The organism is Flavobacterium sp. GW823-FHT04A11 (assembly GCF_058796535.1).
The window spans coordinates 4,959,745-5,017,415 of the sequence record NZ_CM179503.1 but is presented as its reverse complement, the minus strand read 5'-3'; the positions used below and the strand labels follow the sequence as shown (position 1 = coordinate 5,017,415).

The window sequence follows — 57,671 nt, the reverse complement described above, 5'->3', positions numbered from 1 at the left end:
ATTGACTAAAACTGCGACTCCGGTTGCTCAAAAAGTTGCTGAACCTGCAGTTCAAAAAAGTCAGCAGGCAGTTCCGGTTTCTGTAAACGGAGGTGATGAAATCATCGAAATGGACAGAATGCGTAAACTGATTTCAGGATATATGATTGCTTCGGTACAAACTTCTGCACATGTACAATCGTTTATTGAAGTGGATGTTACTAATATCGTAAAATGGAGAGATAAAGTTAAAACTGCTTTTGAAAAGAGAGAAGGCGAGAAGCTGACTTTTACGCCAATTATGATGGAAGCGGTTGCAAAAGCATTAAAAGATTTCCCGGGAATGAATATTTCTGTTGATGGTGAATATATCATCAAAAAGAAAAATATAAATTTAGGAATGGCGGCAGCTTTACCAAACGGAAATTTAATTGTACCGGTTATTAAAAATGCCGATCAGTTAAACCTTGTTGGAATGGCAAAAGCGGTTAACGATTTAGGAAACCGTGCAAAAGCCGGAAAACTAAAACCAGACGATACACAAGGCGGAACTTACACTGTTACAAACGTAGGAACTTTTGGTAGTGTTTTTGGTACGCCAATTATCAACCAGCCGCAAGTGGGAATTTTAGCTTTGGGTGCGATTCGTAAAGTGCCTGCGGTTATCGAAACTCCGGAAGGTGATTTTATCGGAATTCGCCAAAAAATGTTCTTATCGCATTCTTACGATCACAGAGTAGTAGATGGAGCATTAGGAGGAAGTTTTGTAAAACGCGTTGCTGAATATTTAGAAGCTTTTGATATTGACAGAGATTTTTAAAAAATCATAATTTTATAAATAATTAACCCTTTTAACAGTTTAAATGTTGAAAGGGTTTTCTTTTGGTTGTAATTTCATATTCGTAATAAGATTCCTTAACTTTCTAAAAAAAACGGGTAAAATTCGTCTTTAAAATTTATATTTGTAGACTTATTAAAATTTAAATATGGAACTTAAACTCAACAAACCAATTTGCTTTTTTGACCTTGAAACAACAGGAATTGATATAGGAAAAGACCGAATAGTAGAAATTTCAATATTTAAGGTTTTTCCTAACGGAAATAAAGAAAGTAAAACGTGGTTGGTGAATCCTACAATTCCAATTCCGCCGCAAACAACAGCTGTTCATGGTATTACTGATGAAAAAGTAGCCAATGAACCAACTTTTGCAGAACTGGCTCCGCAAGTTCACAATATGATAAAAGACAGTGATTTGGGTGGGTTTAACTCAGATCGTTTTGATATTCCTTTATTGGCAGAAGAATTACTTCGCGCGGGAGTTGATTTTGATATGAAAAATAAAGTTTCAGTAGATGTGCAGACTATTTTTCATAAAATGGAAGAACGTACTTTAAGTGCTGCTTTGAAATTTTATTGTGGAAAAAGTTTAGAAAATGCCCATTCTGCAGAAGCAGATACTATGGCAACATACGAAATTTTGAAAGCACAGTTAGATCGTTATCCGGAACTGGAAAACGATATGAAAATTTTATCTGAATTTACAACCCGAAAAAAAATCGCCGATTTTGCCGGAATGATTGCTTTTGATAAGGACAATGAGGAAATTTTTACCTTTGGAAAACACAAAGGTGCAAAAGTGGAAAAAGTTTTAGAAGCAGAACCGGGCTATTTTAGCTGGATTCAAAATGCTGATTTTCCGTTATATACCAAAAAAGTATTAACAGCTATTAAATTAAGAAAATTAAATACGAAATAAGTACTAAGTTGCTAAGGTTCTAAGATGCTAAGTTTTTTCGCATAGTTTCTTAGAACCTTAGTAACTTAGCGACTTAGCAACTTATAAAGAAATGAAGATAATCTGTATCGGTAGAAATTATACCAATCATATTGAGGAATTAAAAAATGAGAGACCTGCAGAACCGGTGATTTTTATGAAGCCTGATTCGGCGGTTTTGTTAAAGCAGCATCCATTCGTAATACCTGAATTTTCTGAGGAAATTCATCACGAAATAGAGATAATTGTTAAAATTAATAAAGTAGGAAAGTATATTGAACCTAAGTTTGCGCATAAATATTATGACGAAATTAGTGTAGGTATCGATTTTACTGCCAGAGATTTACAAGCCAAACTGAAAGAAAAAGGATTGCCTTGGGAAAAAGCAAAAGCATTTGACGGCTCTGCTGTTATTGGAGATTTTTTACCAAAAACCGATTTTATTTCGATGGAAAATCTTAGTTTTGAACTGACAAATAATGCAAAAACAGTTCAAAAAGGCAATACAAGTCATATGCTTTGGAAAATAGACGAACTTGTTTCGTATGTATCGCAATTTTTCACCTTAAAGATAGGCGATATCATTTTTACAGGAACTCCGGAAGGTGTTGCAGCAGTTAAACCAAACGATGTTTTAGAAGGCTTTTTAGAAGATAAAAAATTATTTAGAATACAAGTAAAATAATGGCTTTAAAATATAACCTTTCGAAAGTATATGCACTTTCAGATAATGATCCTGAATTTGTAACCGAAATTCTTAAATTATTTGTTACAGAAGTTCCTGAGGATTTAAAACAAATTAAAGAAGGAATTAAAAAGAAAGACCATAAATATGCCTATGCGTACGCGCATAAAATTAAACCAACATTAGATTTATTGGGTTTAAATGTAGCTTTTGAAGAAATTCTTCAGGTCGAAGCATGGACAAAAGCAGAAGGCAAGAAAAAAGAAATTGTAGAAACTTTCAAAAGTATTAAAGTACAAGTGAAAGAGGCTATCAAAGAAATTAAAAAAGACTTTGACGTATAATTTGGGCGCGTCCCTATTTTTGGCCTTTTAAATTTAGGTCAAAAATAGGGTCGGTCCCGAAACTTCGGGACACTATATCTTTTGTTCCGGAAAATTTTCGTTGAAATTGTCATTTCTTTTTGTCACAAAAGGATGCCGTTTCTACCCCCTCACGCAAATCGTTTTCGACAACACCTACTTTCTAATAACGACTTACTTAGCTGTAAGTAAAATATTCTATTCGTATGAAAGCAACTATTATTACAATTGGAGATGAAATTTTAATAGGTCAGATTGTAGACACAAATTCAGGTTTTATAGCCAAATCCCTTGATCGAATTGGAGTGGAGACCAAAGAAATGATTTCGATTAGTGATGACAAAAAACATATTTTAGATACTTTTAAACAACTTCAAAACAAAGTAGATATCGTAATTATCACCGGTGGATTAGGGCCAACAAAAGATGATATTACCAAAAAAACGTTTTGTGAATATTTTGACGATGAGTTAGTGGTGAATCCGGAAGTTTTGGCTCACGTAACAGAATTAATCGAAGGATTTTATAAACGACCGATCTCGCAATTAAATAAAGATCAGGCTTTAGTTCCGTCAAAATGTACTGTTTTGTACAACAAAGTAGGAACTGCGCCGGGAATGTGGATGAAGAAAGAAAACACGGTGTTTATTTCGCTTCCTGGAGTTCCTTATGAGATGAAATATTTAGTGGAAGAAGAAATAATTCCGAAGATTATTCGTGAATATAAACGTCCTTATATTATCCATAAAACAATTCTAACGTACGGACAAGGGGAAAGTCTAGTTGCAGAACGTATTGAAGATTGGGAAAATAATTTGCCTGATTTTATCAAATTGGCGTATTTGCCAAATCCGGGAAGAGTGCGTTTGCGTTTAACGGCAAGAGGAACCAATAAAGAAGAATTAGAAGAAGCAATCGAAGCGAATGTAAAATCGTTGGATGCGATAATTCACGATATTATAGTGGGTTACGAAGAAAATGAAACGATAGAATCTGTAGTTGGAAAAATTCTGACGAAACAAAATAAGACAATTTCTACTGCAGAAAGTTTTACGGGAGGAAAAATTGCTTCGATTTTATCAGGAGTTCCCGGCGCTTCAAAATATTTTAAAGGCAGTGTTGTTTCATACGCGACTGAGGCAAAGGTTAATGTTCTCGGTATCTCGCAGGATTTAGTAGATGAATTTTCGGTAGTAAGTGCGCAAGTTGCATCGGCTATGGCTTTGAGTGTGAAAGAAATACTTAAAACAGACTATGCAATTGCAACAACTGGTAACGCCGGACCGACAAAAGGAGATTCAAATGCTGAAATTGGAACTGTTTTTATTGCATTAGCTACACCAAATGATATAATTGTTGAAGAATTTAATTTTGGCCAACCACGTGAAAAAGTGATAGATAGAGCTTCGATTAAGAGTTTAGAAATATTACAGAAAGAAATTTTGAAAAATGTGCAATAATTTTTTGCTACAATGGTTTATTTTTCTTTTCTTTGCACCCTGATTTTGAATAACGATAAAAGATAAGTATAATGTCAAGAGTTTGTGACCTTACAGGTAAAAGAGCGATGGTAGGAAATAACGTTTCTCACGCTATGAACAAAACTAAGAGAAAGTTTTCTGTAAACTTAGTTAAAAAGCGTTTTTATCTTCCAGAAGAAGATAGATGGATTACTCTTAGAGTAGCAGCATCTACGATAAAAACAATTAATAAAAATGGAATCACTGCTGTTTTGAAAAAAGCACAGTCAGAAGGATTTATCAAATAATCTTTTCCTAAATAAATATATAGCAAGATGGCAAAGAAAGGTAATAGAATCCAGGTAATTTTAGAATGTACTGAGCACAAGACTTCTGGTGTTCCGGGAACTTCTAGATACATTACAACTAAGAACAAAAAAAATACTCCGGACAGATTAGAGATTAAAAAATTTAATCCAATCTTGAAACGCGTAACTGTTCACAAAGAAATTAAGTAATAATTAGAGATTTTTGTAAATCTCAAATGGTTTTGCCATTTAGAGTTTTATAAGAAACTTCAAATAACATTTGAATCATGGCAAAGAAAACCGTAGCATCGTTACAAACATCTTCTAAGAGATTATCAAAAGCCATCAAAATGGTAAAATCTCCTAAAACTGGTGCATATACATTCGTAGAATCTATTATGGCTCCTGAAGAAGTTGATACTTTCTTGAAAAAGAAATAATAACAATTACAGTATATAGAAAAGCTACTTTCATTCCGAAAGTAGCTTTTTTATTTTTATATTTGTCTAAAATTTAGAGAAGCCCAAATTGGTTTTTTTAAACATAGATTTATGATTTTAGATCAATCTTTTATTCTTAACTTTATATGGGTAAAAGATTTTACAATATCTAAACTGGTTTAAGAACAAAATTGCCTTTTTTAAGCTTTCAGGCTTCGGATGTCTTAAAATCCGATGTTCTCACAATCTAATAATCTAAACAATAATGAGTTTTTTTAAAAAATTATTCTCTACTGATAAAAAAGAGACTTTAGACAAAAGTCTTGAAAAATCAAAAACTACTTTTTTCTCAAAGTTAAGTAAAGCTGTTGCCGGAAAATCTAAAGTCGATGACGATGTTTTAGATGATCTTGAAGAAATTCTTGTGGCATCTGATGTTGGTGTAAATACAACCTTAAAAATAATTTCAAGAATTGAAAAACGTGTTGCCGAAGACAAATATTTAGGAACAGAAGAGTTGAACCAGATCCTTCGTGAGGAAATTGGCGGTTTATTGTCTGAAACCAATAGAGGAGAAGCAACCGAATTCGAAATTCCGAAAGATAAAAAACCATACGTTTTAATGGTCGTTGGAGTTAATGGAGTTGGTAAAACAACTACTATTGGAAAATTGGCTTATCAGTTTAAAAAAGCAGGTTACAAAGTAGTTTTAGGAGCTGCAGATACTTTTCGTGCAGCAGCAATTGATCAGTTACAAGTTTGGGCAGATCGTGTTGACGTGCCTATTGTAAGACAAAACATGGGAAGCGATCCTGCTTCTGTAGCTTTTGATACGTTGCAATCTGCCGTTGCTCAAAATGCCGATGTGGTTATTATTGATACTGCCGGACGTTTGCATAATAAAATCAATTTGATGAACGAGCTGACAAAGGTAAAACGTGTAATGCAGAAAGTAGTTACTGATGCGCCTCACGACGTGCTTTTGGTTTTAGACGGTTCTACCGGTCAGAATGCTTTTGAGCAGGCAAAGCAATTTACAGCCGCAACCGAAGTAACTTCTCTTGCTGTTACTAAACTGGACGGAACTGCAAAAGGCGGTGTGGTAATTGGTATTTCAGATCAGTTTCAAATTCCTGTAAAATACATTGGTGTTGGTGAAGGAATTGAAGATTTACAGGTCTTTAATAAATACGAATTTGTAGATAGTTTCTTTAAATAATCTTTTTCAGATAATTCAATGAGTTTTTCTTCTTTAAAAAATATAACGCCTCTTACTTTTTATTTCGGAAGCGTTATTTGTTTTGTTTTAGCAAATGTAATAAGAGATCAAAGTTTGTCTTTTTATTATGTTTTATTGGTTTTAGGTTTGATCTTCTTTTTTATGGGAATCCTAAAAAGATTGCGTACTAAACGCTAATTAGCTTCTTGTTTTAAATGAAATATTTTGCTTTCATTTTGTTTTTTAGTTTGTTTTCATGTAAAAATGAGAACGATCAAAAAAGTAAAAAAAAGCCACAGATAATTCAAAAAGTTATTGTTATTCAGCCATTAGGCAGTTTTAAAATTGAACAGTCTAAGAAGGTTTTTTCAGAGATAAGTAAAATCAATCCTAAAATAGTTTTGAGGGAAAATATTTCTTTTCCGGAAAATTCATACTATAAACCAAGAAATAGATATCGCGCTGATAGCATTATAAGAAATCTTAAAAATAAAATAGGCGAGGATTCGGTAATAGTTGGATTGTCTAATTTAGATATCAGTACAACAAAGAACGGAATTCGTGATTGGGGCGTGATGGGCTTAGGTTATAAACCAGGAAAAGCTTGTGTGGTTTCTGATTTTAGATTATCCATTAAAAATAAAAATAAGCAGTTTTATAAATTAGTTCTTCATGAACTAGGTCATACAGCAGGCTTGCCGCATTGTGCAAAAAAAACATGTTTAATGCGCGATGCTGAAGGCGGAAATCCACTTGATGAAGAAAAAGACTTTTGTGATAGTTGTAAAAGTTTTTTAAAAACTAAAGGCTGGCAACTTATCTAACTTTTAATTTACTGATACAAAGCACTAATTTTCTCCCATAAAGTTTCATCAAAATCAGATAAGGCAAGATTGACATCGTCAGCAGCGTCTCCCATTCTGATTATGACCATATTTTTGCTTGGAACAACATATATTTTTTGGTCGTTTTTGCCCAAAGCCATAAACATATCGTTTGGTGCTGTTGGAATTACGCTTCCGGGAAAAGTAAGTTGTGATTGTGGCAAATGGTAAGATGTTTTACCGTTTAGCCACCATAAATAACCATATCCTAAATTAATGTTTTGTGAAGTTGTTGTTGCTTCGTTAAAATACGCTTCATTTAAAATTTGGGTATTATCCCATTTTCCTTTTTTCAGCATTAAAAGTCCAAAACGAGCCATACTTCTTGATGTGCTGGTATAAACGCTGTTTACGCCAAGTTGCACCCAAGTACCATTCATTCCAATTTTATCTCTTAATTTGGCGTTGAAATAATTCTCCCAGGTTTGACCGCTTGCTGCTGCAACAACATCCTGCAATTTTACATATACATTATGATATGCCCAGCGGCTTCCTGCATCGGCTTTGTAAATAAGACTTGCAGGATCAACATCATCTGTGCTGTCGTCGAGACCGGATGTCATAGTTAGTAAATGTTTGCAGGTAATTAGGTTTTCTTTTGCAAGTGTTTCGCTTGTCCATCCTGTGCCAATATATTGTGATACTTTGTTGTTGATGTTCAGGAATCCTTCCTGTTGAGCAATTCCTGTCATTGTAGAAGTTAATGTTTTTCCGGCGCTTGCCCAATACCAGTTTGTGGTGGCAGAATGCCCGTTAAAGTAATTCTCCATTACAATTCGGCCATTGACAAGAATGATAAATGATTTGGAATGTTTGAGTTCTAAATAATCCAAAAGCGGCTGAACTGCATTTTGGTTCCATTTTAAATCTGTAATCGAAGTTGTTTCCCAAGTATTTCCGGTTACAGGCGGAAAGTACATTGTTTGAGTAGGTGTAGGCGTTGGTTCAGTAGGATCTGAACTGCATCCTGTCAAAAATAAAATTGCCAGAAAGCTAAAAATGGTTTTAGTCATGTTTTTTGGTTTTGGTTTAGGGTTAAGACCAAAAATATGTAAAATAGTTTAATTTGTTTTCTAAATTTTTATTTCATTTGGAATGATATAAAGTTAACTTTGCAATTCACTAAATTTTCTTTTGAAAACGGGAGCCCTAGCCCTGATGGAAGCGGCATCCTTTTTTTGTCCGCCGCGGCGGATAAAAAAAGATATAGCGGACAGCAGGAAACAGCTCCTTATTAATAGCATGATTATTATGAAAAACACTTTTATGATTTTGGTTCTGTCACTTTTGTTTGTAAGTTGTAAACAAGAGATCAAACCTGTAGATATTGCAAAATTAAATGGTTATTGGGAAATTGAAAAAGTGGTTTTTGACAAAGGAGAAGAGAAGGCATACGGAATGAATGAGAATTTTGATTTTTTTAAAATAAAAGGAACAAAAGGAACCCGAACGAAGGTTATGGCGCAGCTTGACGGAACTTTTTTAACGACAAATACTTTTGAAAATGTTTCGGTCAGGTTTACAGATAAAGGAACTTTCCTGGATTATAAAACGGATTATGCAAAGTGGAGTGAAGAATTAATTTCGATTTCTGATGAAACTTTTGTGGTGAAAAACGATCAGAATAAAGAATATCATTATAAAAAAGCAGAACCAATAAATATTTTAAACGATGGCAAAAAGACTAAATAACGAAAGTACTATTGGGGCTGTTTTGCAACACATTATTCAGGTGAATAAATTGCAGCCGGGTATGGATCAGATTGATGTAAAAGAGGCGTGGAGACAATTGATGGGGAATGGGGTGAATACGTATACAAAAAATGTCGTTTTGAAAGGAAGTACATTATATGTTGAACTTGGATCGGCAGTTTTAAGAGAAGAATTGAGCCACGGAAAGTCTAAAATCGTTAAGATGATTAATGAAGAATTAGGACGTGAGGTTGTGAAGGATGTTGTACTGCGTTGATTTTAAATTTTAGAGTTCATATTTTCGATTATTTGAACTGCATAAATAACTTATAATAAAAAATCCCGTTTCGAATTTTGAAACGGGATTTTTTTATTGATTTTAATCTAAAATCTAAATTCAGAAATCTAAAATTTAGAATTGCTCTCTACCAGCAAAGTGAAATGCACCTTCGATAGCAGCATTTTCGTCGCTATCAGAACCGTGAACTGCATTTTCTCCAATAGAAGTTGCGTATGCTTTACGAATAGTTCCTTCAGCAGCTTCAGCTGGGTTTGTAGCTCCAATTAAAGTTCTGAAATCTTCTACAGCGTTTTCTTTTTCTAAAATAGCAGCAACAATTGGTCCGCGTGACATGAATTCAACTAATTCTCCGTAGAAAGGTCTTTCTGCGTGAACTGCGTAAAATGCTTTAGCATCAGCTACAGTTAATTGAGTTAATTTTAATGAAACGATTTTGAAACCTCCGTTTGTAATCATTGCTAAGATATTCCCGATGTGTCCGTTTGCAACAGCATCTGGTTTAATCATTGTAAAAGTTCTATTTGTTGCCATTTTTGTGTTTTTAAATTTTGTGCAAAAATAGACTTTTTTTATGAATTGATTTTAATAAAATGATAATTAAAACAGGTTAGAATGATGTTTTAACCAAGAAAGTATTTTTTAAACCATATAAGTGATATAAGTTCATTTAATAATAAGGTATCGTTTGGATACATGTTATGTGGCAACAATTTAAATGAACTTATATCACTTATATGGTGAATATTTTTTAGACCTTAAATATTAATTTGTTTCTGTAGAATATCCACAAAATAAATGTCCAGATACACGCATAAATCAAAGCTCCGGCTAAAGAAGCTGTCATTGGGTTACTGAAAAACGGCGCAATCCAAAAGCTATATAAAAAATTTAGAAGGTTGATTTTTTCTTCAGGATTATGCGGATTCTGGAATTCGATCATTACCAAAGCCTGCGGAATAATTTGTGATGTAAAAAACACAATCATTGGGTTTACGCCCCAGATTAAAAATGGTTTGAAGCCTTTTTTATAGTCGGCAATATCAATTACATAATATAAAATGGATAAAAATGTTGCCGCTAAACCTGTGGTGAATAAGACATAACTGCTTGTCCAGATCGATTTGTTGATAGGGAAAACAATATTCCAAAGTAGACCTCCAATAATTAAGGCAACTCCGGCAATAGCCATTTTTGTTGCTTTTTGAGTTTTAGATATTTCACGAAGTAATAGCTGACCAACTAATAAACCAATAATTCCGTTTACGATAGATGGAAGTGTACTTAAAATTCCTTCCGGATCCCAGGTAACAGTTCCGCGGTACATATGTCCTTTTAGAAAAACGCTGTCAATCCAGGCTGCTAAATTAGTTCCTTTATCGAGATTTGCTGCTCCAATTCCGGGAACGGGAATTAAAGTCATTAATGCCCAATATCCTAATAATAAAACAACTCCGGTTATAATTTGTGTTTTTTGAGACGTTTTTAAATACAAAAGTGAAACAATAAAATAGACAATTGCAATTCGTTGTAAAACTCCGGGAAGTCGCACATCGTGATAAGCTTCGATTCCGCTATAGGCTAAAAACAGATAAATAAAAAGAATCGCAAACGCCAGAATATTTTTGACTTTTGAACTGAAACTTCCCATTAAGGCATAACCAACAGCAATTGTAATGGCTAAACGACCAATAAGAAGCGGAATTCCTTCTAGTCCGAATAATTGAATTTTGCCGAAAAAGTTAAAGAAAATCCCTAGACACAGCATTCTTAGAGAACGAACGAGAATTTTATTAAAAGTTGTTCCGTCATAAAATTTCTCAGGCATTGCAAGCGGAACTGCAACTCCCATTATAAAAATAAAAAACGGAAATACTAAATCAGTTGGCGTGCAGCCGTGCCATTCGGCGTGTAATAAAGGCGGGTAAACATTGCCCCAGTCTCCTGGATTGTTTACGATTGTCATCAATAAAATAGTGAGTCCACGAAAGACATCTAGCGAAATTAAGCGTTCTTTTACCATTGGTTTTGGGTAAATTGGTTAGTTAATAATTTTAAAAATCGCTATTTGGTTTGAAGTAATAATTTTGAGAAGATAGGTGGTTATTTGGTTCTCTGAAATTATTACGTATTTTTTTTAGCCACGAATTACACGAATTTTCACGAATTCTTTTTTGCTTTTGTGATTAGTGACAAACTTTTCTAAAATGTTATAATGTTAAAATTCATTTCCAATGGTTTTAGATTTTGAATTAAAAGCGGAATCAATTGTTCTCCTTTTTCTAAATAAAATTCAGAAAAATTAGTTTGGCGTTCCTGTAAACTTTGATTTGGAAATAACTCGCCCTGCAAATCTGTAACTCTTTGTAATTCTGAATCTAATTTTCGCTTTTGAGCTTTTAATAATCTTTTTTCAAGGTTTTCTAAGCCTTTCTTTTGTTTTACTTCTTGTGCTTTTACAGCTCCTGTAAATGATTTATCCGTTTTACTGGCTAATTCATAAAGATATTCAAATTGTTTTTCTAACGTTTGTTTCTGAGGCGTTAAATCAATAGGAAAAGCAGATAATTTATGTGTAATGGCATTTACTAAATCAGCAGGTTTTGTAAATAAATCGACCCAGCTCAAATTTAGATTGTTGGCTTTTTTAGCTTGTTTTTCAGTACTTAAAAGAACAGAATTTCGAACTAAAAGTATTGGAAAAGTTATGTTTACAGCATTAAAAAACGACTTTAATTCCAGCCAGTAAGCGATTTCTCCGCCTCCGCCAATGTAGCATAAATTCGGCAGAATAATTTCCTGATATAACGGACGCATGATTACGTTTGGACTGAATTTTTCAGGATTGCTTTCTAATAAATTTAATATCTCGTCTTTTGAAAAAGATATTTTCGTGTTGTTTACAAAATATTTGTCATTCTCGAAAATAATACGTTCACGTAAAGTATCTTCAATATAAAATAAATTGATTTCACGCGGATTTACCTGAACGGTATAGTCCTGAAATTGAGAAATAGTTTCCTGAACGGCTTTAAACGAAGTTTGATTTTCCAGTTCTTCTTTTACAAAAGGAATAAAGGCACGTTTTAAATCCGCATCATCTGCATCCAGGATAACCAACCCATATTGCGAAAATAAACTATTAGCCAGAAAACGCGTAGCATCGGCAAGTTTTTCATGTTTTAAATAGGCTTCTTCAAAAAGCTTTTTCAAAAAATTGGCATTTGTACTTGAACCTAACTCTGCAGCATAAATTTCTAAAAATTCGCCTAAACCTTCTGTTGAAAGTCTGCCAACCGGTCCTGTACTTTCTTTATTCCATCTGAATTTTTTTCCTTTAAAATTAAAATAATTAATCTCTTCAAAATCATGATCTTCCGTTGCCATCCAATAAATGGGAACAAAATTATTTGTTGGATATTTTAATTTTAATTCTTTGGTAAGATTAATAGTTGAAATGATTTTATATAAGAAATACAGCGGACCGCTAAACAAGTTTAATTGATGTCCGGTTGTAATCGTAAAAGTATTTGAAAGTGCTAAAAGCTCAATATTTTGTTTTGTAACATCAGAGATTTCAATATGTTGATATTGCTTTTTTAAAGTTTCAACAAGCGGAATTCGGTTGTTGTTATCAAAATTTGACTGTTTCTCAGAGATTTGTTTTTCAAAGTTTTCCAGAGTTGGAAAATGATTGTATAGTGATTGTAATTCGGGTTTTTGATCTAAATAATCTTGTATCAATTTAGAGAAATATCCTGAGGTTTGGTAGCTGATACAGTCGGTGGGCATAATTTTAGATTTATTTTTGACAGCTGTAAATTTAATGAAAATATATACTTAAAAGTGTTTTTAACGAATGCTTAAGATTTGATTTTTAATTTTAATTTTAAAGTGTTTATATTCAGTGTTTTGATCTCTGATTTTGTTCTTATATAATCATAAACATTTTGCAGAATATTAAACCCTAAGATTTGGTGTTTTTGTTAAAATTTTGATACTAATACAAAACTCTTGTTTGTAAATGTATGTTTTTAATAATGAAACTATATTTTTGCAGACAAATATTTGTTGTGTAAAATGAGTCGGTTCATTTTTACAACATTATTTTTCAAAAAAAACTATATCAAAACTAGATGAAAAATAACCCTAATCAGGAGAACTCGTTGCGACATGTTCTCTTTGGTTCTTTAATTGGAACCACAATCGAATTTTTTGATTTTTATATTTACGCCAATGCAGCCGTATTGGTTTTTCCACAATTATTTTTTCCCGGAACCAGCAGTACCAATTCAACATTAGAATCTTTGGCTACTTTTTCGATCGCTTTTTTATCCAGACCGTTAGGTTCAGCTGTTTTTGGACATTATGGCGATAAAATTGGTCGTAAAGTAACATTGGTTGTGGCCTTATTAACCATGGGATTATCGACAATAGCAATTGGTTTTTTACCGGGTTATGCAAGCATCGGAATTGCTGCTCCAATTTTATTAATGTTATGCCGATTTGGACAAGGAGTTGGTTTAGGAGGAGAATGGGGAGGCGCCGTATTATTGGCAATCGAAAACGCACCGCCAAACAAACGTGCCTGGTACGGAATGTTTCCACAATTAGGCGCACCGATTGGATTGTTACTTTCGGGAGGAACTTTTTTAATTTTAACAGATACGATGACGGCCGAAGCATTTATGGATTATGGTTGGAGAATTCCGTTTATTGCCAGTTCACTTTTAGTAATTGTTGGATTTTATATTCGATTGAAAATATCTGAAACTCCGGCTTTTGAAAATTCTAAACTGGAACAAAAAGAAGTTAAAATACCATTTTTAACCTTGTTGAAATCTTATAAAAACCAATTGATTTTTGGAACTTTTTCTGCCATTACCACTTTTTTGGTTTTTTATTTAATAACCGTTTTTACATTAAGTTGGGCAACTTCTGATTTAGGTTTTACTAAAAGAGATGCGTTGTTAATCCAGCTGTTTTCAGTGTTATTTTTTGCCTTTTTTATTCCTGTTTCTGCTTTGGTTGCAGATAAAATTGGCCGTCGAAAAATATTAATTATCACTACCGCAACGATTGCTGTTTTTGGATTCTTCTTTTCCTACTTCCTTAATTCAGGAAATCCGATTTTAGTTACGGCATTTGTTTGTATCGGAATGTCTTTAATGGGATTTACATACGGGCCTTTGGGAACTTTTTTATCAGAATTATTTCCTACCACAGTTCGTTATTCGGGCGCTTCGTTGACATTTAATCTGGCAGGTATTTTAGGTGCTGCATTTGCACCAATGATTGCCATTTGGCTGGCAAGTACTTACGGTCTGAATTATGTTGGTTTTTATCTGACTACTGCTGCTTTGATTTCTTTGATTTCGTTTTTAGTGATTTCTAAGAAAGTGCATCAATTTTAAAACTTTAGCCGCAAAACCAAATAAGTTTTACGCAAAGTTTGCAAAGATTCAGATTATTTATATTGTAGAATAATTCGTGTCTATTGGTGAAATTCGTGGCGAAAAAACAACCACAAAATTTACAAAGATTAAGAATAATTCATTGCAAAAATTAACCGCAAAGTTCACAAGTTTTACTCAAAAACGAGAGTATTAAATTTAAGAACTTTGCGGTAATTTTTTTTATCTTTTTAAACTAAAATGACCTCGATATTCTATTCCATTGAATCGGGTAACGGTAAACCAATAATCAGAGGCCGGTTCATTTTGACCAATATATGTTCCGTCCCATGAAGTATCTCTCGTTAATTCCTTGATGAATTTTCCATAACGATCAAAGATTCTAATTCCTGTATTGGGAGCCAGATAAACAAAATCAATTGTCCACGTATCATTATATCCATCATTATTTGGAGTAAAGAATTTTGGATAAGGAAGTTCATCTACAAAATTAATACATTCTGTAGTCGTAGCTCCAAGAATATTTATTGTAACAGGAATTTTGTCGCCTTCGCAGTTGCTAATAGTTTGTGATGCATAATAGGTCATTCCGTCTACAAGTTCCGTTATTTCAGACAACCCTATAGTAGATGAGGCAGTTTCATACCACTTAATGTTTTCTCCTATAATTTTAATATCCCTAATTCTTGCATTTTTCTGAATACAGAATTGTTGCGGAGAATCAGCATTCGGCATAGAGGTGTCTTGTATTTTTACCGTTACAGCAAATCTTTGACTTTCGCAGTTATTTATTGTTTGCGTAGCGTAATACATTTTGCTTTCTAACAAAGTAATTTCAGATAAAATGGTTCCGTTTGCAGGTGCATCATACCATTTAAGTGCAGTTCCGGAAATATTCAGATCTTCAATTGTTGCAATTTTATCAATACAAAATTGCTGACTGTTTTTACCTGCTGGCATTGGAGTGTCGTAAACGCGAACGAGAACTGGAGTTCTGTCACTTTCACATCCAATTGTATGTGAAGCATAATAAGTTCTGTTGTTTTCTAAAATAGTTGTGTTTGGTAAAGCCGCTGACGAGATATTAGTGTCATACCATTTTAGATTTTGACCAGACATTTGAATGCTGGTTAACGATGGATTATCGCTTTTACAAAACTCCAGATTTCCATTTACAATTGGAGCAGAAGGTGTATTTACAAGTGAGATTGTAACTCCCAATCTGGAGCCTTCACAATTGTTTTCTGTTTGAGACGCATAATAGGTTTTTCCATTTTCGAGGTTTGTAGTTTCTACTACTAGTGAACCATTGGTTAATGCGTTATACCATTTTATTGAAGTTCCTGTAATTTTAATGTTGGCTAAAGTTGGATTTTGTCCCGTACAAAATGTCTGATTAGCATCGCCAGAAGGAGCAGGAGTATCTTGAATTTTTATGGACACAGAAACTCTTTCACTTTCACAGCCATTTATACTTTGAGAAGCATAATAGGTCTTAGTGTCTTGAAGCAAAGTTGTATTGGGTAAAAGAGATCCATTTGTTAATGCGTCATACCATTTTATGTTTTGACCTGTGATCGTAATTGAATTTAATGTCGCATTTTGTTGAATGCAGAATGTTTGTGGGCTGGTTAAAGCAGGCTTCGGGGTAAAATTTGTAAAAGCATTGATAGTAACTGTGGTTGCATTTGAAACACAGCCGTTATTGTTTTTGACCTTAATGAAATAGGTTGTAGGATCAAGATTTGATTTCACTGCAGTTTTAGTCCAGCTAACACCATTATCGAAACTATATTCTGATGCGGCATCGGTAATTGTAATAGAGCCTTTAAGATTGTTGCAATCGGGCTGGATAATTGTAAATGCAGGATTACTCGGATAATCCGTTGGAGGATTAATGGTTGTAGATACTGCAGCAGACTCACAGCCACTACTATTTTTAACACGAACCATATAAGTCCCGGCTATTAAATTTCCTGAATTAGGATTTCCTGAATAATTTTTACCATTGTCAAAACTATATTGATCAGCTGTACTTGTAATTAAAATTGAGCCAAATGGACTACTGCAAGTAACAGGCTGGGTAATATTTAAAGTTGGAATTGAGGGAGCATTTGGCGGTACATTGATGGTTGCTTTATAAGCAATAGATGCGCAGCCATTTGTGTATTTTATTCGGATGAAATAACTTCCCGGAGATAAATTGGCAGTATTGCTGGTATCCCACGTAAGACCATCGTCAAAACTATATAGATTCGCAACCGTAGAAACCATAATGCTGCCCTTCGCAGAACTACAACCAATTGGGTCTGTAACTACCACTTGCGGTGCTTCAGGAATTATCGGTGCAGCTTGTATAGTAACAGGTGCAGCCAGAGAAATACAACCCGAATTATATTTAATAATCAAATTGTAAGTTCCTGCAGAAAGATTAGATTTTGTATTGGAAGTTCCAAACGTGATTCCGTTATCAAAACTGTAAAAATCGGCTGGCGTATTAATTGAAATTGATCCTGTAAAATTGGTGCAATCGGGTTGAATAGCTGTAAAGGCAGGAGCTGTAAGTGCTGATAATGGTGAAATAGTGACTGGAGCAGCATCTGAAACACAACCTGCTAAATTTTTAATCTTTATTAAATACGTACCTGGAGAAAGATCTGTTTTTGTATTAGAAAAAACGTAGGTTAATCCGTTGTCATAGCTATAAGTTGCCGCATTTGTTGTAATGGTAATAGCCCCTTTTGATGAGTTGCAACTTGGCTGAGTAGTAGTAAAAGCCGGAGCAGCAATTGTGGTACCAGAACTCAAATTGACAACAGTGGTTGCTGATTCACAACTATATGAATTTGTTTTGATTTTAATAATATATGTACCAGCCCCTACATTTATTTTCGTAGGACTTGTTGTCCAACTGTTTCCATCATTAAAACTATAACTTATGGCTGATGTTGTTATGGTTATACTGCCATCCGTCGCACCGCAGGAAGAAGGTTGAACTATCTTTACAGCAGGTGCAGCAGGAATTGAGGGAGGAGTATTTATATACATATAATTGCCTGAAGACGTACAGCCAAGAGTGTTTTTTATTACTACAGTGTATGAGCCGCCAGCTAAATTTTTCTTTATAGGATTTGTAGTCCAGGTTATTCCTCCATCAAAACTATATTGATCTGCGGCAGAATTTACTATTATAGTTCCAGTAGGAGTACTGCATGTTGGTTGAATAGTAGATACATTTGGTGATGAAAGGTAATATTTGTTTATGTATGTATATTGTGAATTTGATTTACAACCTTTTGCATTTTTAATAAGGATATTATAAGACGAACTCGCAGGATTTAATAAAATTGGATTTGTAATCCAGGTAGTTCCCCCATCAAAACTATAATAATCAGCAGGAGTTGTAACAGTTATACTTCCCCCATTTCCACAGCTGGGCTGTACTACTTTTATATTTGGATTGGGAAGATAATAAGGATTGATTGATATTGATAAACTATAAGATTTACAACCTGCTGCATTTTTTATCATGATGCTGTAATAACCAGAAGTAAGTCCTGAAAGAACCGGATTAGTTGTCCAGGTATTGCCATTATCAAAGCTATAAGAACTTGCAACTGTTGCAATAGTAATACTTCCGTTGATGCCACAGGTTGGTTGTATTACTGTAAAATCAGGATTAGGTAAATAATACTGTTCTAGGTAAGTGTATGCACCGTAAGGAGATGATGTGCACCCAGAAGCATTTTTTACTAATAGATTATAAGAGTTTGGACTTAGGTTATTAAATACAGGATTAGTACTCCAGGTTGTACCTCCATTTATACTGTATTGTACTCCAGTTGTAGTAAAGGTTATGCTCCCTCCAACACCACAAGTAGGTTGTGTTGTTTTAAAAGTGGGAACTGGAAGATAAAATTCTTGAAGTGATACAGAGTTTGAGTTAGAAACACAACCTTGAGCATTTTTGATCATTGGATAATAATATCCTGCTGAAAGGTTTGAAAAAACAGGATTTGTTACCCAATTGGTACCTTCAATACTATAAAAGCTTGCAGTAGTATTAATTTTAATACTGCCCTTTGTTCCACATCCTGGCTGAACGACGGTTAAATTGGGCTGTGCCAACTGTGAGTTATCAAGATAAATGGAAATATAATTGGATGTACAATTATCTTTTTTTATCATTAAATAGTAAGATCCCTTGCTTAAATTATTAAAAACATTACTTGTACTCCAGTTGTTACCATAATCGATACTGTAATAATCTGCAGTTGTGTTGAATGTAATATTGCCAATATTTCCACAACTTGGATTGGTAACTGTATAATCCGGATCAGGAAGCCTTGGGCTGTTAATTGAAACACTTACTGAGTTAGAAATACATCCTAAATTGTTTTTTACTGAAATGTTGTAATATCCATAAGAAGTAAGATTTGATAAGGTAGGAGAAGTTCCCCAAGTGTAACCTCCATCAAAACTATAAGAACTGGCAACTGTATTTATTGTAATGCTGCCCGAGGATGTACAAGTAGGCTGAACAACTGTATAATCGGGTTTGTCTATATTTGGATTATTTAAATAAATAGTATTTGGATAAGACATACAGCCAATACTATTTTTTATAATAACGGTATAAATACCAGGAGGCAATGATTTAGAATTGAGAGTTGTCCAGGTTGCACCATTGTCAAAACTATAAAAATCCGATAATGAGTTGACAGTGATTTTTCCGTTTACACCACAAGTCGGCTGTTCCCGCGTAATAATTGGCTGATCAAGGTACGGCTGACTTAAATAGGCATAATTAGCAGCGCTGATACATCCCGTACTGTTTTTTATTTTTATTTGATAGGTTCCGAAAGGTAGAGTTTTAACATTATTACTAGTCCAGGTTGCACCATTATCAAAACTATATAAATCTGCTACTGTAGTAATAGTAATACTGCCATCTGTTCCGCAAACAGGTTGTTCAGTTGTATATTGAGGATAAGAATTTTCAAAAGCATTTAAATAGGCATAGGTATAAAAAGAAGTACAACCCAAAGCATTTTTAATTCCTAAAGAATAGCTTCCTGCATTTAAATTACTCATTGTATTGTTTGTAACCCAGGTAGTTCCTCCATCAAAAGTGTAAAAGTCCGAAAGAGTATTAATGGTAATACTTCCTTTTGCAGTACAGGCAGGTAATACGATTGTATAAGTTGGTGTTTCCAGCGTATTACTGCTAATAAGTACATTGTTTGCTGACGAAATACAACCTTGTGAATCTTTGGTACGAATTTTATAATTTGCAGGTAAAAGATTGTTAGCGGTAGAATTGTTTACCCAAGTCGTACCATCATCAAAACTATAGTATGAAGCTGGAGTTGTAATAGTAATACTGCCGGTATCTCCGCAAAATAAAGGATTGGTATAAGTGTAATTTGGATACAAAGTAGAAGCAGCTGTAATAGTTACACTTTGAGAATAGGAAGTACATCCATTTACGGTTTTTATTTTTACTAAATAAGTCCCGGGATATAAATTACTTTTTGTGTCACTTGTAACCCAAGTTACACCATCATCAAAACTATATTGTGATGCCGCTGAGGTTACTTTTATTGTTCCTGTGGAGGCAAAACAAGAGGGTTGTGTAATCTGCAAGATAGGAGAAACGGCAGTTTGGCTTGGTTCGATAGTAACACTTGCATTGCTGGTGCAACCAAAAGAATCTGTGACAGTAACAGAATAATCTCCTAGCGAACTTACCGTAATACTTTGCGTAGTTCCTCCTGTATTCCATAAATATGAAGACCCCGGAGAAGCAGTTAATACAGTGCTTCCGGAACAAACATTTAGGATACCTGTGATATTTGCAGTGGGATTTCTTACCTCTAAATTGACAGAAATTATTTTGTAGCAAGTTGCATCCTTACTCACCCTGACAAAAATAGATGCACTTGAACTTGGATAACTTGTAAAATTGGTGATAGCATTCAAGTTAGACTCTGCCTCGTTGTAGTTTTTGAAATAACTAAAATTTAAACCCGCAGTAGAAGGAACTACTAAAGAATTTAATGTAGATAAATCAAAATTTTCAGTTCCATCATGATTTGCATCACATTGAGATATTTTGGCAGTGGTTACGTTAATAATACAACTCGAAGAGCAATTCAAAAAAGAAATATCCCAACCAGGATTTGCGTCAGGATCATTGGCAGAATTAAATGTGGTTCCTGTGCAAGAAGTTCCCGAAATGTCGTAATCTACCTGTACGCCTACATTATAATTTGCACTTGTAATATTTGGAAAATCACTGGTTTTTAATGTAAAACAAAATTTCTTATTTGTTGTGTCTAAGCTTGAGGTAGTTGATGTACTATAAACTGACACATTATTGCTATTGTAAACATTTAAAGTGATTTTTTTAACTGATGCAGAAATTCCTCCGGAATTAGGAATCGTATAACTACCACACACTGAAATCGGTAGAGTTGGACAAACTTTATTTAAAGGATCAAGTTCTATAGAACCTTGCAAATTTTCTGCGGAATGTAAAATACAAACATCATCAACATACATATACCCGAAATGCCCACCCAATCCACATCGTGAAGCCATAAATTCAACGGTAAATTCTTCATTATTGGGAATTGATGAAATGTCCAATATTCCTGATTGCCAATTGGTAGTATATAAAGTAACATAATCGGAAGCCTGACTCGGAACCTTGCTGAAAATGCAATTTTTTTCATCTCCTACCAAACAAAATTCACTGACAACAGTCTTATTTTTATCTAAAATCCTTGCTTTTACAAAAGCTTGATTATCGGTATGACTATTGTCGTACACACTTTGTAATACCGCTTTGTAGTTAAATTTCAGATAATTTTCATTGTTTGTTTTAAACCTTTTGCCTTGCACAATAGAACCATAAGTAGAAGAGTTCTCATAATTAATTTTAAGCGCATATTGATCAAATGCTTTAATGTCTCCTATATATGGGTCAACTAAATTGGCAGAAACACCGGTTGCCATAATGTTCATATTATTAGGATTGTAGCGATTGATGTAGGAGTCGGCAGTATTGGTGATCGAACGGCATTGCGTTGGTCCGGGAGGATCGCCTATCGTGCAAAGAAAATTCTTTAGATAACTGCTCCCGTTTATAGTTTCATATTGCTCAAAACCTCCATTAGTACACATTTCTACTCCTTGAAGAGTAGCGGTAGTTTTTGAAGTCAAATTTCCGTCTTTTGAATTTAAAATTACTTTTTTTAAATTCAGGATTTCTGCTTTCATCTTTTCTTCCCTAATTTTCAAAAATTGTTTTTGTTGTTCCAAATTTTGAATGAGATGCCCATTTTTATCTTCTAATAAATAATTATTGGAAGAATTCGGATTAATTTCTTGCGCAAAAACACAAGTACATTTGATAAAAACAATAAATAAGAGTAAAATTTTCTTCATATAGGATATTTTGTGGCGAAGCAAATGTAATTAATTATCTACAAAAGAAAATAAAAAAGAAAGATCAGAAACCACTAAAAATCTTTTCCTGAAAAGTCTCCAAATATCCCGTATTTTTGCAAAAAAAATAATCCTTTTGAAAACGAAGCTTTTTGTAATTACACCGCCTTTTACACAACTGAATACTCCGTATCCGGCAACTGCGTATATAAAAGGCTTTCTGAATACCAAAAATATAGAATCTGTTCAGGCTGATTTGGGTATTGATGTTATTTTAGAATTGTTTTCAAAAAAAGGATTGATTGATTTATTTGAATTTTCAGGTTTCAGGTTTGAAATGCCTAATCAGGATGTTTCGGATAATTCCAAGCGTATTTTTGCTTTGCAGGATGAATATATCAAAACGATTGATGCCGTAATTCAGTTTTTGCAGGGAAAAAATCCAACATTGGCCTTGCAGATTTGTCAGGAAGATTTCCTGCCCGAAGCTTCTCGTTTTGCACAATTGGAAGAACTCGATTGGGCTTTTGGAACAATGGGAACGCAGGATAAAGCAAAACATTTAGCAACATTATACCTTGAAGATATATCTGATTTTATTGTCGAATGTGTCGATGAAAATTTTGGCTTTAGCCGATATGCAGAACGTTTAGGCCGAAGCGCCAATTCTTTTGATGAATTGTACGACGCTTTACAACAAAGCCCAACTTATATAGATGTTATTTTAATTTCTATTTTAAAAGATAAAATTGAAAAAGTAAATCCAACTTTCTTTCTAATTTCTGTTCCCTTTCCAGGAAATTTATATAGCGCTTTTCGTTGTGCGCAATGGGTAAAACAAAATCATCCCGAAATTAAAATTTCGATGGGAGGCGGTTTTCCAAATACTGAATTGCGTTCGCTTTCAGATGCACGGGTTTTTGAATTTTTTGATTTTATTACTTTAGATGATGGTGAAGTTCCGATAGAAGAATTAATTTTCAATCTCGAAAATCCAAATGCTGTCACTTCGAGCGAAGTCGAGAAGCGGTATAAAAGAACTTTTCTTTTAGAAGAAGGAGAAGTTGTTTACAAAAACAATTCCTTAAAACACGATTATAAACAAGCTTTCGTGGGAACACCGGATTATTCTGATTTGCCTTTGGATAAGTACATTTCAGTTATCGAAATTGTAAATCCGATGCACAGAATGTGGAGCGACGGACGCTGGAATAAACTCACAATGGCGCACGGCTGTTATTGGGGAAAATGTACTTTTTGCGATATTTCATTAGATTATATAAAAGTGTACGAACCTGTTGCGGCAAATTTGTTGTGCGACAGAATGGAAGATATGATGCAGCAAACCGGGCAAAATGGTTTTCATTTTGTAGACGAAGCCGCTCCGCCAGCCTTAATGCGTGCGTTGGCTTTGGAAATTTTACGCCGAAAATTGGCCGTAACCTGGTGGACAAACATTCGATTTGAAAAAAGCTTTTCTAAAGATTTATGTTTATTGCTAAAAGCTTCGGGTTGTATTGCCGTTTCAGGAGGTTTAGAAGTAGCTTCAGACCGATTATTAAAATTGATTGACAAAGGCGTAACGGTAGAGCAAGTCGCAAAAGTTACCCGAAATTTTACCGAAGCCGGAATCATGGTTCATGCCTATTTGATGTACGGATATCCAACGCAGACAATTCAGGAAACGGTTGACAGTCTCGAAATGGTACGTCAGTTATTTGAAGCCGGGATTTTGCAATCCGGTTTTTGGCATCAGTTTGCGATGACGGCACATAGTCCGGTTGGATTATATCCGGAGAAATTTGGCGTTACCAAAAAAACAGAAACTATAGGAACTTTTGCCAATAATGATATTGATTACACGGATTCTACAGGAATTAATCACGATAAATTTAGTTTCGGATTAAAGAAATCACTTTTTAATTTCATGCACGGAATCTGCTTTGATTATGAATTGCAGGATTGGTTTGATTTTAAAATTCCGAAAACTAAAATCGATCCTTATTTCATTTTTAATGCCCTTGAAGAAACCAATGAATTCAACACAAAACCAAATGCAAAAGTGGTTTGGTTGGGAGGAAAACCTTCTGTAAATTATTTTACAAAATCTAAAAAAGGCCAAACCTGGGAAATGATGACTTTTACTTTTCATGATAAAAAGGAAAGTTTCAACATTCAAACCAATAAAAATGAAGGCGAATGGTTGGTTGAAATGCTGAAAAAAATCGCCATTTCAAATGCTAAAAACTATACTTTTCAGGAAGTAAAGGCTGACTTCGAAACGCAATTGGATGATTTTGAATTATTTTGGTATTCGAAACCTGTTAATACTTTGCGTGAGTTTGGGTTGTTGGTTTTGTAGGCTTTCTATAATCAAAACAATTTTTTTGTCATTTCGACGTAAGGAGAAATCACATCAAGAGAGCAACACACGTTAATCCTTTATGTGAGTTACTTCGTCCGTTCGCTATCGCTCGGGTCTCGTTCCTCGAAATGACAAAACTATACGAAAATATTGTTATGAAAATGAATGTTGAAGTAAACTCAATAAGAAACATTCTCCCCATCCTCAGGAATCGAAACTTTAGACAAAAGATTGTTTTCTTCTAAAGCTGCTCTTAATTCTGATCTTTTTGTGGGACAATGATTTAAAGCTTCCAGATGATTTGCAAAAACCTGATTGGGAGCCAATGCAACAAATTTCAAAATATCATTCATTCGCATTAATAAAGGCTGGCCAATATCAAGTCGGGCAGTTCCGCAGGCCACAACGGCAATTTCGGGTTTAAATTCAACCAGAACTTTTTGTACATGTTCTGTGAAAATGGTGTCAGAACTAATATAAATGGATTTTTCATTTGGCAATTCGATATGAAAACCCATTACATTTCCCATTAATTTGGCGATAAAACCATAACCATGAATCGCCGGAATCCCTATTATTTTTCCCTCTAAAAAAAGTTGAGGTTCCCAATAATCTAAAGACTGAATAACGTTTAAACCTCTTTTGGTTAATTCTTTTTCGTCCTTTTTGCTGCATATTACCGGAATACTTTTTCGTCTTAAAAAAACTTCTCCCGCTTTATCAATATGATCCGGATGTAAATGTGTAATTAAACAATAGGTTACTTTACTTAAAATTTCCCGACTGTTTTTAGGCAGGGAAACCAAAGGATTTCTTTTGGGTTTGTATCTAAAAATAGTAAAAGGCGGAATCGTTTTTCTCTTGCCTAACATCGGGTCAACCAAAAGCACATGTTGGTCCGTTTCTATAACTAAAGTGGCATTTCGTAAATGATGTAGTTTCATATCGGAGCAAATTAGATATTAAAAATACAAAATTTTAAAATAAATATTAGCAATAAATTACATCTTAAAACGAAAACCAACGCCGTGAATATTTTCTATCGAAATCCCTTTTTCATTAATTAAAAATTTACGCAAACGCGAAATAAAAACATCCAGACTTCGTCCGGTAAAATAATCATCATTTCCCCAAAGTGTAGAAAGGATTTTTTCTCTTTTTAAAACGGTGTTTTTATTATCAAAAAACAACTTCAGTAATTCGGCTTCGCGTTGTGTAAGTCCAATTTTTTCATTTTCATTAAAAAGAAAAAAATTAGTATAATCAAATTGATATTTCCCAATTGTATATAACGGACTGTCAATGTTACTGTTTTTCTGAGAACGTTTCAGGAAAATTTCAATCTTCAATAATAATTCTTCGATACTAAAAGGTTTTACCAAATAATCATCGCCGCCCAAACGCAGTCCTTTAATGCGGTCTTCTTTTAAAGTTTTGGCCGAAAGAAAAATAATCGGAATATCAGTATTGTTTTTTCTGATTTCAGTAGCGAGTTCAAAACCGTCAATTTTGGGCAGCATAATATCCAGAATGCAAATGTCGAAATCTTCATTTCTAAAGGCTTCCAAACCAGCTTTCCCATCAGAACAATGTACTACTTCATAGTTGTTTTGCTGCAAATTATCTTTCGTCAGAAACGCTAATGTTTCATCATCTTCGGTATAAAGAATTCTAAAATTTTTCATTTTTTATAAGGAATTGATATGGTGACAGTAACACCTTTTATTTCATTATTTTCGGCTTTTATTTTCCAGTTTTGCAAATTGCAAATTTCTTTTACGTAATACAGACCAAGGCCAAAACCATTGACTTCGTTACTTTTTTCATTTTGAATGCGATAAAATTTATCAAAAATTAAAGATAGATTTTTAATCGAAATCCCAATTCCGTTATCCACAAAAGCCAAATTTAAAATTTGGTTTTCTTCATAAATCTTAATTGTTATCTCGGGTTTTTCACTGCAATATTTCACCGCATTATCCAATAAATTGTACACTAAATTCGTAAAATGAAACGCATCAGTTTCAATGGCATAATCATTTGATTTACGATCAATTTTAATGTTGGCTTCAGGATATTTCAAAATGATATTTTCGATCGTTTCTTCAAGAATCGGAACAATCAAAACAGATTCTCTTTTCAATTCTAATGTTTTGTAATCAGATTTGGCAGTGTTTAGAATTTTCTCAATATGATGATTCAGTTTATGGCTTTGCTTAATAATAATATCTGTATATGTATGCAGTTTTTTATCTTCCTTAATTGGATTTTGTTCAATTAAATATTTTGAAGCAATTAAAATAGAAGACAAAGGCGTTTTAAACTCATGCGTCATATTATTAATGAAATCACGCTGCAGATCAGAATATTTTTTTTGCTGTAAAAGTGTAAAAATTGAGTACACATAAATCAACAGAATAAGAATCAATACAATGGAAAGTACAAACCAAAAACGCATCGAACTAAATAAATAAGAGGTTTCATTTGGAAAACGAACCGCAAAATAGTAGACAAGATTTTTGTGTTTTGGAAAATAAACAGATTGCTTGATTTTTTCGCTGTTGGATAATGAAATATAATTTCCGTACACCATTTCATTACTTTGGCAATTGTACATCGCGTATTCAAAATCAGTCGTAATGTTCATTTTTTTGAATTCTGTTTTCAGGTAAAATTCCAGAATATCAGGTTCAAAGTCATTTTCGACATTTACGATATAATAGTCATTGGCTACTTTTTGTACGGGATTTTGTGCCGGCAGCTCGTGGTTGGTGCCTTCATACAGTTTTTTTGCAACTTCAAGTAAAGCGATATGCGTTTTCTGACTGAGCTTTTGTTGCTCTAAAGTAAAAGCCTCTTTCGTCCAAAGCAATTGCGCTACCAAAATACTAATGATGGCAATAAGTCCTAAAAGAATGATACTGTTGAGTTTATTTATTTTCAAGAATAAGCATTTTTGATAGTGTAATATAGTCAAAATTTATATGAAAAACACCTGTTAACATTCGTTAACAAACATTTGAAACCGCTTAACAGCGAATTGTTTTTATCTAAAGTACTTTTGTTAAATGAAATGTAACCATAAACCACTTTAAATAAATTTATTATGAAAATTATTAAAATTTCGATGTTAGCTTTAGCTTTAGGATTAATGTCTTTTTCAGCAATAGCGCCAGTTCAGTCATTAGTTTCTACAAATGAAAATAGTGCAATTACAGCTTCAACAATAGTTTGGAAAGCAGAAACAGTTGATGTAGGTGAAATTCCTCAGGGAACACCAAAAGCAATTGTTTACGAATTTAAAAACACAGGAAAAACTACGGTTGTAATTACAGATGTAAAAGGATCTTGCGGTTGTACAGCAACAGATTATACAAAAGAACCAATTTTGCCTGGTAAATCAGCAAAAGTTACAGCAACTTATAATGCAGCAAACAAAGGTGCATTTACAAAAACGGTTACGGTAACAACAAGTGCAGAAGCAACACCAAAAATCCTGACATTAAAAGGAACGGTTATCTAAAAATAAAAGGTTGATTATAAAGGGAAAAACTCCGGATATGTAATGTATCCGGAGTTTTTTTATGTTTTTTATTTTAGAAAAATTGGTTCGCTTTGATATTGTAAAGCCAATATTAATTTTGTTCCAAATAACTTTGATTTCATTAAAACTTTTCTATTTTTATTGAAAAAATTGTTATGAAAATTTTGTATCCGCTTGTTGTTGTTGTACTTCTTTTTGGCGCTGTTTCTTGTAAGAAATCAGACAAAAAAGAAGAAGAATCGAAAAAGACTTCAGAAAAAGTGGTTCCTGAACTTAAAATTAAAATCGATAGTTCTGTTGTGGCAGCTTTTTATCAAACCTATCCTAAACTGATTAAATTTCAGAATGAAGTTCAGGCTTTATACCAGAAAAACAAATCGATTCAATTGTGGCTGGACAATAAAGGCGTTGTAGAATACGGAAATACTTTGTTTAATAAATACAAGGGATTAGAGCTGGAAGGCCTGAAAGCTAATTTTCCTTACAACGAAAAAATCAATCCTATTTTTGAACATACTGCTGAAAATAAATTATCGAAATCAGATACGGATTTGATGATTTCCAATTTGTATTTTTATTATGTTCAGAAAGTTTCTGGCGTAGATGAAAAAACAACCCGATCATTAGAATGGCTTTTACCGAGAAAAAAAGTCAATTATCAGGTTTTTTCAGATTCGATTTATAAAAAAGCGACCATTAGCGATGATAAAAAAAGCAAAATGTTCAGCCAGTATTACAAGCTTCGCGATGCGCTTCATGAATACAGGGAAATTGAAAAAAAAGGTGGCTGGAAAACGATCGAAACTGACGAAGATTTTAAAAGTTTTAAAATTGGAGATTCAGTTGCTGCAATTGGTCAAATTAGAGAGAGACTTTATGTTACGAAAACTTTAAAAGAAAATAATCAAAGTAATATATGCGATTCTGCTTTAATTACGGCGATTAGAAAATTTGAATTACATCACGGTTTAACACCAAAGAACACCATTTTACCAGAACATATTGCTGAATTGAATATTCCGGTTTCAGACAGAATCAAAACCATAATTGCAAACATGGAACGCTGCCGTTGGATTGATCCTCAGCTTGAAAAAGGCAAAGAATATATTGAAGTTAACATTCCGGAGTTTAGATTGTATTTGATTCGCAATCACGAAATTGCATTTGTATCGCCGGTGGTAGTTGGAAAAGCAATGACCAAAACCGTGATTTTTAGCGGAATGATGAATAATATTGTTTTTAGTCCGTATTGGAATGTTCCGCCAAGTATTATCAAAAGTGAAATTAAACCCGGAATGGCGAAAAACAGTAATTATCTTGCTCAGAAAAATCTTGAATGGAATAATGGCGCCGTTCGTCAGTTACCCGGGAAAAATAATTCGCTTGGTTTGGTGAAGTTTTTATTTCCAAATTCAAACAATATTTATTTACATGATACGCCTGCAAAAAGTTTATTCGAAAGAGAAAACAGAGCTTTTAGTCACGGTTGTGTTCGTGTAGGGAAACCAAGAGAATTAGCGATTGAACTTTTAAAACAGGATCCAAGTATGACACCTGCAAGAATTGATAAAGCAATGCACGCAGGGAAAGAAAGCTGGTATACGCTTAAAAAGAAAATTCCGGTTTACATTGGCTATTTTACTGCCTGGGTAGATCGCGACGGGAATTTGAATTTTTATAAAGATGTTTATAAAAGAGATGAAAGCTTGATAAAATTGTTAACTGAAGAATAGAAATAGTTGCTAATACTTTTCACGCAGATTTGGCAGATTACAGCAGATTAAATAAGATTTTTTTGGAAGTTACGACAAAAATAAATCTGCTACATTTGCTGAAATCTTTTTAAATCTGCGTGAAAAAAAACTATTTAGATAAAACGTCAATACATTTATAAAAACGTTTTGTATAATGTTCTGTATCAAGAGAAGTGATCGTGACGCTGCTTACTTTTCCGGAAGAGGCATGTATGAATTTTGACTTCATTCCGTTGGCTTCGCAGATAATTCCCAAATGCCCGATGATGGTTTTGTCCTGATAACCATAAAAAACCAAAATATCGCCCACTTTAAAATCTTCGGGTTGTAATGCCGTTCCTAAATTTTTATAATCTCCGGAACTTCTTGGTAAATTTTTACCAAAATTTTTAAAAACATAACTCACAAAACCAGAACAATCAAAACCTTTTTCGGGATCATTTCCGGCATATACATAAGGAACTCCCAAATATTGTTTGGCATACTCTACAAGTAATTCCCTGTCAACATTTGAACCTATTTTTTGAATGGGAACATTTACCGTTTTATTGTCTTTTGAAGTAAAAGAACACGATAAAAAGAATATTGCGAATAATATGTAAATGGCTGATTTCATTTTGAGAGAATAACTGATGTTTAATTCATAAAGATAGACTCTTGCATTTGAATATCAAAGCAATAGTTTTTAATATGTGTAGATTAATACTATTAAAACGAATAAAAGTATTTAATATTTTGGTTATTTTTTATTGCTTTTTGATGTTTTAGTATCTTTTTGACTGTATTATTTCAGGTATATTTGTGAATCACATTTATATTTTCATAAATAAATTATGTTTCTACAAAAAATAACATTTTTAATTTCGTTTTTGCTGATTTCGGTTATTTCGAATTCACAAACCAAAAGCAATAATTTTGTATATGCTGGCCGCGTTGAAAAACTTCAAAATAATACAGTTCTTTTGATTGGAACGGCTTCTTCGGTTTCTTTTAATTTTACCGGAAGCAAATGTGATATTTCACTTCAAAGTATTGATTCGTACGAACATCATAATTATGTTTCGTTGGTTTTAGACGGAAAATATATGGGTAAATTAAGAATTGAAAAAGGTGCGGCGCAATCATTTCCGATAAAAACTTCGGTTAATAAAAAAGTTCATAAACTCGAAATTTATAAAAATACGGAGGCACAAAGTGGAAATATTTTATTTGCCGGTACAAATACAAAACTAACTTCGATTGCTCTAAAAAAGAAAAAGAAGATCGAATATATTGGAGATTCAATCACTTGTGGTGCTGCAAGCGATTCGGTTGATTGTGATAAAGGAGAATATATGGATCATCACAACGGATATTATGCGTATGGTCCAAGAATTTCAAGAAAAATCGGTGTTGATTATCTGGTAAGTTCTGTTTCCGGAATCGGGATGTACAGAAACTGGAATGACGAGAACAAAGACGAAGCCATCATGCCGGATGTGTATCAGAATTTATATCTGACAAAAGATCCTTCAAAACCGAAATATGATTTTGCTTTTCAGCCAGATATAATAAGTATTGCGTTAGGAACAAATGACTTTTCCGTCGGAGATGGTAAAAAAGAACGTTTGCCTTTTAATGCCGAAAAATATGTTTCGAATTACATCAATTTTATAAAAATGCTGTACAAACATAATCCGAATGCACAAATCGTAATTACAAACAGTCCAATGGTTAACGGAGAAAAAGCCATTGTTTTTGAAGATTGTTTAAATAAAGTAAAAAGTGCTTTTGCATCTGATAAAACCCATAAACCAATCCTGATTTTCAAATTTAAACCCATGACACCAAAAGGTTGTTTAGGGCATCCGGATGTGTCTGATCACAAGGTTTTAGCCGATGAATATGCTCCGTTTTTAAAAAAGCTGTTAAATGAAAAATAATATATTTAAGTTTGTTTTCTTTCTGATGATTTCCAGTACTATGATGGCAAACGTAACACTTCCGAATATTTTTGGCGACAACATGGTTTTGCAGCGCAATTCTGAAGTAAAAATATGGGGTTGGGCAAGTCCAAAAGAAGAAATCAAATTGGTTTCTGGCTGGAACAATCAGGAATATAAAGTGGTGGCTAATAATCAGGCACAATGGGAACTTCATATTAAAACGCCAGAAGCGGGAGGACCTTATACGATTTCGATAAAAGGATATAATGAAGTGGTACTTAAAAATATTTTGATTGGTGAAGTTTGGCTTTGCACCGGACAATCCAACATGGAAATGTCTGCGAGTTGGGGAATTGATAATGGCGAAGAAGAAGCTAAAAATGCCACGAATCCTAACATTCGTTTTTTTACGGTTCCGAAATTAACCGCTACAACGCCTCAAAATAATCTATTAGGAAACTGGGTCGAATCGACTCCGGAAACCATGAAATATTTTAGCGCCATTGGTTACTTTTTTGCAAAACGCTTACGCGAAGATTTAAAAAATGTTCCAATCGGATTAATTTCATCGAATTGGGGCGGAACTCCGGCTGAAATCTGGATGCCGGAAGAAGTGGTTCAAAATGATCCAGTTTTATTAGAAAATGCCAAAAAACTCAACGAACAGGAATACGGTCCACGTCAGCCCGGAAGGGCATATAATGCGATGATTTATCCCATTACCGGATTTAAAATTGCAGGAACGCTTTGGTATCAGGGCGAATCGAATGTGGGTTCTTTGGTATATGATAAAACATTATCCGCGTTGATTACGTCATGGCGAAAATTCTGGCAAGACGAATTTCCTTTTTATTTCGTTCAGATTGCGCCTTATAAAACGGGCAGTAATAACTTCTCAAATGTTACGGTTAGAAATTCTCAACGAAAAATCCTGAAAGAAGTTCCCAAAACCGGAATGGTTCTCACAAGCGATATTTCGGATACAATTGATATTCATCCAAAGAATAAGAAAGATGTTGGCATTCGTCTGGCAAATCTGGCTTTGGCTGATATTTATAAGGTTAATACTAATTTGGTAAACGGACCACTTTTCAGAGATTTTAAAGTAGATAAAAACAAAGGAATCGTTTCGTTTGATTATTCAGATGGATTGTATTTTAAAAACAAAAACGCCAACCAATTTGAATTGGCCGGAGCCGATGGTATATTTTATTCGGCTGAAGCTGTGATTAAAAATAATCAGGTGATTGTGACGAGTAAAAAAGTGGCTGTTCCTGCAAAAGTGAGATTTGCTTGGGGAAATACAATACAATCTGATTTGTTTAATAAAGCGAATTTGCCGGCTTCTTGTTTTAATTCTGATTTTGGAATTTAGAATTTAGATTTTTTTGCCCACGGGTTTTACGGGTTAAACGGATTGACACTGTTTTTTTTTGATTGTTGTCTTATTTTTTGTCAGGCTGAGCGTAGTCGAAGCCCGCGCAAAGTTAAGAAACTAAGTTTGTCATTTCGACCGAAGGGAGAAATCACACTAGAAATTCCGCAAAGAATGTTGCCAAACTTTGTCGAGCTACTTATGTTCCTTCGACTTCGCTCAGGATGACATGTGCTGAGATGAAAAAAATATCGAAAAGTTCTCGTTAACCCGCTCGCGTGAGGGATAGCAGCGAAAAGCCCACAGCCTGACGAAGGAAGTGCGAGGACTTGCAGCGAATAGCCCGACCCGCCTTTTTCGGCGGGACACGCCCAAAACAGGAAACTATCTGACCAATATACTATCATGAAAAATAAAAAAATAATAACGATTGGGGTTTTTGCCCTGTTTACTGTTGGAAATATGAATGCACAGAAAAAGCCGTATCTGGATAAAAATAAAACTATTGAGCAACGTATCGATTTGCTTTTGCCTTTGATGACTTTGGAGGAAAAAGTGGGACAAATGAATCAATATAACGGTTTTTGGGATGTGACGGGACCGGCTCCAAAAGGTGGAACTGCCGAGTTAAAATACGAACATTTACGAAAAGGACTTGTCGGCTCAATGCTGACCGTTCGTGGTGTGAAGGAAGTTCGCGCCGTTCAGAAAATTGCGGTCGAAGAAACCCGTTTGGGAATTCCGCTGATTATTGGTTTTGATGTTATTCACGGTTATAAAACGTTGAGCCCGATTCCGTTGGCAGAAGCGGCGAGTTGGGATCTGGAAGCAATTAAAAAATCGGCGGCGATTGCTGCGGATGAAGCTTCGGCATCCGGAATTAACTGGACTTTTGGTCCAAATGTAGATGTTGCAAACGATGCGCGTTGGGGACGTGTGATGGAAGGTGCGGGGGAAGATCCGTATTTGGGAAGTAAAATTGCGATTGCCAGAGTAAAAGGTTTTCAGGGAGAAACAGTTGCTGATCTGGCCAAAGTAAATACGATTGCGGCTTGTGCGAAACATTTTGCGGCTTACGGCTATGTCGAAGCAGGTTTGGAATATAATATTGTAGATGTCAGTAATTCTAAATTGTACAATTCGGTTTTACCGCCTTTTGAAGCGACGGTTCAGGCTGGAGTTCGTACGTTTATGAATTCTTTTAATACTTTGAATGGCGTTCCGGCAACCGGAAATGCCTTTTTGCAAAGAGATATCCTGAAAGGAAAATGGAAGTTTGATGGTTTTGTGATTTCTGATTATGCATCGATTCGTGAAATGATTGCGCATGGTTATGCAAAAGATGAAGCCGATGCAACTGCAAAAGCGGTAAATGCTGGTTCAGACATGGATATGGAATCGTATTTGTATGTGGCGAAATTGGCTGATTTGGTGAAAGAAGGAAAAGTAAAGGAATCTTTGGTTGATGATGCCGTTCGCAGAATTCTTCGTGTAAAATTTGAACTAGGTTTGTTTGATGATCCGTACCGATATTGTGACGAAAAACAGGAAAAAGCGGTTGTTGGAAGTAAAGCCAATAATGAAGGAGTTTTAGATATGGCGAAGAAATCTATCGTATTGTTGAAGAATGAAAAAGGTTTGCTTCCGCTAAAAAAATCAGGACAAAAAATTGCTTTGATTGGGGCTTTGGCAAATGATAAAAACAGTCCGCTTGGAAGCTGGAGGATTGCGGCTGATGATAATACGGCCGTTTCGGTTCTTGAGGGAATGCAGCAATACAAAGATAATCAGCTGGTTTTTGAAAAAGGTACAGATTTGCTTTCGCAAAAAGCTACTTTTTTGACGGAAACTATTTTTAATACTACAGATAAAAGCGGTTTTGAAGCCGCAAAAACAGCCGCAAAAACAGCCGATGTTGTGGTTATGGTTTTAGGTGAATACGGTTTCCAGAGCGGCGAGGGCAGAAGCAGAACAGATCTGAATTTACCTGGTTTACAACAGGAATTATTAGAAGAAATTTATAAGGTAAATCCAAATGTAGTTTTGGTTTTAAATAACGGTCGTCCGTTGAGTATTCCGTGGGCGGCAGAACATGTTCCGGCAATTGTTGAGGCTTGGCAGTTAGGAACTCAAACCGGAAATGCCGTAGCGCAGGTTTTATATGGCGATTATAATCCGAGTGGAAAATTGCCGATGTCTTTCCCGAGAAATGTAGGTCAGGTTCCGATTTATTATAACAAGTACAGCACCGGAAGACCTGTTGACAGCGATAAAAATGTGTTTTGGTCACATTATATGGATGTCGAAAAAACGCCTCAATATCCGTTTGGTTTTGGTTTGAGTTATACGAAGTTTGATTACAAAAATTTGAAAGTAAACAAACCTGCTTTTACAAAAGGAGAAAATGTTCAGGTTAGTGTCGAAGTGACAAACTCCGGAAATTATGATGGAAAAGAAGTGGTTCAATTATACATTCATGATGAATATGCAAGCATCGTTCGCCCAATAAAAGAATTAAAAGGTTTTGAATTGGTAAACCTGAAAAAAGGAGAAACTAAAACGGTAACTTTTACTTTAACCAATAAAGAACTTGGTTTTTATGATAATGACGGGAATTATTTGGTAGAACCGGGAACTTTTAAAATTATGGTTGGAGGAAGTTCTGAAGGTGGTTTAACTGGTGGTTTTGAGATAAAAGAATAGTTTTTGAGAGGCAGAGGTGCAAAGGTTTTTTCGCCACGAATTCACGAATTTTTAAATAATTCATTCGTGAATTCGTGGCGATTTTTTTTTGCATAGCCCTTAGCTTCAGCTAGGGGGAATACGATTGGAATCAGAAAGCTTTTTGTAATCAAAAATATTTTCTCGCAGATTTTGCAGATCCGGCAGATTTTTTAATATCCATAATCTGCAAAATCTGCGAGAGTTTTTTGTATTTTTAAAACCTATAAAAACTTCCAACCAATTAAATTAAAATAATGAAATATAACAGATGTGGAAAAAGCGGGTTATTACTGCCTGAGATTTCTTTAGGATTGTGGCATAACTTCGGATCGGTAGATAATTTTGATAATGCAGAAAGTATTGCGGTCGAAGCTTTTGATAAAGGAATTACCCATTTTGATTTAGCCAATAATTACGGACCGGTTCCGGGATCTGCAGAAACTAATTTCGGTAAAATTTTATGGCATAATTTTCAGGGAAACTTACGCGATGAAATCATCATCTCGACAAAAGCCGGTTACACCATGTGGGACGGACCTTATGGCGATTGGGGTTCGAGAAAATATTTATTGTCAAGTTTAGACCAGAGTTTAAAGAGAATGAAAGTCGATTATGTCGATATTTTTTATTCGCATCGTCCTGATCCTGAAACGCCAATTGAAGAAACCATGATGGCGCTTGATTACGCCGTAAGAAGCGGAAAAGCGTTGTATGTTGGAATCAGTAATTATTCGGCAGAGCAAACTCGTGTTGCGGTTGATATTTTAAAACAATTGGGAACGCCATGTTTGATTCACCAGGCCAAATATTCGATGTTGGAGCGTTGGGTAGAAAATGGTTTACTGGATGTTCTGGAAGAAAAAGGAGTGGGCTGTATTGCATTTTCGCCTTTGGCACAAGGACTTTTAACAGATAAATACCTAAACGGGATTCCGGAAAATTCAAGAGCACATAATCCAAACGGACATTTGAAAGAAGATGAGGTTACTGAGGAACGTATTCAGAAATTAGTTCAGTTAAACGAAATCGCACAGAATAGAAATCAATCTTTGGCACAAATAGCGTTGGCCTGGCTGATGAAAGACAAACGAATCACTTCGGTTTTAATTGGTGCAAGTTCTGTTAGGCAATTAAATAATAATATTGATTGTCTGGAAATTTTTGATTTTACGCAAGATGAATTGAATGCGATTGAGAAGATTTTGTCTTGATTTTTAATAAATAATATCAACTTTACAATATTAAACCCGACAGGTTTTAAAAACCTGTCGGATTTGAAAACGTATAAAATGGTGAGACAAATTGGGTTTTTATTTTGGTTGAATTATCATAGCTAATCCTCCGCCACTTGCCAATCGATATTTTAATTTGGTCGTAGCATCAACCGTAATAATTTCCTTTTTATAATCTACTGCGGCTTTATCTGCATTTAAACCGTCTGAGAAAATCTCGGCTTCGAATTTTTTACCTTTTTCAAGGAAAGAAAAATCAATTGTTATTTCTCTCGAATCCCAATTGGTAATGGCTCCTAAATACCATGTATTTGCTTTTTTTCGGGCAATGGAAACAAATTTTCCCACTTCGCCATCCAACGCGACTGTTTCGTCAAAAGTTGTTGGAGTTTTGGCAATAAAATCACTGCTTTCCTGTTCCTTCATATAAGCTGTCGGACTATCAGCCATCATTTGCAAAGGCGCCTCAAAAATCGTGTAAAGTGCCAGTTGATGACATCGCGTTCCCTGACTCATTGGGTTTGAATGACTTGGTTTGAATTCGCTTTTTGTGGCATTTCGCATCGCGCCGGGTGTGTAATCCATTGGACCGGCCATCATTCGGATAAACGGAATCGTGCAATCGTATAATGGAACATCATCATTTGGCGTCCATTTATTATTTTCCAATCCTTTTACACCTTCAAAATTTAAAATATTGGGATGAGTTCTCTGAATTCCGGTTGGTTTGTACATGCCATGAAAGTCCAAAAGCAATTTAGCATCAGCCGCTTTTTGTGCAATGTCATAAATCGAATTTACCATTTTGGCATCATCACGATCCAGAAAATCTACCTTAAAACCTTTGATTCCCAAATCAGCATAATTTTTTAAAATTTCGACTGTATTTTTGGTTAGCGCCATCCACGAACTCCACAAAATAATACCGACGTTTCGTTCTTTTCCGTACGCAATCAAAGCTTCCAAATCAACATTCGGATTGTGTTTCATGATGTCTTCTTCCAGACTCCAGCCTTCATCCAAAACCACATATTCAACTTTATTTTCAGAAGCAAAATCAATGTAATATTTATATGTCTGCGTATTGATTCCTGCTTTAAAATCAACATTATAAATATTCCAGTCATTCCACCAGTCCCAGGCTACTTTTCCTGGTTTTATCCACGAAACATCTTTGATTTTAGAAGGTTCGGATAATTTTTGAACCATATCATTATTGGCTAAAGCAGCATCATTTTCAGAAATAACAATTGCTCTCCACGGAAAATTTCTGGTACCTTTTGTTTTAACCAAATAATAGGCTCTTTCCGTAATTAATCGGTTGATGTTGTTGAATCCGCCGTTTTTTTCCTGCAAAGGATATTTCGAAAAACGAGATTCAAAACCTGATTTTGAATTATTATTCGTCACAAATAATCCCGGATAATCTTCGAGATTTGCTTCCAGAAAAACGGCTTTTTTATGATTTTTATAATCAATCAAAAAAGGTAAAAAAGCCAAAGTATCTTTCGCAAATTCGCTGATTTTTTTATTTTCATAATGCGCTTCAAACGAAGAAATAAAAGGATCTTTCGGATTTCGTAAATCACGAACATACGGCATTAAAGTATTATAATCCTGATCGAAATTCAAAACTACTTCTTCTGATTTTACGGTAATATCTTTTTTCTTTTTGGTAATAAATCGATACGCAACACCATCATCAAAAGCACGATATTCAATACTAAAATCATTTTTAAAGTTTAAAGTCAGCTGATTGTATTTGTTTTGAACCGATTTCTTTTTGTAAAACGGAGTTTCAAATGAAGTATCAACACTTTCTTTTTTTGAATTTAAAACAACCGCATTTTTTCCTAAAACTTCATTTTCATTCAAAGTCATTGACATTGTAGACGGAGCCAAAATCAAATCCTTTTCATGTGAAATTACCCAGCTTATTTTATCATTCACCAAAATTTTAACTTCAATTTTCCCGTCAGGAGAATTCAAAATAAAATCCTGTTTCTTCTGCGAAAAAGAAAGATTTACAAGTATAAGGAAAAAGAAAACAAATAATTTTTTCATAATTGGAGCGTTCTTTCCACCATATAAGTGATTATAAGTTCATTTAAATAATAGCGCAAAGTTTGGCTTATAATTTCTTATATAACTTATATGGTTTAAAATTTTTATTTTTTCTTAAACTCTGCGTTGTATTTTTTTACAATTTCCAATGTTGATTTATCACTCGAAAAAACAGAGTTTAAGCCTTGTGGTTCCTGCGGCGGATCTGTTGTTAACGGATCTCCGGGATTCCATTTTCCGTCTTTAGTCACAGCTTTTCCTTCGCCGCCAAATCCCCAGAAATTAGCTGCCTGCAGCGGACCATTATTTTTAACGCTTTCGGCAACTCTTCTAAAAATATAATTGTAAAAAACATCTCGGTTTGCCACAGAAGTTCCTGCTGTTAAATTTTCGTTTTCTCGTGGCAAACCAAATTCCTCAATAATAATTGGACGCTTTAAATTAGTAGCAACTTTAATATGATCGTCAATATATTTTCCGGCATTTTCCAGTGTAGTTGGCAAGGTTTTTTCAGCATCATCGGCCTTAAACCAGTTCCAGTTTTTGGGCCAGATATGCATCGTTAAATAATCAATATTGGGATTTTGATGTGTTCTTTCGAAGATTTCCATGCTGTCATTCGAACTGTTTTTTCCTTCAGATCCTGTCGAAACCAAATGATTTTTGTCTAAACTATCAATTAAATTTACAATATTATTAAGCCAAACCGTAAATTTTGTCTCGTTTTCCACCGTAAAAAGTCGCGGTTCATTTCCAACCTGCCACGCCATAATGGTGTTGTCTTCTGTATATTTCTTTTTCGAATATTTATTGGTTCTTCCAATAATAAACTTCACATGATCTTCTAAAGCTTCCATACAAGGCTCACAGCTATGAAACTTCTCAGTATACGACATAAATTGCGGCCAGGTATTCGGTGCGATATTCGGAACCGGAATTGCACCTTTGCCATTCCACTCTAAATATTGCGACATTCCGCCGGACCATTCCCAGTTATTTGTCAAGTATAAAACCGCATACATTTTGCGTTTGCTCATTTCGGCAATCAAAAAATCCAGTCCGTCAAGCAAATCTTCGTCGTATTTTCCCTGTTCATATTGCAGCGCCGGACGAACGGTAAAATCGTATTTTCCACCATCGGCACCAACCAAAATACGTAAATTATCGATTCCGTTTTTCTGCATTAAATCCAGTTCGCGAAGCAATCTTTTTCGGTCGCCTATTTTCTTCGAAGCCAGCAAACTTCCATACCAATAATTCGTTCCAATGTAAGCGTACGGTTTGTCACCTTTATAAAATTGCGTTCCCTTTACCGTAATTCTTTCCTGCGCCTGACAAGCGATTGTGGAGAAAATCAAAGCCAATCCGAGGGTTTTTAGAAGTTTATTTTTCATTATTTATTTTTTTAGGAGCTGTTTCCTGCTATCCGTTTCAATCTTTTATTTTTTTAAAGAAAAAAAATAAAAGGATTTCCACTTCTATCAGGGCTAGGGCTTTAGGTTTCATAAGATAATTTTTGTCACAGTTTTGTCATTTCGAGGAACGAAAAATCGCACGCGAAAATCCGTAAAGCATATCTCAATCTGTGTCGATCTACTAGTGTGATTTCTCGTTCCTCGAAATGACAAAAAAGAACGTGACTTCAAAATTAAAATTACTTCGGCAATTCATACATCTTCGGCAAAGAATTCAATAATGCCGATTTTGGTTTCGCAGCAAATGTTTTAAAATCCGCAGCATTCGAAACCGAACCATTTGGTACATAATATCCATCCAGATTATTATTCCAAAACATCACATAACTTATTGAAATAATCTGAAGGTCAAATGTTGGATTATCATTCAATGCGCTGTATAAATAACTTGAAAACCAGTTGTCAATTGAAGGTGTCATTGCCGTAACGCGATGACCGGTTTCAGTCAAAGCGGCAATTTTTACTTTGTCTAATGCCATATTCGATATCATTTTAAGCTTGGCATTTGCTTTATTAACACCGGTACTTCCCTGATTGGCAAAGTCACCGTAATTATCCATTCCCAAAACGTCAACATATTTATCGCCTGGATATCTGCTTAAATAATTTTCTGCAGTTAAATAAGAATTGTCGGGCGAAAACGCATACAAAATATTGTGAACGCCTTTTGTGTTTTTCAAATAATCAACCGTAAACTGATAAGCGGTTTTATATTCATCGGCAGTGCAAAAATTTGCGCCCCACCAAAACCAGCTTCCGTCAAATTCATGAAACGGCCTGAAAATTATCGGAATCAATTCTCCTTTTGAGCCTTTTAAATTTAAAACAACGCTGGCAATTTTGTCAAGTTTTTTCTTGTACCATTCGTGATTTGCTCCGCCAGGCAAAATACTTTTAAAAGCAGTGGTTTTTTGTTCCGATGTCATATCGTCAGCATAAAAAGATTCTTCTTTGTAAGGTTCTCTCAAATGCCAGCTAAAAGTATTTATGATGCCTTTGGCGTAAGCAGTTTTTACATCATTTGTAATTTTTATTTCCTGTTGATAAAACCAGTTATCAGCCTGATTGTTATTGCTTTTGTCAGTAATAAACGAAAAATCAGAACCTAAAACCGCCGGATCATAACTGGTGTTTTTCTTAATATCAGAATCACCGCCAGCATCCTGATAGAAACTATTAAAAGCATCTTGCTGGCCAATGGCAACTTTTGTTTTAGCGAGTATTTTTAAATTATAAAATAACGCTATAGTTTCCTTTGTAGCATTGGCATCAACCATATAATTGGTGACATTTTGCGTTGTTAAAACATCGCCCTGCGTTGGCGGATCAACAATAATTTCATCATTTGATTCTTTATCTGAAGAACAACTTGCCAGAGTCAAAATCGAGAGACTTAAAAAGGCTATTTTGAGGAAATTGATTTTCATTTTTGGTTATGTTTTAATTCGGTTCATTAATTCCATACAAGCCCGACTATTGTGATACGGACATTTCCAGAATCCGGCCTTGTCTTTTTCTATTAGCGCATAATCGCGGTAAACTCCCCAAAACCATTCTCCGTTTTTAGTATCTAAAATGTGGTTTTTAATAAAGTTCCAGTTTTTTAAAACGATGTCTAAATAATTTTCATTTCCCGTTAACTGATATACGTTATAAAAACCTATTAAAGCTTCGGCTTGCACCCACCAGTGTTTTTCGGCAATTAGTTCTTCTTTTTCAGGATCAAATTCATACCATAAACCTCCGTCAGTATCTAAACCTTCTTTGGTCACTTCTGCCATTTGAATCGCATGTTTTTTGTAATTCGCAATCAGCTTTTCATCTTCAGCAATTTCGGCACATAGTAACAAAAGCCAGGCAGCTTCAATGTCGTGTCCGTAGGAGATAACGTCTGGTTTTTCGATCCAGTTTTCATCAAAAAACAAATGTAAATGTCCGGTTTCGGTATTAATAAAATGTTTTTCTATGGTTTGTAATAATTCGATAATGTCGTTCTGAAGCGTTTTGTCCTTCCAGACTTTAAACAAATTCGCATATGCTTCAACAATATGCAAATGGGTATTCATGGTTTTCTTTTCGTTGGCGTCTTTTTCGCTTAAGCGCAAATCTTCAATTGGCTGCCAATCTCTGGTAAAAGCTTCTAAATAACCTTTGTTTACTGGATCATAACTGTTTTTTTGAATTCTTAAATATAGGTTTATAGCTATTGCCAAAGCTTTTTCATCTTTTGAAATCGCATAATATTCAGATAATCCATAAATGGCAAAAGCTAAAGCATAGATTTGGTTTTTGGTGTCTTTTGGCGTTTTGTCAACATTGATGCTCCAAAATAAGCCGCCAAATTCTGCATCATAAAAATATTCGGAAAGAAACTCAAAAGCACGTTTTGCTATTTCTTTATGTTCTTCGTTTTTAGTGATTTGATAGCTTGACGAAAACGACCATAAAATCCGGGCATTTAAAACGGAGCCTTTTTCTGCATCTTCAATTACATTTTCTTTATCATCAATCTGACCAAAAAAACCGCCATCTTGATTGTCGATCGTGTTTTTTGACCAATAATTCAAAATAGAATCCAGTTCTGTTTTTAGTTCAGATTTAAGCTGTTTTAGTTTTGATGACACGATGATTATATTGCGTTGTTTTTTTCGATTTGATTGATGATTGTTTTTACTGAACCAGCAGAAATAAAAGTATCTGCGGGCGTATTTGTTACATAATCAACCAATTTTGCAACTGATGAAACGGCAACATGCATTCTTGTATCTGATGAAGCATAATATACATAAACAGTTCCGTCATTATCTTCAATCCATCCGTTTGAGAATAAAACATTCGATACATCGCCAACTCTTTCAATTCCTTCAGGTCCCATAAAATGACCTGCCGGAACGTGTGTTACTTTTGTAATATCATGTAAATCAGTCATAAACATATAAAGTGTATACCGCAATCCTGCAGCGGTATTTCTAACGCCGTGCGCCAGATGCAGCCAGCCTTTTTCTGTTTTGATAGGAGCGGGGCCAAGTCCGTTTTTTAATTCATAAATTGTGTGGTATTGTTTTCCGAAAATAATTTTCTCCTCTTTTACGACAGGATTTGTCATATCATCTACATATCCCAAACCAATTCCGCCGCCGGCACCAACATCAATAAATCCATCTTGTGGGCGTGTGTATAAAGCATATTTTCCGTTTACAAATTCAGGATGTAAAACTACATTTCGCTGTTGTCCGGTATTCGAAATTAAATCCGGCAATCTTTCCCAATTTACTAAATCTTTCGAGCGCACGATTCCGGCATTGGCTACAGCCGAACTGGTATCGCCTTTTGGTGCTTTTGGATCTTTTCTTTCGGTACAAAAAATTCCGTAAACCCAGCCGTCTTCGTGGTTGATTAAACGCATATCGTACACATTTGTATCCGGTTCTGCTGTTTGCGGAATTACACAGGGTTTATCCCAAAATTTGAAATTATCCACTCCGTTTGGGCTTTCTGCAATAGCGAAAAATGATTTCCTGTCAATTCCTTCTACACGAACGGCAAGCAGATATTTTCCCTTCCATTTCATGGCTCCTGCGTTGAAAGCAGCATTCATTCCGATTCTTTCCTGCAGAAAAGGATTTGTTTTTTCGTTGAGGTCAAAACGCCAGTTCAAAGGGACATGAGCTGCCGTAACAACCGGATTTTTGTAGCGTTCGTATATACCGTTTCCGGCATGATCCTGAGGAGCGTTTTTTTGCTCGATCAGTATTTTATGTTCTTTTTCTAAGGCTACTTTTCTATCCTGAAATGTAGTGGAAGAGGCTATTGCTGTCATATAAATAGATTTCTGTATCTGTATAATTTTAATTGATCTGGTCTCGTTTTTCGTTTAAATCCTGTTCTATTATTTGAAGTTTTTCTTCGGATAAAGGATAAAACAAAATAAAAGCGACTGATATAAAAGCGGCTAATGCAGGAAGTACGCTTAACATTAACTGAATTCCGTTTTGGGTCGAGACGGTTTGTTCTACATTGGCCTGAAAGCCAAAATATCCTAAAAGCCATCCGGCACCTGCGCCGCCAATGGTCCATCCAAATTTTTGTGACATGGATGAGGCTGAAAACACCAAACCTGTAGCTCTTCGGCCTTGTTTCCACTCCGAATAATCGGCGCTGTCTGCATACATTGACCAGATTAATGGGAAAATGCAGCCTGCACAAATGCTGATTAAAACCTGAAAACTCATGATTAGGAAAACATCATCTTTCCCGAAGAAATAGAAAACTAAACTTAAAAGTGCTGCTAATGCCATTGCACCAAAAAAGGTTTTCTTTTTACCAATTTTATTGGCAATTGGCGTTGCAACAATAACTCCGATGATATTAGCTGCTTGCCCTAAAACCAAATAAATCGAAGTTGGCGTCATGTGAAAATCGGTTCCGAAAAGGGAAAAATCGAAGTTTACACTACTGCTTACATAATATTTAAAGTAATAAACAGCAGCTCCGTCACGAATAGAATTGAAAACCAGAGCACCAATTCCGGCTCCGAGTAATATCCACCACGGTTTGTTTTTTAATAAATCTTTTAAATCTTCTTTTAAGTTTGCCTGTTCGTCGGCAATGGGTTTTACTCTTTCTTTGGTGAAGAAAAAACAGCCCCAGAAAAAAGCGGTTGTAATAACTCCAAAAACGGAAATTGTGGCCAGCCAGCCTGTTTTTGAGTTCAGGTTTCCACCAAAATATTGCACTAAAGGTTCGATTAGCCAAAGTGCCAAAAGACTTCCGCCAAAGGCAAAAACCATTCGATAAGAAGATAAAGTGGTTCTTTCTTTTCTGTCAGATGACATAACGCCCAAAAGTGAAGCGTACGGCACATTGATTAATGAATAAATCATCATCATGGCAGAATAGGTTAAGTAAGCGTAAATTATTTTTCCTTTTTCGTCAAAGTCAGGTGTGTAAAAAGTCAATACGCCAATCACGGCAAACGGCACGGCAACCCATAATAAGTAAGGTCTGAATTTTCCCCATTTGCTTTTTGTTCGGTCGGCGATAATGCCAACGATTGGGTCAAAACAAGAATCCCATATTCTGGTAATCAAAAACATAGTTCCTACTACGGCAGGCGCCAATCCGAAAACATCGGTATAGAAAAATAAAAGATACATGCTGAAAATTTTCCAGAACATGGATGATGCGGCATCTCCAAGACCGTAACCTATTTTTTCTTTTAAACTTATTTTGTCGTGCATTTAGGCTTTTTTTAATGGTTGTAATTTTGTTTGGTTAATTATTTTAATTCTATGTGTTGATTTTTTGACGCGGATAAAACGGATTTACTTCGTAAAAACGCGGATAAAAACAGATTTTATTTTTGAATTCTTTTTTAACTTAAAATTTATGTCTCTATGTGTTGACTTTTTCAGCACGCAGATGACGCGGATTTAAGCGGATTTTTAATTTTTAATTCTCAATTTTTAATTTTATTGACGTCTTTCTCAAACAAAGTTTTGTCCAAATTATAAAAATCGACAAAATCTTTCTCACTTATTTGTCCTGTATATGGCGCATAATAATGCATTTTCTGTTCTTTTTCCTGCCAGCCGTGATTTCTCCATAATAAAACATAGGATATTTTATACTCTCCAATGGCTTTCAGTAAAGTTCCTGTCCACCATTTTGGGTCAGGAATGGCTTCGTAACCAGCTTCTGCAACAGCAATCGGTTTATGTTTTTCAATTCCAATTTCATTGATAATTTCCAATTGGTTTTGAACTTCTGCGATGAATTTTTGACCGTCTTTGTCGTCGTTATTTTGATAAGAATCAAAACTGATCATATCAGCATAATTGTCTCCGGGATAGTTTGCTAAGAAATCTTCTTTGGTAGCGAAACTGCTTGTGTTGTAAACATAAATGAGATTGTGAACTCCTTTTTTCTGTAAATATTCAAAGGTAAATTTCCATGCAGCTTTGAATTCTTCCGGCGTGCAATTTCCTTTTCCCCACCAAAACCAGCCGCCCGTAAGTTCGTGATAAGGTCTGAAAAGCACGGGAATGTTTTTTCCTTTTTTATCTTTTAAGGATAATAAATATTCAGCGGCTTTATCTAACCAGATTGTAAATTTCTGGTGATTTTCTCCGCCCGGTAAAATTGTTTTTAATGAGTTTGGTGTATTATCCCAAGCGCTTTTTCCAGTTGCGGGATTATCAAAATGCCAGCTTATAGTGGTGATTCCGCCTCTTTCGTGGCTTTCTTCAATATATTTTTTCATTTTAGTAAACGGAATTCCGTCTATATTATTCGGGCTGTCTTTTTCCAGGCCTGCAAGATCCCAGCCATAAACAGCAGGAAAATCGCCTGTGACATCTTTTATATCACTTCTTCCATCTTCATATTTCCAGTTTACACCATAAGCAAGATCGTCCTGATGCCCAAAAAGAAATCCTTTTTGAGTTAACTTATTTAGTTTTTTATACAGTGAAACAGTTTCTGGTGTCGCTTTTTTATCTGAAAGTGACAAATTAGTATTATTAGTACTATTCTTTGCAGAACAAAAACTTCCTATAAATACTGCCATTATAAAGGTTATTATGTTTTTTTTCATTTTCGAATATAGTTGTTTTTCTGCATTATAGTATAAAAAGTCAAATTGATAACAGCTTTTTTAAGCTTCATTTTTTCAATCTTAAATTTGATACTTTTTAAGGATTAAATTTATTAAAACTTTAAAAAGTTATTCTATTAAAAACGATTAATGTTTATTATTGATATTGTTTTTGAAATAATCGTAATTCTATTTTTCAAAGATAAACGGATGTTTATCGTCTATTTAATATTATTTTATCAATTATATATCATATTATTGCAATTAAAAAACCGAATATCATTTTATAAAACAGTTTTAAAGATGAGTAATGCTAAGAATTTTTACAGAGAAATAGCTCCACTTTCTGCGGGAGACAGCTTTTTAGTATTTGACAGAGTAAAGGATAGTTTTGATTTTCCGGTGCATTATCATCCGGAATTTGAGATCAATTTTATTCTGAATGGAAAAGGAGTGAAGCGTGTTGTTGGAGATAATATTGAAGAAATTGATAATATCGAATTGGTTTTAATTGGTCCGAATTTATATCACGGATGGGAACTAAATAAATGCACGAGTAAAAAAATTCACGAGATTACGATTCAGTTTCATAATGATTTATTTCATGAATCTTTATTGTCCAGGAGAATAATGAACCCAATTCGGGATATGTTCAATCGATCGATTCATGGTATTTTGTTTTCTAAAAAAGTAGCTGAGGAATTAACGCCAAGATTGGTAAAGCTCTCTAAATTAGACGGAATGGACTACTTTCTGGAAATTACTTCTTTATTATATGATCTGGCCAATTCCAGAAATCAGCGTTTGCTTTCTACTTATACGGTAGATTATGATACGTTTGACGACTATGATAAAATGAAACTGGTTTATGAATATGTGCAGAAACATTTTGCAGAAAAGATCACTTTAGAAGATGTTGCCAATGTTGCCAGCATGTCTATTATTTCCTTTAACAGATTTATTAAAAAACGTACTGGGAAAACTTTTGTCAATTATATTAATGATATCAGAATTGGATATGCGGCACGCTGGCTGGTTGAAAAAGACATGAGCGTTTCTGAAGTTGCTTTTAAATCCGGCTTTAATAATATTGCAAACTTCAATCGTAGCTTTAAGGCTATTAAAAATTGTACTCCAAGTCAATATAGAGAGGATTTTTCTGGATTAAAGCGAATTTTGTAGTGATACTTTTTTTGCACAAACAAATATTATTTTTAACGAAATCGATTGCTTTTTGACTGATTCGCTAATTTTAATTTATAAAATTTCATAATCTGGGTATATGAAATTACGAATAATGTAATTTTTAATAGTTTTTATTTTCATATATGTTTTTTTAAGATGATATAGTAAAAATATTATCATTAAATGATATAATACTATCGATTTAATGTTTACTTCTGTTATAGATTTGTTAAATAATTTAGAAAATAAATGACACCCTTTTTTATTACTGAATTAGACACAATTTAAACTAACCAAACATTTATTATGAAAAAACTAATGACTAACTTCATTCATTGGAACGCTAACCACAGATCTGTTCCTTTGATTTTATTTTTGTTACTGACGAGTAATTTTATAGCAGCTCAGGTAAAAATATCAGGAACAGTATCTGATGAAAAGGGGCTGTCGATTCCCGGAGCTAATATTTCGGTTGCAGGATCAAAAACAACGGCTTCTACAGATTTTGACGGAAAATATACAATTGACGCTCCGGCAAATGCCACTTTATTATTTTCTTTTATTGGTTTTAATACACAAAAAATAGCTGTAGATGGAAAAACTACTATTAATGTAGTCTTGAGATCCAGTGCTGAAGATTTGAAAGATGTTGTTGTAATTGGTTACGGAACTCAAAAACGTAAAGACATCAACAGTGCGATTTCAAGTATCAGCTCTAAAGATATCGAGAATTTAAAAGTAGTATCTTTTGATCAGATGATGCAGGGTAAAGCGGCTGGTGTGGTTGTAAACAGTAACTCTGGTGAGCCGGGAAGTAATGTTTCGGTAAGAATTAGAGGGGTTTCATCTTTGACAGGAACAAACGAACCTTTGTATGTAATTGATGGTGTGCCAATTTCAGGTGATGCGAGAAACTCATCTACTTCCGGAAGAAATGCGCAGGGAAATACAAATTTCTCCAACAATGGTAATATTACAGTAAGTCCGCTGGCACTTATTAATCCTAATGATATTGAGTCTATTGATATTTTGAAAGATGCTTCTGCAACTGCTATTTATGGTTCAAGAGGAGCAAACGGAGTTATCATCGTAACGACAAAATCAGGTAAAAAAGGAACAGGAAAATTGTCTTTTGAAAATTCTTATTCGATAAGTAATCTTCCAAAGAAATTGCATTCAATGAACTTGCAGCAATATGCAACGCATCAAAATGCTTTAGGAGATGTTTATGACCCAAGCGGTAAACGTCCGGAATTTGCACATCCTGAACTTTTGGGTACAGGAACAGATTGGCAGGATGCGATTTATGAAACTGGAATTATGACTTCAAACCAATTGTCTTTTTCAGGAGGTAAAGAAGGAATTAACTATTACATTTCAGGAGGGGTTTTAAATCAGGAAGGTATTGTTATCGAATCTGGTTTTAAAAGATATAATTTTAGATCAAATGTTGATGCAAAGGTGAATAAATTCATCAAAGTAGGTGTGAACGTAAGTGGCGCAATTACAGATGAAAAACTGACTTTGAACGGACAATTTAATGGGGTTGTCGCCACTTCATTATTAGCGACTCCGGATGTTGCCGTTAGAGAATTATCGGGCGCTTTTGCCGGCCCTCCGGCTGGTGGCGCAACATCATTTGTAAACCCGGTTGCTACTTCTTTATTAGGTTCTAATACTTTGGTTAGAAAAAACTACGCAGGAAATTTTTATACTCAAATTGATTTGTTTAAAGGTTTAGAATATCGTTTTGAGGCCGGTGGTTATATCTATGATAATTTGGGACAACGATTTGATCCAATGTATTCTTTAGGAAATGCCGCAAAAAGCTATGCTAATTTATATTACAATCCTTCGACAGGTAATTCATGGAACTTAAAAAACATGCTTACGTATAGAAATTCAATTGGTAAACACAATTTTACAGTTTTGGCAGTTCAAGAGGCTAACAGATCGCACTGGGAAGGATATTCAATAACAGGTTATGGTTATAAGGATAATAATGATAAATCGCTTGCTGCTTCAGATTTGTCTAAAGCGGTGACGAGCGGCGTATATTCAGGAACTCAGACTTTGGCTTCTTATTTAGGAAGGGTTGTTTATGACTATGCTGATAAATATAGTGTTTCGGCTGCGGTTAGAGCTGACGGATCTTCAAAATTTTTCGTAGGAAATAAATGGGGGGTTTTTAGTTCGGCTACAGGTTCTTGGAAACTTTCAAACGAAGCTTTTATGGAAAGCACTAAAAAGTATGTGGATAATATTAAAATACGATTGGGTTGGGGACAAACAGGAAACAATCAAATTGGAAATAATTTATATGATTCTAATCTGCATTTGGTTAATAGTACAATGGGAACTTCTTATTTACCATCAAACACTGCAAATAAAGATTTGAAATGGGAAACTCAGGAGCAAACTAACTTAGGTTTAGATTTTACAATGTTTGATTCTAAACTTTCTGCTACTGTAGATGTTTATAAAAAAGTCAATAAAAACTTCTTGTATCAGGTGCCTTTGCCAAACTTCCTTTCCGGAGGCGGGGATTATGAAGGTGGTGTAAATCCTCCTTATTTTAATCTTGGAAGTATGGAGAATAAAGGTTTGGAAATTACGCTTAGTTATACCAATCAATTTACAAAGGATTTTTCATGGAATGCCAGTGCCAACTTTACTAAATATGTAAATGAGGTGACTAATATGGCGGGATTAAATATTGTAAAAACAATGGGAACGCTTGCTTACAATACGGTAACGGTTTCCAGAACGCAGGAAGGTTTGCCAATTGGTTCATTTATTGGATATGAGGCAAATGGTATTTACAGAACAGATGCAGATTTGTTGACGTATGGTCATGAAACGGCTCCGGGAACAAGAGTAATTCTAAAAAACGGAACAAATTCATTATTGCCTGAGTTTCAAAAAGGAGACGTAATTTACAAAGATCAAAATAATGACGGTATTATTGATACCAAAGATTTAGTGACAATTGGAAATCCAAACCCGAAATTTACTTACGGATTTACGAATAATTTCAAATACAAAAATGTTGATTTGTCTATTTTTCTTCAGGGAACATCAGGTAATAAATTGATGAATTTAACGCGTATGTCAGGTACTTTAAATAGCAATTTGGGAACCAATTATTTAACAGATGCGGCTGATTTTTATACAGCTTCAAATACAGATGCTTCTTTGCCAAGACCATCTGCTTATAATGACATCAACAATGCAGTTTCAACACGTGTTATCGAAGACGGATCTTATTTAAGAATTCAGAACGTTACGATTGGATATTCTCTTCCTTCTGATATGATTTCGAAACTACAATTAACAAGATTGAGGATTTATGCTTCAGGACAAAATCTGTACACTTTTACAAAGTACAAAGGATACGATCCCGAAGTAGGTTCTTATAACCAGGATGCTTTATTGTCTGGTGTTGATAACGGCCGTTATCCGGTACCTAGACAGATAACTTTTGGTTTTAATGTTGAATTTTAATACGTATTAAATATGAAAAATATAATAAAAAGAAGCAGCGCTGTATTAATGACTTTTGTGTTATTGGCATCGTCGTCATGTTCTCAGGATTTTTTGGATGTACCTGCAGAGGGAGCACCAACGATAGGTAATTATTACGACTCAGATACCAAACTTGATAATGCAAGTAACGGATTGTACGGTATTGTATGGTTTAATATGAACAAGGAAGGATTTTATGGAATTACAGATGTAATTTCAGGAAATATGTATGCCGGCCCTTATAATGAGTTTGGAAAATTCACAGATTTAAGTTTTACAAATTCGCAGTCTTTTATTGGCGATTCCTGGAGATCCTGTTTTGGAGCAGTTGCAAATTGTAATTCCTTTATTAATACTTTGCCGCAAAGTGTTGGTCCGGATGTTAGTCCGGCGGCGCTTAATAATGCGCTTGGAGAAATGCATTTTATCAGGGCTTTTTCTTATTTCTTTTTGGTAAGATTATGGGGAAATGTACCAATTATCGAAAACAATGCTGATTATTCTAAGAATTTTGTGATTCCGAGTAATCCTGTTGAAGACGTTTATAAGTTTATCGAAAACGATTTGAAATTCGCAATTGCCAATTGTAAATCTAAAAACAGAGGTTCTGATTATGCAGCAAATGCACACGTTTCCAGCGGATCTGCTAAAGCTCTTTTGGCAAAAGTTTATTTATATCAAAAGAAATATGATTTAGCAAGAGCAATGGCTCAGGAAGTAATTAATAGTGGAGAATTTAAATTGTTGGGAGGAGATGAATTGCCAACAAAATCTTTCGCTGATTTATTTCTGCAAAAAAATAATAATAATGAAGAGTCTATTTTTTCATGGCAATGGACAGGATCAGGAACTTATTTTGAAGGAAATTTTTCGAATACATTATTTGCTCCTGAAAACAGATTGGTTGAAACTACTTATTCTGGTCAGATAGCGCCATCTCAGGATTTAATTCATAATGTTTTTGAAAATGGAGATAAAAGAAGAAAAGAAACTTTTATGCTGCCTGGAGATTTTTATCCAAACTTAACTTATGCACAAACACTTGCAGTAGATTCTCCAAAAATATTAGGATATACATTTGAAGAAGCAAATCAAGCTCAAAACTCAGGTTCAGGTTTGAAAAAGTATGTAATCGGAAAAGAAAATTTACCAATAACAGGACCTTTCAACGCTCCGTTTAATGGAGAAAGCAGCATGAACAGTTATATGATGCGTTATGCAGAATTACTTTTAATACATGCAGAAGCCATATTGGGTTCACAAACAGGAAGTACTACAGATGCTGCAGCTCTTAAATCTTTTAATGCCGTTCGCAGAAGAGCCGGTTTAACAGAAAAAGCATCAATCTCTTTTGATGATATCTTCAAAGAAAGACGTGCAGAACTAGCCTGCGAAGGAGATTATTATTTTGATTTGGGACGTTTGCCATTTAGCAAAGCCAAAGCAATATTAGAAGCACAAAACAGAGGAGACAAAGACATAGAGAAACACATCACAATTTCTGCAACAAGTCTTTTATTGCCTTATCCTGCAGATGATTTAATTAAAAATCCAAAATTGACAGAAGTAGCACCCTATACTTTTAAATAATTTTTAAAAATAAAAATATGAAAAATATAAAAATTGTTTCGTTAACAGCATGTTTGACATGGATGTTATCTTTAATGCTTTTTACTTCATGCTCAAATGATGATGCAGATGCGGCTTACAGCGGAGGACCAGTTATAGAAGCCGTAATGCCGTCTGGTTATAATACTGACGGAAGTATGAAACCGTTAAATCCGGTGACATTAGTAGATCCTAAAAATTATTATGTAATTCACGGTAAAGGATTGCTTACTACTAAAAAAGTATACTTTAATGATTATGATACCTACTTCAGACCCACTTTTGTAACAGATACGGATATCATTATATTGGTAGATGAAAATACTCCTTTTGCCGATGCTTCAAATGAGTTGAAGGTAGTTACTGACAAGGGAACGGCTGTTTTTAGTTTAACAGTTGCGCCTCCTGTACCTACTTTTAGCGGATTTAATTTCATAAATGCAGTTGAAGGTGATGAGGTAACTATTAAAGGGAAATATTTCTTAGATCCGGTTGTTACATTGGCAGAAACAGCAACTGAGCCAGAAGTTCCGGTAACAATTATATCTTCGACTTTAGAACAAATTGTTGTAAAAATTCCGGCAAATGCAAATCACAGAAATCTTGCAGTAACCAATATTTCAGGAACGGCAGTTTCTAAAGAAGCTATCGGAACGGCATTGTATGATGATGTATTATATGGTATGCAATGGGGCGGGCCTTGGGCTGGAAAAGGTGTGAATTTTGATTATGACGGCGATTCTTACCAAGGTGAAAAATCATGGAGATGGGAATTTGGTCAATGGGACGGAGGAAACTGGGGTTTCAATGTTGATATGACGCCTTACAAAGCAATGAGAATTGCTGTTAAAGGTTCAAAAAATGGTCAGGTTAATTTCAGCGTAAACGGAGGTCCGAACTATATTCTTCCGGTGACAACTTCATGGGTTTATATAGAAATTCCTTTAAGTACTTTAGGAAATCCGTCCATTATAACGATGCTGACATTTCAGGAATCAAATAACGATGGAGGAAATATTGTTTTATTTGATGATATCGGATTTGTATTAAAATAGTAAGTATTTTGTTTTGAGTTTTGTTTTAGATATTCCCTAATTGAAAAATTAGGGAATATCTTTTTACACCATATTTTAAATTAAATTATAATGAAGAAAATAATTTTAGTTTTGGCTGTATGTGTTTCTGCTTTTGGCTTTAGCCAGGGAAATACACACACGCAAGTAGGAGGGAAATTTGAAGGACTTGCCATGACGCCGCCAATGGGGTGGAATTCCTGGAATACTTTTGGAACAGCAATCGATGAGAAATTAGTAAAAGAAACGGCAGATATTATGGTGTCGTCAGGAATGGCTGCTGCGGGTTACAATTATATAGTACTCGACGACGGATGGATGACAAAAGAAAGAGATATTAACGGAGATCTTATTCCGGATCCCGTAAAGTTTCCTAACGGAATGAAAGCCGTAATTGATTATGTACACAGTAAAGGTTTAAAATTTGGTTTGTACAATTGCGCAGGAACTCAAACTTGCGCCGGATATCCGGGAACAAGAGGTTATGAATATCAGGACGCCCGTTTTTATGCCAAACTGGGAATTGACTTTTTAAAATATGATTGGTGTAATACTAAAGGAATTACGGCACCAGAAGCTTATACAACAATGAGCAACGCACTAAAAACTGCCGGAAGACCCATTGTTTTCAGTCTTTGCGAATGGGGTGATAATCAGCCTTGGGAGTGGGGAAAACCAATTGGAAATCTTTGGAGAATTTCAGGAGATATTTATCCTTGTTTTGACTGCGAATTCAAACATCCGGAAAATTGGTCATCTTGGGGATTTATGAAAATTGCAGAAATGCGAAAAGATATTCGTAAATATTCAGGTCCGGATCATTGGAACGATTTTGATATGATGGAAGTAGGAAACGAAATGAATGATACCGAAGATAAATCGCATTTCTCGATGTGGTGTATGTTGGCATCACCTCTTATTGCCGGAAATGATTTCACAAAAATGTCAAAAGAAACTTTGGCAATTTTAACCAATAAGGAATTAATTGCTGTTGATCAGGATAAATTAGGAATTCAGGGTTTTAAATATTCAGCAGAAGACGGATTAGAAGTTTGGGTGAAACCTTTATCAGATGGAAATTGGGCGGTGACTTTCTTAAATAGAAGTGAAGTTGCAAAAAAAATCAATTTCGATTGGAAAAAACATATTATAAAAGATGCTGATTTTGGTTATGAAGCTGATTTCAGTAAAACGATTTATAGATTAAAAGACCTTTGGAAAAACAAAGAGGTGGGAAATACAAAGAAGAATTTTACTTCAGATCTTGCTCCTCACGATGTAATTACGCTTAGATTAATTCCGTAAAATCAATTAGTAATGAAATCAAAAACGAAATTTTTTACTCTTGTTTTATTAATGTTGGTTTCTGTTTCCTTTGCACAATTTGTAAAACAGCATGGACAGCTTCATGTCTCTGGAACTCAATTAATGGATAAAAGTAATAATCCTGTTGTTTTACGCGGTCTGAGTTTTGGCTGGCATAGTATGTGGCCCAGATTTTACAATGAAAAAGCAGTTAACTGGCTCAAAAAAGATTTTAAATGTACTGTAGTTCGCGCTGCAATGGGAGTCGAATTAGGAAAATGGTCTTATATAAAGGAGCCTCAGTTTTCAAAACAAAAGATTGAAGCGGTTATTAATGGAGCAATACAATCAGATATATATGTAATTATTGATTGGCACAGTCATAATATCAATCTAAAAGAAGCCAAAGAGTTTTTTGCAGAAATGTCGAAGAAATACGGAAAGCATCCCAATATAATTTATGAGGTTTTTAATGAACCGGATTATGAAACCTGGCCAGAGGTTAAGGTTTATGCCGAAGAAATAATTAAGGTTATAAGAGAAAATGATCCAGACAATATTATTTTGATTGGTTCGCCACATTGGGATCAGGATGTTAATCTGCCGGCAGAAGATCCTATAAAAGGATACACTAATTTAATGTATACGATGCATTTTTATGCGGCTACACATGGAAAAGAGTTAAGAGACAGAACTGATGAAGCCATAAAAAAGGGTTTACCTATTTTCATTTCAGAATCTGCAGGAATGGAAGCTTCCGGAGATGGACCGCTGAATTACAAAGCCTGGCAAGAATATATCGATTGGATGGAAGAGCGTAGATTAAGCTGGATCACATGGTCAATATCAGATAAAGAAGAAACTTGTTCCATATTAAAAAAATCAGCCAGCTCTGATGGAAAATGGAAAACACAAGATTTAAAAGAATCCGGAATTAAAGTTCGGGAGTATTTACGAAAGTACAATTCGAAGAAATAATATTTAATATTATCCTATAATTAAAACCTGTTCATTTTTTGAACAGGTTTTTTGTTTTATAAAAATGTTAGTGAATAGGTATACATCAATTATTTGATAATTAAATTTTGTAAGAATTTTTATTGATATAAAAAGAGGTGAATAAGTCGTTATAAGACGGTGTTGATTTTTAAAATTTGATTATAAAATTAAACTACCCCCTATTTTTTATGTGGTAGTTTGCCTTTTTTAAACTTTTTATAGACCATTTTTGGTTGTTTGTGTTCTATATTTTGTCGTTGACCCTTGTTTTTTGGTTGTTTTTGGTTAAAAACCGTTATTGAATTTTCAAAAATAAATCTTTATAAATGTCAAATAACGATTATTGTTAAAATAATTTTTGTAATCCATAATTCTTCATCTAAAACATCAAAAAAACATACATCGATTCTTTTACTCATACAAAAGTTAATAAATTCGCTAATGAAAATGAAGAGGTTTTAGAGGGAAATAAGAGGTTTTAGAAGTGACTTATAGTATTACATACATATATAAAAATTAACTAACCAGAATCAATTAATAACTAAAAACCAATTTAAAACATGAAAAAAGTTTTTCACATTTTAGCCGCGATGTTAACCAGCTCTGTTGCTTTTGCACAAGATGATACTGAAACGACAACATCACCTGCAACGACCTGGGGAGGATCTGCAGACGCGTATTATAAATATGATTTTTCAAAACAAATGAATGGATTAACGAGCTTTACCAACTCACAAGATTCATTCGAATTAGGAATGGCTTCCGTCGAGGCAGCACATTCATTTGGCAAAGCCTCTGTTTTTGTAGACTTAGGATTTGGTAAAAGAGCAGGAGAGTTTTCATATAATGAAACAACAGATAAAGATATTAATGCAAAATTTTTAATTAAACAATTGTATTTTACCTATCAGGTTACAGAGAAATTTAAATTCGTTGCCGGTAGTTTTGGTACTCA

The 57,671-nt window shown here is 34.5% G+C and carries 43 protein-coding genes (2 of these 43 only partly in view); 27 read left to right on the top strand and 16 right to left on the bottom strand.

The features are described from left to right. From AC3QL1_RS21400 to AC3QL1_RS21355, 10 genes are all read left to right on the top strand, one after another. Positions 1–799 carry the 3' portion of a dihydrolipoamide acetyltransferase family protein gene (locus AC3QL1_RS21400; RefSeq protein ID WP_492494150.1) on the top strand. 548 nt of this gene lie to the left of the window's left edge, so only the last 799 of its 1,347 coding nucleotides appear in the window; its start codon lies beyond the left edge, outside the window; the stop codon is at positions 797–799. 166 nt (positions 800–965) lie between these two features. Further along, positions 966–1,736: an exonuclease domain-containing protein gene (locus AC3QL1_RS21395; protein WP_492494149.1), complete on the top strand. Its 771-nt coding sequence runs from the start codon at positions 966–968 to the stop codon at positions 1,734–1,736. 91 nt (positions 1,737–1,827) lie between these two features. After that, positions 1,828–2,439: a fumarylacetoacetate hydrolase family protein gene (locus AC3QL1_RS21390; protein ID WP_492494148.1), complete on the top strand. Its 612-nt coding sequence runs from the start codon at positions 1,828–1,830 to the stop codon at positions 2,437–2,439. Then, the gene (locus AC3QL1_RS21385; RefSeq protein WP_492494147.1) at positions 2,439–2,783 is read left to right on the top strand and encodes an Hpt domain-containing protein; all 345 of its coding nucleotides are present in this window, start codon (positions 2,439–2,441) and stop codon (positions 2,781–2,783) included. Before AC3QL1_RS21390 ends, AC3QL1_RS21385 begins: the two co-directional genes overlap by 1 nt. A 224-nt stretch (positions 2,784–3,007) precedes the next feature. Continuing rightward, a complete protein-coding gene (locus AC3QL1_RS21380) occupies positions 3,008–4,261 on the top strand; it encodes a CinA family nicotinamide mononucleotide deamidase-related protein (RefSeq protein WP_492494146.1) in 1,254 nt (417 codons plus the stop codon). 71 nt (positions 4,262–4,332) lie between these two features. Next, on the top strand, positions 4,333–4,569 hold the full coding sequence (gene rpmB / locus AC3QL1_RS21375) for a 50S ribosomal protein L28 (protein WP_008468080.1): 237 nt from the start codon (positions 4,333–4,335) through the stop codon (positions 4,567–4,569). Positions 4,570–4,596: 27 nt separating this feature from the next. After that, entirely contained in the window at positions 4,597–4,779 is a 183-nt protein-coding gene (gene rpmG, locus AC3QL1_RS21370; RefSeq protein ID WP_008253902.1) for a 50S ribosomal protein L33, read from the top strand. Positions 4,780–4,856: 77 nt separating this feature from the next. Beyond that, positions 4,857–5,009, top strand: coding sequence for a DUF4295 domain-containing protein (locus AC3QL1_RS21365; protein WP_007805819.1), 153 nt, complete (start codon positions 4,857–4,859; stop codon positions 5,007–5,009). 265 nt (positions 5,010–5,274) lie between these two features. Then, on the top strand, positions 5,275–6,228 hold the full coding sequence (gene ftsY / locus AC3QL1_RS21360; protein WP_492494145.1) for a signal recognition particle-docking protein FtsY: 954 nt from the start codon (positions 5,275–5,277) through the stop codon (positions 6,226–6,228). Between the two features lie 215 nt (positions 6,229–6,443). Continuing rightward, positions 6,444–7,052, top strand: a complete 609-nt coding sequence (locus AC3QL1_RS21355; protein ID WP_492494144.1) for a Zn-dependent protease — start codon at positions 6,444–6,446, stop codon at positions 7,050–7,052. 8 nt (positions 7,053–7,060) lie between these two features. Here the strand turns inward: AC3QL1_RS21355 and AC3QL1_RS21350 are convergent, their stop codons facing one another. Next, positions 7,061–8,125 (bottom strand): serine hydrolase domain-containing protein, encoded by a 1,065-nt coding sequence (locus AC3QL1_RS21350; RefSeq protein WP_492494143.1) that lies wholly within the window; start codon positions 8,123–8,125, stop codon positions 7,061–7,063. A gap of 238 nt (positions 8,126–8,363) precedes the next feature. Here AC3QL1_RS21350 and AC3QL1_RS21345 point away from each other — a divergent pair, with 238 nt between their 5' ends. Both AC3QL1_RS21345 and AC3QL1_RS21340 read left to right on the top strand, forming a co-directional pair. Next, positions 8,364–8,804, top strand: coding sequence for a hypothetical protein (locus AC3QL1_RS21345; RefSeq protein ID WP_492494142.1), 441 nt, complete (start codon positions 8,364–8,366; stop codon positions 8,802–8,804). Beyond that, on the top strand, positions 8,785–9,081 hold the full coding sequence (locus AC3QL1_RS21340) for a DciA family protein (RefSeq protein ID WP_492494141.1): 297 nt from the start codon (positions 8,785–8,787) through the stop codon (positions 9,079–9,081). The genes AC3QL1_RS21345 and AC3QL1_RS21340 overlap by 20 nt, the downstream gene beginning before the upstream one ends. Before the next feature lie 135 nt (positions 9,082–9,216). On the opposite strand, the gene AC3QL1_RS21335 is transcribed toward AC3QL1_RS21340, so the two are convergent. The 3 genes from AC3QL1_RS21335 to bshC all read right to left on the bottom strand — a co-directional run bounded on the left by AC3QL1_RS21335 (position 9,217) and on the right by bshC (position 12,894). Continuing rightward, positions 9,217–9,636: a nucleoside-diphosphate kinase gene (locus AC3QL1_RS21335; protein ID WP_223704072.1), complete on the bottom strand. Its 420-nt coding sequence runs from the start codon at positions 9,634–9,636 to the stop codon at positions 9,217–9,219. Positions 9,637–9,853: 217 nt separating this feature from the next. Beyond that, positions 9,854–11,125, bottom strand: coding sequence for an acyltransferase family protein (locus AC3QL1_RS21330; protein WP_492494140.1), 1,272 nt, complete (start codon positions 11,123–11,125; stop codon positions 9,854–9,856). Between the two features lie 179 nt (positions 11,126–11,304). After that, positions 11,305–12,894: a bacillithiol biosynthesis cysteine-adding enzyme BshC gene (bshC, locus tag AC3QL1_RS21325; RefSeq protein WP_492494139.1), complete on the bottom strand. Its 1,590-nt coding sequence runs from the start codon at positions 12,892–12,894 to the stop codon at positions 11,305–11,307. Positions 12,895–13,238: 344 nt separating this feature from the next. Between bshC and AC3QL1_RS21320 the strand changes: the two genes are divergently transcribed. After that, a complete protein-coding gene (locus AC3QL1_RS21320; protein WP_492494138.1) occupies positions 13,239–14,516 on the top strand; it encodes an MFS transporter in 1,278 nt (425 codons plus the stop codon). 222 nt (positions 14,517–14,738) lie between these two features. Here the strand turns inward: AC3QL1_RS21320 and AC3QL1_RS21315 are convergent, their stop codons facing one another. Beyond that, positions 14,739–21,968: a T9SS type B sorting domain-containing protein gene (locus AC3QL1_RS21315; protein ID WP_492494137.1), complete on the bottom strand. Its 7,230-nt coding sequence runs from the start codon at positions 21,966–21,968 to the stop codon at positions 14,739–14,741. A 136-nt stretch (positions 21,969–22,104) separates the two neighbouring features. Between AC3QL1_RS21315 and AC3QL1_RS21310 the strand changes: the two genes are divergently transcribed. Continuing rightward, a complete protein-coding gene (locus AC3QL1_RS21310) occupies positions 22,105–24,330 on the top strand; it encodes a B12-binding domain-containing radical SAM protein (RefSeq protein ID WP_492494136.1) in 2,226 nt (741 codons plus the stop codon). Between the two features lie 182 nt (positions 24,331–24,512). Here the strand turns inward: AC3QL1_RS21310 and AC3QL1_RS21305 are convergent, their stop codons facing one another. From AC3QL1_RS21305 to AC3QL1_RS21295, 3 genes are read right to left on the bottom strand one after another with little or no spacing between them, the layout of a single operon-like run. Further along, the gene (locus tag AC3QL1_RS21305) at positions 24,513–25,277 is read right to left on the bottom strand and encodes an MBL fold metallo-hydrolase (RefSeq protein WP_492494135.1); all 765 of its coding nucleotides are present in this window, start codon (positions 25,275–25,277) and stop codon (positions 24,513–24,515) included. Positions 25,278–25,334: 57 nt separating this feature from the next. Further along, positions 25,335–26,018 (bottom strand): response regulator transcription factor, encoded by a 684-nt coding sequence (locus tag AC3QL1_RS21300; RefSeq protein WP_492494134.1) that lies wholly within the window; start codon positions 26,016–26,018, stop codon positions 25,335–25,337. Beyond that, positions 26,015–27,277, bottom strand: a complete 1,263-nt coding sequence (locus tag AC3QL1_RS21295) for a sensor histidine kinase (protein WP_492494133.1) — start codon at positions 27,275–27,277, stop codon at positions 26,015–26,017. Before AC3QL1_RS21295 ends, AC3QL1_RS21300 begins: the two co-directional genes overlap by 4 nt. Before the next feature lie 162 nt (positions 27,278–27,439). Between AC3QL1_RS21295 and AC3QL1_RS21290 the strand changes: the two genes are divergently transcribed. After that, positions 27,440–27,856: a DUF1573 domain-containing protein gene (locus AC3QL1_RS21290; RefSeq protein ID WP_492494132.1), complete on the top strand. Its 417-nt coding sequence runs from the start codon at positions 27,440–27,442 to the stop codon at positions 27,854–27,856. A 176-nt stretch (positions 27,857–28,032) separates the two neighbouring features. Next, complete coding sequence (locus AC3QL1_RS21285; protein ID WP_492494131.1) at positions 28,033–29,610, top strand: L,D-transpeptidase family protein; 1,578 nt, start codon at positions 28,033–28,035, stop codon at positions 29,608–29,610. Positions 29,611–29,740: 130 nt separating this feature from the next. Here AC3QL1_RS21285 and AC3QL1_RS21280 read toward each other — a convergent pair whose 3' ends face one another. After that, on the bottom strand, positions 29,741–30,247 hold the full coding sequence (locus AC3QL1_RS21280; protein ID WP_492494130.1) for a C40 family peptidase: 507 nt from the start codon (positions 30,245–30,247) through the stop codon (positions 29,741–29,743). Positions 30,248–30,464: 217 nt separating this feature from the next. Here AC3QL1_RS21280 and AC3QL1_RS21275 point away from each other — a divergent pair, with 217 nt between their 5' ends. From AC3QL1_RS21275 to AC3QL1_RS21260, 4 genes are all read left to right on the top strand, one after another. After that, on the top strand, positions 30,465–31,553 hold the full coding sequence (locus AC3QL1_RS21275; protein WP_492494129.1) for an SGNH/GDSL hydrolase family protein: 1,089 nt from the start codon (positions 30,465–30,467) through the stop codon (positions 31,551–31,553). Continuing rightward, complete coding sequence (locus AC3QL1_RS21270) at positions 31,543–32,931, top strand: sialate O-acetylesterase (protein WP_492494128.1); 1,389 nt, start codon at positions 31,543–31,545, stop codon at positions 32,929–32,931. Before AC3QL1_RS21275 ends, AC3QL1_RS21270 begins: the two co-directional genes overlap by 11 nt. Before the next feature lie 405 nt (positions 32,932–33,336). Then, positions 33,337–35,634: a beta-glucosidase BglX gene (bglX, locus tag AC3QL1_RS21265; protein ID WP_492494127.1), complete on the top strand. Its 2,298-nt coding sequence runs from the start codon at positions 33,337–33,339 to the stop codon at positions 35,632–35,634. Between the two features lie 275 nt (positions 35,635–35,909). Beyond that, positions 35,910–36,866 (top strand): aldo/keto reductase, encoded by a 957-nt coding sequence (locus tag AC3QL1_RS21260; protein WP_492494126.1) that lies wholly within the window; start codon positions 35,910–35,912, stop codon positions 36,864–36,866. A gap of 99 nt (positions 36,867–36,965) precedes the next feature. Here AC3QL1_RS21260 and AC3QL1_RS21255 read toward each other — a convergent pair whose 3' ends face one another. From AC3QL1_RS21255 to AC3QL1_RS21225, 7 genes are all read right to left on the bottom strand, one after another. After that, complete coding sequence (locus tag AC3QL1_RS21255; protein WP_492494125.1) at positions 36,966–38,951, bottom strand: retaining alpha-galactosidase; 1,986 nt, start codon at positions 38,949–38,951, stop codon at positions 36,966–36,968. Positions 38,952–39,055: 104 nt separating this feature from the next. Beyond that, positions 39,056–40,345, bottom strand: coding sequence for a glycoside hydrolase 5 family protein (locus AC3QL1_RS21250; RefSeq protein ID WP_492494124.1), 1,290 nt, complete (start codon positions 40,343–40,345; stop codon positions 39,056–39,058). A 260-nt stretch (positions 40,346–40,605) separates the two neighbouring features. Next, positions 40,606–41,853 (bottom strand): glycoside hydrolase family 26 protein, encoded by a 1,248-nt coding sequence (locus AC3QL1_RS21245; RefSeq protein ID WP_492494123.1) that lies wholly within the window; start codon positions 41,851–41,853, stop codon positions 40,606–40,608. Between the two features lie 6 nt (positions 41,854–41,859). After that, complete coding sequence (locus AC3QL1_RS21240; protein WP_492494122.1) at positions 41,860–43,050, bottom strand: AGE family epimerase/isomerase; 1,191 nt, start codon at positions 43,048–43,050, stop codon at positions 41,860–41,862. A 5-nt stretch (positions 43,051–43,055) separates the two neighbouring features. Next, entirely contained in the window at positions 43,056–44,246 is a 1,191-nt protein-coding gene (locus AC3QL1_RS21235; RefSeq protein ID WP_492494121.1) for a glycoside hydrolase family 130 protein, read from the bottom strand. Between the two features lie 28 nt (positions 44,247–44,274). Then, positions 44,275–45,666 (bottom strand): MFS transporter, encoded by a 1,392-nt coding sequence (locus AC3QL1_RS21230; protein WP_492494120.1) that lies wholly within the window; start codon positions 45,664–45,666, stop codon positions 44,275–44,277. A 218-nt stretch (positions 45,667–45,884) separates the two neighbouring features. Continuing rightward, on the bottom strand, positions 45,885–46,994 hold the full coding sequence (locus AC3QL1_RS21225) for a glycoside hydrolase family 26 protein (protein WP_492494119.1): 1,110 nt from the start codon (positions 46,992–46,994) through the stop codon (positions 45,885–45,887). Positions 46,995–47,324: 330 nt separating this feature from the next. On the opposite strand from AC3QL1_RS21225, the gene AC3QL1_RS21220 reads away from it, so the two are divergent. The 7 genes from AC3QL1_RS21220 to AC3QL1_RS21190 all read left to right on the top strand — a co-directional run. Next, the gene (locus tag AC3QL1_RS21220; RefSeq protein ID WP_492494118.1) at positions 47,325–48,203 is read left to right on the top strand and encodes an AraC family transcriptional regulator; all 879 of its coding nucleotides are present in this window, start codon (positions 47,325–47,327) and stop codon (positions 48,201–48,203) included. A 309-nt stretch (positions 48,204–48,512) separates the two neighbouring features. Beyond that, positions 48,513–51,710, top strand: a complete 3,198-nt coding sequence (locus AC3QL1_RS21215; protein WP_492494117.1) for a SusC/RagA family TonB-linked outer membrane protein — start codon at positions 48,513–48,515, stop codon at positions 51,708–51,710. Positions 51,711–51,722: 12 nt separating this feature from the next. After that, the gene (locus AC3QL1_RS21210; protein WP_492494116.1) at positions 51,723–53,321 is read left to right on the top strand and encodes a RagB/SusD family nutrient uptake outer membrane protein; all 1,599 of its coding nucleotides are present in this window, start codon (positions 51,723–51,725) and stop codon (positions 53,319–53,321) included. Between the two features lie 17 nt (positions 53,322–53,338). Continuing rightward, positions 53,339–54,394 (top strand): IPT/TIG domain-containing protein, encoded by a 1,056-nt coding sequence (locus AC3QL1_RS21205; RefSeq protein WP_492494115.1) that lies wholly within the window; start codon positions 53,339–53,341, stop codon positions 54,392–54,394. Positions 54,395–54,484: 90 nt separating this feature from the next. Then, positions 54,485–55,717: a glycoside hydrolase family 27 protein gene (locus AC3QL1_RS21200; RefSeq protein WP_492494114.1), complete on the top strand. Its 1,233-nt coding sequence runs from the start codon at positions 54,485–54,487 to the stop codon at positions 55,715–55,717. A 12-nt stretch (positions 55,718–55,729) separates the two neighbouring features. Next, the gene (locus AC3QL1_RS21195; RefSeq protein ID WP_492494113.1) at positions 55,730–56,695 is read left to right on the top strand and encodes a glycoside hydrolase family 5 protein; all 966 of its coding nucleotides are present in this window, start codon (positions 55,730–55,732) and stop codon (positions 56,693–56,695) included. A 581-nt stretch (positions 56,696–57,276) separates the two neighbouring features. Further along, positions 57,277–57,671, top strand: the beginning of a protein-coding gene (locus AC3QL1_RS21190) for an outer membrane beta-barrel protein (protein WP_492494112.1). Its footprint extends 697 nt past the window's final position; only the first 395 of its 1,092 coding nucleotides appear in the window; the start codon lies at positions 57,277–57,279; its stop codon lies beyond the right edge, outside the window.

What these genes read in the sequence shown, in the direction of transcription:
- AC3QL1_RS21395 (WP_492494149.1), top strand. Translation starts at nt 966, where the DNA reads ATGGAACTTAAACTCAACAAACCAATTTGCTTTTTTGACCTTGAAACA.
- AC3QL1_RS21390 (WP_492494148.1), top strand. Translation starts at nt 1,828, where the DNA reads ATGAAGATAATCTGTATCGGTAGAAATTATACCAATCATATTGAGGAA.
- AC3QL1_RS21385 (WP_492494147.1), top strand. Translation starts at nt 2,439, where the DNA reads ATGGCTTTAAAATATAACCTTTCGAAAGTATATGCACTTTCAGATAAT.
- AC3QL1_RS21380 (WP_492494146.1), top strand. Translation starts at nt 3,008, where the DNA reads ATGAAAGCAACTATTATTACAATTGGAGATGAAATTTTAATAGGTCAG.
- rpmB (WP_008468080.1), top strand. Translation starts at nt 4,333, where the DNA reads ATGTCAAGAGTTTGTGACCTTACAGGTAAAAGAGCGATGGTAGGAAAT.
- rpmG (WP_008253902.1), top strand. Translation starts at nt 4,597, where the DNA reads ATGGCAAAGAAAGGTAATAGAATCCAGGTAATTTTAGAATGTACTGAG.
- AC3QL1_RS21365 (WP_007805819.1), top strand. Translation starts at nt 4,857, where the DNA reads ATGGCAAAGAAAACCGTAGCATCGTTACAAACATCTTCTAAGAGATTA.
- ftsY (WP_492494145.1), top strand. Translation starts at nt 5,275, where the DNA reads ATGAGTTTTTTTAAAAAATTATTCTCTACTGATAAAAAAGAGACTTTA.
- AC3QL1_RS21355 (WP_492494144.1), top strand. Translation starts at nt 6,444, where the DNA reads ATGAAATATTTTGCTTTCATTTTGTTTTTTAGTTTGTTTTCATGTAAA.
- AC3QL1_RS21350 (WP_492494143.1), bottom strand. Translation starts at nt 8,125, where the DNA reads ATGACTAAAACCATTTTTAGCTTTCTGGCAATTTTATTTTTGACAGGA.
- AC3QL1_RS21345 (WP_492494142.1), top strand. Translation starts at nt 8,364, where the DNA reads ATGAAAAACACTTTTATGATTTTGGTTCTGTCACTTTTGTTTGTAAGT.
- AC3QL1_RS21340 (WP_492494141.1), top strand. Translation starts at nt 8,785, where the DNA reads ATGGCAAAAAGACTAAATAACGAAAGTACTATTGGGGCTGTTTTGCAA.
- AC3QL1_RS21335 (WP_223704072.1), bottom strand. Translation starts at nt 9,636, where the DNA reads ATGGCAACAAATAGAACTTTTACAATGATTAAACCAGATGCTGTTGCA.
- AC3QL1_RS21330 (WP_492494140.1), bottom strand. Translation starts at nt 11,125, where the DNA reads ATGGTAAAAGAACGCTTAATTTCGCTAGATGTCTTTCGTGGACTCACT.
- bshC (WP_492494139.1), bottom strand. Translation starts at nt 12,894, where the DNA reads ATGCCCACCGACTGTATCAGCTACCAAACCTCAGGATATTTCTCTAAA.
- AC3QL1_RS21320 (WP_492494138.1), top strand. Translation starts at nt 13,239, where the DNA reads ATGAAAAATAACCCTAATCAGGAGAACTCGTTGCGACATGTTCTCTTT.
- AC3QL1_RS21315 (WP_492494137.1), bottom strand. Translation starts at nt 21,968, where the DNA reads ATGAAGAAAATTTTACTCTTATTTATTGTTTTTATCAAATGTACTTGT.
- AC3QL1_RS21305 (WP_492494135.1), bottom strand. Translation starts at nt 25,277, where the DNA reads ATGAAACTACATCATTTACGAAATGCCACTTTAGTTATAGAAACGGAC.
- AC3QL1_RS21300 (WP_492494134.1), bottom strand. Translation starts at nt 26,018, where the DNA reads ATGAAAAATTTTAGAATTCTTTATACCGAAGATGATGAAACATTAGCG.
- AC3QL1_RS21290 (WP_492494132.1), top strand. Translation starts at nt 27,440, where the DNA reads ATGAAAATTATTAAAATTTCGATGTTAGCTTTAGCTTTAGGATTAATG.
- AC3QL1_RS21285 (WP_492494131.1), top strand. Translation starts at nt 28,033, where the DNA reads ATGAAAATTTTGTATCCGCTTGTTGTTGTTGTACTTCTTTTTGGCGCT.
- AC3QL1_RS21280 (WP_492494130.1), bottom strand. Translation starts at nt 30,247, where the DNA reads ATGAAATCAGCCATTTACATATTATTCGCAATATTCTTTTTATCGTGT.
- AC3QL1_RS21275 (WP_492494129.1), top strand. Translation starts at nt 30,465, where the DNA reads ATGTTTCTACAAAAAATAACATTTTTAATTTCGTTTTTGCTGATTTCG.
- AC3QL1_RS21270 (WP_492494128.1), top strand. Translation starts at nt 31,543, where the DNA reads ATGAAAAATAATATATTTAAGTTTGTTTTCTTTCTGATGATTTCCAGT.
- bglX (WP_492494127.1), top strand. Translation starts at nt 33,337, where the DNA reads ATGAAAAATAAAAAAATAATAACGATTGGGGTTTTTGCCCTGTTTACT.
- AC3QL1_RS21260 (WP_492494126.1), top strand. Translation starts at nt 35,910, where the DNA reads ATGAAATATAACAGATGTGGAAAAAGCGGGTTATTACTGCCTGAGATT.
- AC3QL1_RS21255 (WP_492494125.1), bottom strand. Translation starts at nt 38,951, where the DNA reads ATGAAAAAATTATTTGTTTTCTTTTTCCTTATACTTGTAAATCTTTCT.
- AC3QL1_RS21250 (WP_492494124.1), bottom strand. Translation starts at nt 40,345, where the DNA reads ATGAAAAATAAACTTCTAAAAACCCTCGGATTGGCTTTGATTTTCTCC.
- AC3QL1_RS21245 (WP_492494123.1), bottom strand. Translation starts at nt 41,853, where the DNA reads ATGAAAATCAATTTCCTCAAAATAGCCTTTTTAAGTCTCTCGATTTTG.
- AC3QL1_RS21235 (WP_492494121.1), bottom strand. Translation starts at nt 44,246, where the DNA reads ATGACAGCAATAGCCTCTTCCACTACATTTCAGGATAGAAAAGTAGCC.
- AC3QL1_RS21230 (WP_492494120.1), bottom strand. Translation starts at nt 45,666, where the DNA reads ATGCACGACAAAATAAGTTTAAAAGAAAAAATAGGTTACGGTCTTGGA.
- AC3QL1_RS21225 (WP_492494119.1), bottom strand. Translation starts at nt 46,994, where the DNA reads ATGGCAGTATTTATAGGAAGTTTTTGTTCTGCAAAGAATAGTACTAAT.
- AC3QL1_RS21220 (WP_492494118.1), top strand. Translation starts at nt 47,325, where the DNA reads ATGAGTAATGCTAAGAATTTTTACAGAGAAATAGCTCCACTTTCTGCG.
- AC3QL1_RS21215 (WP_492494117.1), top strand. Translation starts at nt 48,513, where the DNA reads ATGAAAAAACTAATGACTAACTTCATTCATTGGAACGCTAACCACAGA.
- AC3QL1_RS21210 (WP_492494116.1), top strand. Translation starts at nt 51,723, where the DNA reads ATGAAAAATATAATAAAAAGAAGCAGCGCTGTATTAATGACTTTTGTG.
- AC3QL1_RS21205 (WP_492494115.1), top strand. Translation starts at nt 53,339, where the DNA reads ATGAAAAATATAAAAATTGTTTCGTTAACAGCATGTTTGACATGGATG.
- AC3QL1_RS21200 (WP_492494114.1), top strand. Translation starts at nt 54,485, where the DNA reads ATGAAGAAAATAATTTTAGTTTTGGCTGTATGTGTTTCTGCTTTTGGC.
- AC3QL1_RS21195 (WP_492494113.1), top strand. Translation starts at nt 55,730, where the DNA reads ATGAAATCAAAAACGAAATTTTTTACTCTTGTTTTATTAATGTTGGTT.